51 protein-coding genes and 1 pseudogene (2 of these 52 only partly in view) are annotated in these 57,165 nt (G+C 65.4%); 24 read left to right on the top strand and 28 right to left on the bottom strand.

Going from position 1 to position 57,165, the window contains the following annotated elements:
- From F8S13_18405 to F8S13_18365, 9 genes are all read left to right on the top strand, one after another.
- Nucleotides 1-398, top strand: partial view of a hypothetical protein gene (locus F8S13_18405; GenBank protein KAB8141714.1) — the 3' portion only. 7 nt of this gene lie to the left of the window's left edge; 398 of the gene's 405 nt are visible here — the last part of the coding sequence; the start codon falls outside the window, past its left edge; its stop codon occupies nt 396-398.
- 118 nt (nt 399-516) lie between these two features.
- Entirely contained in the window at nt 517-1,260 is a 744-nt protein-coding gene (locus F8S13_18400) for a response regulator transcription factor (GenBank protein ID KAB8141713.1), read from the top strand.
- Nucleotides 1,230-3,386 (top strand): hypothetical protein, encoded by a 2,157-nt coding sequence (locus F8S13_18395; protein KAB8141712.1) that lies wholly within the window; start codon nt 1,230-1,232, stop codon nt 3,384-3,386. The genes F8S13_18400 and F8S13_18395 overlap by 31 nt, the downstream gene beginning before the upstream one ends.
- A gap of 938 nt (nt 3,387-4,324) precedes the next feature.
- Nucleotides 4,325-5,557 carry an RNA polymerase sigma factor gene (locus F8S13_18390; GenBank protein KAB8141711.1) on the top strand — a complete coding sequence of 411 codons (1,233 nt, stop codon included), beginning with the start codon at nt 4,325-4,327 and terminating at the stop codon, nt 5,555-5,557.
- Between the two features lie 113 nt (nt 5,558-5,670).
- A complete protein-coding gene (locus F8S13_18385) occupies nt 5,671-6,018 on the top strand; it encodes a YciI family protein (protein ID KAB8141710.1) in 348 nt (115 codons plus the stop codon).
- Between the two features lie 37 nt (nt 6,019-6,055).
- Nucleotides 6,056-6,577 (top strand): dihydrofolate reductase, encoded by a 522-nt coding sequence (locus F8S13_18380; protein ID KAB8141709.1) that lies wholly within the window; start codon nt 6,056-6,058, stop codon nt 6,575-6,577.
- Nucleotides 6,578-7,059: 482 nt separating this feature from the next.
- Entirely contained in the window at nt 7,060-8,220 is a 1,161-nt protein-coding gene (locus F8S13_18375) for a S8 family peptidase (GenBank protein KAB8141708.1), read from the top strand.
- 82 nt (nt 8,221-8,302) lie between these two features.
- Nucleotides 8,303-9,487: a S8 family peptidase gene (locus F8S13_18370; GenBank protein ID KAB8141707.1), complete on the top strand. Its 1,185-nt coding sequence runs from the start codon at nt 8,303-8,305 to the stop codon at nt 9,485-9,487.
- A 110-nt stretch (nt 9,488-9,597) separates the two neighbouring features.
- Nucleotides 9,598-10,716 (top strand): S8 family peptidase, encoded by a 1,119-nt coding sequence (locus F8S13_18365; GenBank protein ID KAB8141706.1) that lies wholly within the window; start codon nt 9,598-9,600, stop codon nt 10,714-10,716.
- 106 nt (nt 10,717-10,822) lie between these two features.
- Here the strand turns inward: F8S13_18365 and F8S13_18360 are convergent, their stop codons facing one another.
- Both F8S13_18360 and F8S13_18355 read right to left on the bottom strand, forming a co-directional pair.
- Nucleotides 10,823-11,038, bottom strand: coding sequence for a hypothetical protein (locus F8S13_18360; GenBank protein ID KAB8141705.1), 216 nt, complete (start codon nt 11,036-11,038; stop codon nt 10,823-10,825).
- Nucleotides 11,013-11,660, bottom strand: a complete 648-nt coding sequence (locus F8S13_18355; GenBank protein ID KAB8141704.1) for a hypothetical protein — start codon at nt 11,658-11,660, stop codon at nt 11,013-11,015. Before F8S13_18355 ends, F8S13_18360 begins: the two co-directional genes overlap by 26 nt.
- Nucleotides 11,661-11,924: 264 nt before the next feature.
- On the opposite strand from F8S13_18355, the gene F8S13_18350 reads away from it, so the two are divergent.
- Complete coding sequence (locus F8S13_18350; protein KAB8141703.1) at nt 11,925-12,326, top strand: lectin OAA; 402 nt, start codon at nt 11,925-11,927, stop codon at nt 12,324-12,326.
- Nucleotides 12,327-12,439: 113 nt separating this feature from the next.
- On the opposite strand, the gene F8S13_18345 is transcribed toward F8S13_18350, so the two are convergent.
- Nucleotides 12,440-12,904, bottom strand: coding sequence for a GNAT family N-acetyltransferase (locus F8S13_18345; protein KAB8141702.1), 465 nt, complete (start codon nt 12,902-12,904; stop codon nt 12,440-12,442).
- A gap of 325 nt (nt 12,905-13,229) precedes the next feature.
- Here F8S13_18345 and F8S13_18340 point away from each other — a divergent pair, with 325 nt between their 5' ends.
- On the top strand, nt 13,230-13,892 hold the full coding sequence (locus F8S13_18340; protein ID KAB8141701.1) for an HXXEE domain-containing protein: 663 nt from the start codon (nt 13,230-13,232) through the stop codon (nt 13,890-13,892).
- A gap of 149 nt (nt 13,893-14,041) precedes the next feature.
- Here F8S13_18340 and F8S13_18335 read toward each other — a convergent pair whose 3' ends face one another.
- The 9 genes from F8S13_18335 to F8S13_18295 all read right to left on the bottom strand — a co-directional run bounded on the left by F8S13_18335 (nt 14,042) and on the right by F8S13_18295 (nt 23,920).
- Complete coding sequence (locus F8S13_18335) at nt 14,042-14,665, bottom strand: hypothetical protein (GenBank protein KAB8141700.1); 624 nt, start codon at nt 14,663-14,665, stop codon at nt 14,042-14,044.
- Nucleotides 14,666-14,705: 40 nt separating this feature from the next.
- Nucleotides 14,706-15,128 (bottom strand): hypothetical protein, encoded by a 423-nt coding sequence (locus F8S13_18330; protein ID KAB8141699.1) that lies wholly within the window; start codon nt 15,126-15,128, stop codon nt 14,706-14,708.
- 125 nt (nt 15,129-15,253) lie between these two features.
- Nucleotides 15,254-15,853, bottom strand: coding sequence for a TetR/AcrR family transcriptional regulator (locus F8S13_18325; protein ID KAB8141698.1), 600 nt, complete (start codon nt 15,851-15,853; stop codon nt 15,254-15,256).
- A 16-nt stretch (nt 15,854-15,869) separates the two neighbouring features.
- Entirely contained in the window at nt 15,870-16,880 is a 1,011-nt protein-coding gene (locus F8S13_18320; protein ID KAB8141697.1) for an AraC family transcriptional regulator, read from the bottom strand.
- Nucleotides 16,881-16,912: 32 nt separating this feature from the next.
- Nucleotides 16,913-17,941: an aldehyde reductase gene (locus F8S13_18315; GenBank protein ID KAB8141696.1), complete on the bottom strand. Its 1,029-nt coding sequence runs from the start codon at nt 17,939-17,941 to the stop codon at nt 16,913-16,915.
- Nucleotides 17,942-18,082: 141 nt separating this feature from the next.
- A complete protein-coding gene (locus tag F8S13_18310) occupies nt 18,083-18,823 on the bottom strand; it encodes a hypothetical protein (protein ID KAB8141695.1) in 741 nt (246 codons plus the stop codon).
- Between the two features lie 3 nt (nt 18,824-18,826).
- Entirely contained in the window at nt 18,827-19,426 is a 600-nt protein-coding gene (locus F8S13_18305) for a nitroreductase family deazaflavin-dependent oxidoreductase (protein ID KAB8141694.1), read from the bottom strand.
- A gap of 706 nt (nt 19,427-20,132) precedes the next feature.
- The gene (locus tag F8S13_18300) at nt 20,133-22,373 is read right to left on the bottom strand and encodes a hypothetical protein (protein ID KAB8141693.1); all 2,241 of its coding nucleotides are present in this window, start codon (nt 22,371-22,373) and stop codon (nt 20,133-20,135) included.
- Between the two features lie 896 nt (nt 22,374-23,269).
- The gene (locus F8S13_18295; GenBank protein KAB8141692.1) at nt 23,270-23,920 is read right to left on the bottom strand and encodes a hypothetical protein; all 651 of its coding nucleotides are present in this window, start codon (nt 23,918-23,920) and stop codon (nt 23,270-23,272) included.
- A gap of 505 nt (nt 23,921-24,425) precedes the next feature.
- On the opposite strand from F8S13_18295, the pseudogene F8S13_18290 reads away from it, so the two are divergent.
- Both F8S13_18290 and F8S13_18285 read left to right on the top strand, forming a co-directional pair.
- Nucleotides 24,426-25,318 (top strand): annotated as a pseudogene (locus tag F8S13_18290) (AAA family ATPase).
- A gap of 832 nt (nt 25,319-26,150) precedes the next feature.
- Entirely contained in the window at nt 26,151-26,549 is a 399-nt protein-coding gene (locus F8S13_18285) for a hypothetical protein (protein KAB8141691.1), read from the top strand.
- 75 nt (nt 26,550-26,624) lie between these two features.
- On the opposite strand, the gene F8S13_18280 is transcribed toward F8S13_18285, so the two are convergent.
- The 3 genes from F8S13_18280 to F8S13_18270 all read right to left on the bottom strand — a co-directional run bounded on the left by F8S13_18280 (nt 26,625) and on the right by F8S13_18270 (nt 29,557).
- Nucleotides 26,625-28,082, bottom strand: coding sequence for a hypothetical protein (locus F8S13_18280; GenBank protein ID KAB8141690.1), 1,458 nt, complete (start codon nt 28,080-28,082; stop codon nt 26,625-26,627).
- A 157-nt stretch (nt 28,083-28,239) separates the two neighbouring features.
- Nucleotides 28,240-28,719, bottom strand: coding sequence for a large conductance mechanosensitive channel protein MscL (gene mscL / locus F8S13_18275; protein KAB8141689.1), 480 nt, complete (start codon nt 28,717-28,719; stop codon nt 28,240-28,242).
- Between the two features lie 16 nt (nt 28,720-28,735).
- Nucleotides 28,736-29,557, bottom strand: coding sequence for a MerR family transcriptional regulator (locus F8S13_18270; GenBank protein KAB8141688.1), 822 nt, complete (start codon nt 29,555-29,557; stop codon nt 28,736-28,738).
- Between the two features lie 171 nt (nt 29,558-29,728).
- Here F8S13_18270 and F8S13_18265 point away from each other — a divergent pair, with 171 nt between their 5' ends.
- Nucleotides 29,729-31,963, top strand: a complete 2,235-nt coding sequence (locus F8S13_18265; GenBank protein KAB8141687.1) for an excinuclease ABC subunit UvrA — start codon at nt 29,729-29,731, stop codon at nt 31,961-31,963.
- Here the strand turns inward: F8S13_18265 and F8S13_18260 are convergent.
- Nucleotides 31,944-32,891, bottom strand: a complete 948-nt coding sequence (locus F8S13_18260) for a hypothetical protein (GenBank protein ID KAB8141686.1) — start codon at nt 32,889-32,891, stop codon at nt 31,944-31,946. The genes F8S13_18265 and F8S13_18260 overlap by 20 nt on opposite strands.
- Before the next feature lie 773 nt (nt 32,892-33,664).
- Here F8S13_18260 and F8S13_18255 point away from each other — a divergent pair.
- The 6 genes from F8S13_18255 to F8S13_18230 all read left to right on the top strand — a co-directional run bounded on the left by F8S13_18255 (nt 33,665) and on the right by F8S13_18230 (nt 40,389).
- Entirely contained in the window at nt 33,665-34,585 is a 921-nt protein-coding gene (locus F8S13_18255; protein ID KAB8141685.1) for an ATP-binding cassette domain-containing protein, read from the top strand.
- A gap of 2 nt (nt 34,586-34,587) precedes the next feature.
- The gene (locus F8S13_18250; protein ID KAB8141684.1) at nt 34,588-35,358 is read left to right on the top strand and encodes a hypothetical protein; all 771 of its coding nucleotides are present in this window, start codon (nt 34,588-34,590) and stop codon (nt 35,356-35,358) included.
- Nucleotides 35,359-35,747: 389 nt separating this feature from the next.
- Nucleotides 35,748-37,088, top strand: a complete 1,341-nt coding sequence (locus tag F8S13_18245) for an extracellular solute-binding protein (GenBank protein ID KAB8141758.1) — start codon at nt 35,748-35,750, stop codon at nt 37,086-37,088.
- A 61-nt stretch (nt 37,089-37,149) separates the two neighbouring features.
- Nucleotides 37,150-38,082: a sugar ABC transporter permease gene (locus F8S13_18240; GenBank protein ID KAB8141683.1), complete on the top strand. Its 933-nt coding sequence runs from the start codon at nt 37,150-37,152 to the stop codon at nt 38,080-38,082.
- A 16-nt stretch (nt 38,083-38,098) separates the two neighbouring features.
- Nucleotides 38,099-38,947, top strand: a complete 849-nt coding sequence (locus tag F8S13_18235) for a carbohydrate ABC transporter permease (protein KAB8141682.1) — start codon at nt 38,099-38,101, stop codon at nt 38,945-38,947.
- A 560-nt stretch (nt 38,948-39,507) separates the two neighbouring features.
- Complete coding sequence (locus F8S13_18230) at nt 39,508-40,389, top strand: Rieske 2Fe-2S domain-containing protein (protein KAB8141681.1); 882 nt, start codon at nt 39,508-39,510, stop codon at nt 40,387-40,389.
- Here F8S13_18230 and F8S13_18225 read toward each other — a convergent pair.
- The 3 genes from F8S13_18225 to F8S13_18215 form a co-directional block, all read right to left on the bottom strand.
- Nucleotides 40,386-41,657, bottom strand: a complete 1,272-nt coding sequence (locus F8S13_18225; protein KAB8141680.1) for a hypothetical protein — start codon at nt 41,655-41,657, stop codon at nt 40,386-40,388. The two genes, F8S13_18230 and F8S13_18225, sit on opposite strands and share 4 nt — an antisense overlap.
- Nucleotides 41,658-41,816: 159 nt before the next feature.
- Complete coding sequence (locus tag F8S13_18220) at nt 41,817-42,029, bottom strand: hypothetical protein (protein KAB8141679.1); 213 nt, start codon at nt 42,027-42,029, stop codon at nt 41,817-41,819.
- 105 nt (nt 42,030-42,134) lie between these two features.
- Entirely contained in the window at nt 42,135-42,647 is a 513-nt protein-coding gene (locus F8S13_18215; protein ID KAB8141678.1) for an O-acetyl-ADP-ribose deacetylase, read from the bottom strand.
- A 247-nt stretch (nt 42,648-42,894) separates the two neighbouring features.
- Between F8S13_18215 and F8S13_18210 the strand changes: the two genes are divergently transcribed.
- A complete protein-coding gene (locus F8S13_18210) occupies nt 42,895-43,779 on the top strand; it encodes a TIGR03560 family F420-dependent LLM class oxidoreductase (protein KAB8141677.1) in 885 nt (294 codons plus the stop codon).
- A gap of 114 nt (nt 43,780-43,893) precedes the next feature.
- Here the strand turns inward: F8S13_18210 and F8S13_18205 are convergent, their stop codons facing one another.
- The 5 genes from F8S13_18205 to F8S13_18185 form a co-directional block, all read right to left on the bottom strand.
- Entirely contained in the window at nt 43,894-44,322 is a 429-nt protein-coding gene (locus F8S13_18205; protein ID KAB8141676.1) for a hypothetical protein, read from the bottom strand.
- 17 nt (nt 44,323-44,339) lie between these two features.
- On the bottom strand, nt 44,340-44,750 hold the full coding sequence (locus F8S13_18200) for a hypothetical protein (protein KAB8141675.1): 411 nt from the start codon (nt 44,748-44,750) through the stop codon (nt 44,340-44,342).
- Nucleotides 44,751-44,857: 107 nt separating this feature from the next.
- Complete coding sequence (locus F8S13_18195) at nt 44,858-45,184, bottom strand: hypothetical protein (protein ID KAB8141757.1); 327 nt, start codon at nt 45,182-45,184, stop codon at nt 44,858-44,860.
- A 376-nt stretch (nt 45,185-45,560) separates the two neighbouring features.
- Nucleotides 45,561-46,706 (bottom strand): hypothetical protein, encoded by a 1,146-nt coding sequence (locus F8S13_18190; protein ID KAB8141674.1) that lies wholly within the window; start codon nt 46,704-46,706, stop codon nt 45,561-45,563.
- Between the two features lie 170 nt (nt 46,707-46,876).
- Complete coding sequence (locus tag F8S13_18185; GenBank protein ID KAB8141673.1) at nt 46,877-47,344, bottom strand: GNAT family N-acetyltransferase; 468 nt, start codon at nt 47,342-47,344, stop codon at nt 46,877-46,879.
- Nucleotides 47,345-48,074: 730 nt separating this feature from the next.
- Between F8S13_18185 and F8S13_18180 the strand changes: the two genes are divergently transcribed.
- Nucleotides 48,075-49,358: a DUF4038 domain-containing protein gene (locus F8S13_18180; GenBank protein ID KAB8141756.1), complete on the top strand. Its 1,284-nt coding sequence runs from the start codon at nt 48,075-48,077 to the stop codon at nt 49,356-49,358.
- 101 nt (nt 49,359-49,459) lie between these two features.
- On the opposite strand, the gene F8S13_18175 is transcribed toward F8S13_18180, so the two are convergent.
- Together F8S13_18175 and F8S13_18170 are read right to left on the bottom strand one after the other, a co-directional pair.
- Nucleotides 49,460-49,966: a hypothetical protein gene (locus tag F8S13_18175; GenBank protein KAB8141672.1), complete on the bottom strand. Its 507-nt coding sequence runs from the start codon at nt 49,964-49,966 to the stop codon at nt 49,460-49,462.
- A 121-nt stretch (nt 49,967-50,087) separates the two neighbouring features.
- The gene (locus F8S13_18170) at nt 50,088-51,080 is read right to left on the bottom strand and encodes a helix-turn-helix transcriptional regulator (protein KAB8141671.1); all 993 of its coding nucleotides are present in this window, start codon (nt 51,078-51,080) and stop codon (nt 50,088-50,090) included.
- A gap of 224 nt (nt 51,081-51,304) precedes the next feature.
- On the opposite strand from F8S13_18170, the gene F8S13_18165 reads away from it, so the two are divergent.
- Together F8S13_18165 and F8S13_18160 are read left to right on the top strand one after the other, a co-directional pair.
- Entirely contained in the window at nt 51,305-51,682 is a 378-nt protein-coding gene (locus tag F8S13_18165; GenBank protein KAB8141670.1) for a hypothetical protein, read from the top strand.
- Between the two features lie 405 nt (nt 51,683-52,087).
- Complete coding sequence (locus F8S13_18160) at nt 52,088-53,776, top strand: arabinofuranosidase (protein KAB8141669.1); 1,689 nt, start codon at nt 52,088-52,090, stop codon at nt 53,774-53,776.
- Between the two features lie 550 nt (nt 53,777-54,326).
- Here F8S13_18160 and F8S13_18155 read toward each other — a convergent pair.
- Nucleotides 54,327-56,408, bottom strand: coding sequence for a hypothetical protein (locus F8S13_18155; GenBank protein KAB8141668.1), 2,082 nt, complete (start codon nt 56,406-56,408; stop codon nt 54,327-54,329).
- 187 nt (nt 56,409-56,595) lie between these two features.
- A protein-coding gene (locus F8S13_18150; GenBank protein KAB8141667.1) for a sugar ABC transporter permease crosses the window boundary here: on the bottom strand, nt 56,596-57,165 show its 3' portion. The gene runs 291 nt beyond the window's last position; 570 of the gene's 861 nt are visible here — the last part of the coding sequence; its start codon lies off the right edge, out of view — the gene reads right to left on this strand; it ends in the stop codon at nt 56,596-56,598.

Here is a 57,165-nt window from a genome sequence, read left to right as displayed (position 1 = left end):
GAACCCCGATGAGCACGCTGGCGCTGGTGGCGCTGGCGTTTGGCATATGCCTCTTTCCCATAGGCTGGCTGTCGCTCTACACGCCGCCGCTGCGCTTTGTGACCGACATAGTGTTCGCCACCGATACCGCCCACGCGGTGGGCCACACGGCCATGTTTGCCGCGCTGGGCGCGCTGGTGCTGGGGGTATGGACTGCGCTGCGCCGCCACCCGTGGCGCTACGCGGCGCTGCTGCTGTGCGCCGGGCTAGCGCAGGAGGTGCTGCAGCTGTTGTACAAGCAGCGCCCGGTGGGCTTCGACGAGTTTCGCGATCTGGGCTTCGACCTGCTGGGCATAGCCTTGGCTTGGCTGGTGGTGCGCGCCCTTGGGCGCGGCCATGCCAGTGCGGCGTGGCGCTAGCTCTTGTTCTTCGCGCCTTCGTGGTACAGCGTTCTGGCCTGGGCTATTGGCGCTTTTCTTCTTTGTTATTTCATGGTAAGTTAGGCTCTGCTCAGATGATACGCGATGAGGAGATACCATGATCGGCCTGCTTCTGGTAGAAGATAACGAGCGGCTGCGCCCGGTGCTGGCCGCCGGGCTTGAGGCGACCAAGGCCGTGGATGTGATCGACAGCTGCAGCGCTGGCGAGGATGCCCTGGCCCGCTGCCTGGCCGCGCCGCCCGACGCCATCCTGATGGATGTGCAGCTGGCCGGGCCGATGAATGGGATCGCGGCGGCGGTGGCCATCCGCCGCGAGTTCCCGCGCATGCCGGTGGTGTTCTACTCCATCCAGGATGATGACGACTACTACCGCGCCTTCCGCAGCTCGGGGATCCTCAGCCACTACGCCTACGTGCGCAAGTCGAACTACCTGCTGCCGCAGATGATCGTGCCGCTGCTGCGCGACGCGGTGGCGGGCCGCAGCTTCATCGACCCCGACATCGAGTCGCGGGTGCAGGAGGTGCGCGAGAAAGATGCCAACTCGCCCATGGCCCTGCTGGAGCCGAACGAGCAGGCGGTGGCGCGCATGCTGGCCCAGGGCATGAGCAACGAGCAGATCGCCGCGCGCATGGGCTTCCGCGACAAGCGCACGATCAGCCGCACCAACGGCCAGATCTACGCGGCCTGGGGCCTGGCCGACAGCGCGACCGATGAGAAGGTGGCCCGCACCAGGGCGGCGATCATCGTGCACCACGGGCGGCTGCTGGCCTGGGATGAGGACGGCACGCCGCAGACCCTGGATGAGCGTGGGTGCTGGTCGCCCTTCCCGCCGCTATGCTGAGCCGTGTGCTGATCTATCTGCTCGATACGGTGCTGATCGGCACGTCGTTCTTCAACATGATCACGATGTGCTGGCTGGGCCTCACCGTCATCCTGAATGCCGAGCGGCGCACCTGGGGCACGCTGGCGGCGGGCGCGGGGATGCTGTTTGGCGCGGCCTTCTTCGCGGTGCACACCTCGGTGGTGGGCCAGGCCATATGGGAGGTGAGCACCCAGATGGGGGTGTGGTGGCGGGTGGGCTGGGCACCCTTCATCATCCTGCCCTACCTGTGGTACCTGGTGATGGCATGGTACGCCGGGCGGCTGGGCAGCGAGCTGCACCGCGCTGGGGCGGCGGTGTGCGGCGCGCTAGGTGTGGTGGCGCTGGCCATGCTGTGGCTGGCCAACCCGCTGCCGCGCTACAGCGAGATCGAGCGCGGCTCGCCCACGCCGGTGCAGATGGTGCTGGGCGTACCTGCGGCCATGCTGATCTACCCGGCGTTCAGCGTGCTGTGCATCGTGCTGGCCATGGTGGCGCTGCGCCGCCCGGCCTCCTCGCAGCGGTTCATGGGCGACCTGGGGCGGCTGCGCGCGCGGCCCTGGCTGGTGGGCGCGTCGCTGGGGCTGCTGGGCGTGAGCCTGGTCTCCGCCGTGGGCATCGGCTGGCTGCTCACCCAGGCCAGCGCGGGCTACGCCCCCGCGATCTCCAGCCGCTCGCTGGCCGCGCTGATCGCCTTCGACCTCATGCTCTCGGCGCTGATCGCGCTGGTGGTGGTGCTGCTGGGCCAGGCCATCGCGGCCTACGAGATCTTCACGGGCAAGGCGCTGCCGCGCGGCGGGCTGGCCCGCCACTGGTGGGGCGCGCTGGCCTTCGCGCTGGGCTTCGGCCTGATCATCGGCGCAGGCACCGATCTGCCCTTCCCGCTGCTCTATGCGGTGGTGCTGGCCGCGCTGTTCACCACCGTGCTGTACGCCATCTTCACATGGCGCACCTTCGTGGCCCGCGAGCGCGGCACCGGCCAGATCCGCCCGTTCGTGGCCAGCCAGCGGCTCTACGACCAGTGGCTCGGCCTGCCAGCCCCTTCCGAGGGCGTGAGCGCCGCGCCCTTCCGCGCGCTCTGCGCCGACCTGCTGAACACACGCGCCGCCTACCTCGTGCCGCTGGGGCCGCTGGCCGCGCTGGCCGGGCCGCCGCTGGCCTTCGGCGGGGGCGCGGTGCCGCCGCTGGGCGATATGGCGCGGTGGCTGGCTGGAACGGCGAGCCTGTGCCTGCCCATCGACCCGCGCCGCTTCGGCGGGGCGGGCTGGGCCATCCCGCTCTGGAACGACCGAGGGCTGGCGGGCGCGCTGCTGCTGGGCGAGCGCCGCGACGGCGCGCTCTACACCCAGGAGGAGATCGAGCTGGCCCGCGCGGCCTGCGAGCGCCTGCTGGACACCCAGGCCAGCGCGGCGATGACCCGCCGCCTGGTGGCGCTCCAGCGCCAGCGCCTGGCCGAGAGCCAGATCCTCGATCGCCGCACCCGCCAGGTGCTGCACGACGACGTGCTGCCCAAGATCCACGCCGCCATGCTGCTGCTCCAGGCCCCCTCGGACACCGCCGCGCAGGAATCCACCGCGCTGCTGGTGGATGTGCACCACCAGATCGCCGACCTGCTGCGCGAGCTGCCCGCCACGGCGCGGGTGGATGTGGCGGGCCTGGGCCTGCTGGCCGCGCTGCGCTCGCTGGCCGAGGGCGACCTGCGCGGGATGTTCGACCGCGTGGATTGGCATGTGGCCCCCGAGGCCGAGGCCGCCGCCGCCGCCCTGCCCGCGCTCAGCGCCGAGGTGCTGTTCGCCGCCGCCCGCGAGGTGATGCGCAACGCGGCCCGCCACGGGCGCGGCGGCGATAGGTCCCGCCCGCTGGCGCTCTCCATCGCGCTGGAGCGCGCCAGCAGCGCCGATGGCACGCCCCTGCTGCGCCTGCTGATCGCCGACGACGGGGTGGGCCTAGCCGCCGCCGACGCGCCTGCCCAGGGCGGCAGCGGCCAGGGGCTGGCGCTGCACACCACGCTGCTGGCGGTGCTGGGCGGCACGCTCAGCGCCGAGCCGCGCGACGCGGGCATGGCCTTCGCACTCACGCTGCCCTGCGGGCCGGGCGATGTGCGCTAGTTTTATTGTGGGTGGTGGGGTGTTGCTGTGGGGGCGGATCTGGTATCTGCCCTATGTATCGAATCGTGGCATTTCTGCGCCCTGCCGATGCCAGTGATGCCTTTGCAGACCGCGTATACTAACCCATGCTGTTCGTAGAATGCCTAGCTCTGCTTAAATAGTGGGAAAATGTAGCCAGTGTCCTAGCGCACCCCTACCATTCGGGTATGGCTTATGGCCAGTGCTCCTTTCGTCACACCTTCGCCGGATGGGCGAGGCCGATGCGGTCGTGTGGCACGCTACCGTGGTCGTGTGGCACGCTACAGCGGTTGTTTGGCACGCTACCGTGGTCGTCTGGGGCGCTACTGTGGTCGTGTGGCACGCTACAGCGGTTGTCTGGCACGCTACCGTGGTCGTGTGGCACGCTACCGTGGTCGTGTGGCACGCTACCGTGGTCGTGTGGCACGCTACCGTGGTTGTCCGGCGTGCTACCGCGTCGGGTCGACCGTCGATGATGACGGCTCCTCTTGTTTGCTGCGTGCGTGCCCTGCGCGGGCGGCGACTAGGGGCCAGCCCCTAGTGACCCCGCGAGGGGGCATCGCCCCCTTCGAACCCCCAATTTGCGGCGTTCCTATGCTGCTCTCTGGCTGCTCTTGTTCGTGCATATGGCCATCCAGACTTTAGCGGCACCTTCGCCGCATGGGCCGGGTGGGTAGGGCTGGCACTGCTGCTATTTTTATGCATTTTGTCCCCTTGGAGCCTTGGCGTCTTGGTGGTAAACGGTTCTATTCGTCCCCCTCGCGCCTTCGCGCCTTCGTGGTATTCGTTCCCTTTCAGTCCTCTTGGAGCCTTGGTGTCTTGGTGGTAAACGGCTTTTTCGTCCCTTCGCGCCTTCGCGCCTTCGTGGTAAAGGTTGCCTTGTGTGTTAGCATGTGTGAGAATTGTAGGAGCCACCGCCCATGCCCCAGACCATGCCCGACATGCTCGGCGCGCTCTACGCCGCCGAGTCTAGTCGCATTCTCGCCACGCTCATCCGGCTGCTTGGCGATTTCGATCTGGCCGAGGAGGCCCTGCACGACGCCTTCCAGGCCGCGCTGCAGCAGTGGTCGCGCGACGGCGTGCCCGCCGCGCTGGTGCCCTGGCTGATCTCCGCCGGGCGCTTCCGCGCCATCGACGCGCTGCGCCGCCGCGCCCGCTTCGACGCCTCGCTGGCGCTGCTGGCCGAGCAGCTTGAGCGCGACGCCGCGCCCGAGGGCGGCGACGAGTTCCCCGACGATCGGCTGCGCCTGATCTTCACATGCTGCCACCCCGCCATCCCCGAGCAGGCCCGGATCGCGCTGACCCTGCGCGAGGTGTGCGGCCTGACCACCGAGCAGATCGCCCACGCCTTTCTGACCAGCCCGGCCACGCTGGCCAAGCGGATCGTGCGCGCCAAGGCCAAGATCCGCGACGAGCGCATCCCCTACCAGGTGCCCGCCCGCGACGAGCTGGCCGAGCGCCTAGGCAGCGTGCTGCAGGTTGTCTACCTCGTGTTCAACGAGGGCTACGCGGCCTCGTCGGGCGACGCGCTGATGCTGCCGCAGCTCTCGGGCGAGGCCATACGCCTGGGCCGCCTGCTGGCCGCGCTGCTGCCCGAGCCGGAGGCGCTGGGCCTGCTGGCCCTGATGCTGCTGCACGAGTCGCGGCGGCCCGCCCGCACCAGCGCCGATGGCCAGCCCATCCTGCTGGCCGACCAAGACCGTGCGCGCTGGGATGCCGCCATGGCCGCCGAGGGCGCGGCGCTGGTCGAGCGGGCCTTGGCCGCGCGCCCCGCAGGCCCCTACGCGCTGCAGGCCGCCATCGCCGCCGTGCATGCCGAGTCGCCGAGCGCCACGGCCACCGACTGGCCCCAGATCGTGGGCCTGTACGATCTGCTGCTGCGCGTCGCGCCCTCGCCCGTGGCCGAGCTGAACCGCGCGGTGGCCGTGGCCATGCGCGATGGCCCGCTGGCGGGTATCGACCTGGTGGATGCCCTGATCGCGCGTGGCGACCTGGGCGGCTACCACTTGGCCCACGCGGCCCGCGCCGAGCTGTGCCGCATGGCAGGCCTGCTGGGCCAGGCCCGCGCGTCGTATCAGCGCGCGCTGGCCCTGGCCCAGCAGCGCCACGAGCGGGATTTCCTGGCCCGCCAGATCGAGGGCCTGCCCGCCTAGCAAAAATGGCCGCCGATCTCGTCTGTTTTCCATGTCCAAAACGGCCACGCCCGAGCGACTAGATAGTGAACAGTCGACGATGGGTCGATTCCATGCAGAGAAAGAGGAAGACGATGCGGTATCTCCTTCTGGCCTATGGCGATGAGCAGATCTTGAGCCAGCTGACCCCCGAGCAGGGCGCGCTGGTGGAGCAGGAGTGCGTGGCGGGCGACGAGCTGCTGCGCCAGCGCGGCCACCTGATCTCGGTCGAGGCCCCCGATGTGGAGAGCACCGCCACCGTGCGCCAGCGCGCGGGCGTGGCCACCGTGACCGATGGGCCGTTTATCGAGACCAAGGAGCTGCTGATGGGCATCTTCCATATCGAGGCCAAAGACCTCAACGAGGCCATCCAGATCGCCTCGGCCATGCCGCAGGCCCGCTTTGGCCCGATCGAGGTGCGCCCGATCATCGGCCAGGGCTAGCTATTTTGTTGTGAAAGAAGAGAGGAGAATCTACACCATGGGACAGATCATCGTGACCGAGTTCGTGTCGCTGGATGGGGTGATGGAGAACCCCGCGTGGACCATGCCCTACTGGAATGACGAGGTGGCCAGCTTCAAGCGCGATGAGACCGAGCGCACCGACAGCCTGCTGCTGGGCCGCGTCACCTACGAGGCCTTCGCCCAGGCCTGGCCCACCTCGCAGGATGAGGGCGCCCCGCACATGAACAGCATCCCCAAGTTCGTGGCCTCCACCACCCTGCGCGAGACCACCTGGAACGCCAGCGTGATCGAGGGCGACCTGCTGGCGGGCATCGCCAGCCTGCGCGAGCGCCACAACATGCTGGTGTATGGCAGCGCTACCCTGGTAGCCACGCTGCTGCGCCACCAGCTGGTGGATGAGCTTCGCCTGCTGGTCTACCCGGTGGTGCTGGGCGAGGGCAAGCGCATGTTCCCCGAGGGCGTCGCGGCCAGCTACCGGCTCGATAGCGTGGTGCACACCAGCACCGGCGTGGTGGGCCTGACCTACCGGCCTGCCTAGGGCGGTCATGAGGGCCGGGCGGAAGGGCGGGGCAGCAACTGCCCCGCCCTTCTTGCTCTGTCTGGGCGTGCTCTAGCATCGACCCGTCGAATGAAGCAGGCAGGCTTGCGCTCCTGTTCCGATTTGCTCATTAGATCTTTTTGATCTTGGCATGAATTTATCATGGATGTTTTTTATTACATGTGCTATCACATAATTAAATAGGCTATTGACAATTTTTACATGTTACTTTTATAATGCGACGCATACAAGAGATTGCATGTGAATAGACAAAAAGATAACTTTAGGGATATTCCTACCACTTAATAGCGATATCTCAGAGGTAATGAGGCATAGCAGCGCAGATACGGGCTTGGGGTAGGTATTTCCCTAACAGCTCTATGAATCTGTATTGCCTGCGGGCGGTAGGGTTTCCCCCCGCGCCCTATGCCGCCTGATGCTGTGGGTCCGCCAATCTGGTTTCTATAGAGGAGGCTCGGTCTATGCATCGTCCAATCCGCCTGTTCGCTCTGGCTGTCCTCGCCGTGACCCTTGGCGCTGGTGCCATCCCCGCGCAGGCCGCCACCACCCTGGTGCCGGTGAGCGCGGCAGACTCGGCCACCGCCGTGCCGGGCAGCTACATCGTCACCCTCAAGTCGGGGAAGCGGCCCACCGCCACCCTGGCGGCGCGCGGCCTGAAGGCGCAGTACGTCTTCGACAAGGCCATCAATGGCTTCGCCGCCAACCTGACCCCGGCGCAGGTGAGCCTGCTGCAGCGCCTGCCCGAGGTGGCTGCGATCGAACAGGATCAGGAGGTGTCGGTCGATACCACGCAGACGATCGGCAGCGGCGACTCGTGGGGCCTTGACCGCATTGATCAGAAGCAGCTGCCGCTCTCGGGCAGCTACACCTACAACGCCACGGGCGCGGGTGTGAACGCCTACGTGATCGACACCGGCATCTACATCGCGCACCCCGAGTTTGGCGGGCGCGCCTCGGTGGCCTACGATGCGATGGGTAAGGATGGCATCGACTGCAACGGCCACGGCACCCACGTGGCGGGCACCATCGGCAGCGCCACCTACGGCGTGGCCAAGAAGGTCAGCCTGTACGCTGTGCGCGTGCTGAACTGCAAGGGCCGCGGCACCAACGCCAATGTGATCGCGGGCATCAACTGGGTGGCCGCCAACCACAAGCCCAACGCGGTGGCCAACATGTCGCTGGGCGGCGCGTACTCGGCGGCGGTGAACAACGCGATCGCCAGCCTGACCAGCTCGGGCGTGTTCGTGGCGGTGGCCGCGGGCAACGAGACCACCAACGCCTGCAACAAGTCGCCGGCCAGCGCGCCCAGCGCCTTCACCGTGGCCGCCTTGGACAAGACCGACAAGATCGCGTCGTTCAGCAACTACGGCACCTGCGTGGATGCCTACGCCCCCGGCGTCAACATCACCTCGACCGTGATCGACAACGGCGTGGATACCTACAGCGGCACATCCATGGCCTCGCCGCATGTGGCTGGCCTGGGTGCGCTCTACAAGTCGGTCTATGGCGACGCCGCGCCCGCCACGGTCTCGACCTGGATCGTCAACAACGCCACATCCGGCGTGATCTCCGGCAACCCCAGCGGCACGCCGAACAAGCTGATCTATACCGCTGGCCTCTAGGCACAAATCTCACCTCATTCTGGCACCCCGTGGCAGCGCCGCCATGGGGTGTCGTGCGCCGCTATCGCAAGAAGGAGAGGGAATGATGAGACGCCCAGCCTGCCTGTTCGCGCTTGCGCTGCTCGCCGCAGCGCAGCTGTTCGCCACGCCCGCCCAGGCCGCCCGCCCGCTGGTGCCGGTGCGCGCCGCCCCCGCCGAGGTGGCCGCCCCAGGCCGCTACATCGTGACGCTGAAGAGCGGGGTGCGCCCCGCCGCCCTGCTGGCCCAGCGCGGCCTGCTCGCCCACATCACTTTCCACACCGCGCTGAATGGCTTTGTGGCCGACATGACGCCCGCCCAGCTGCGGCTGCTGCAGGCCACGCCTGGCGTGGCCGCCATCGAGCAGGATCAGCGCGTGGCCCCCGCACCTCTGGCCGCGCCCAGCGCCACCACCCAGCCGCTCGGCCCCGCCGACTCGTGGGGCCTCGACCGCATCGACCAGCGCGACCTGCCGCTCTCGGGCTCCTACACCTACACCTCCACCGGCGCGAGCGCCAACGTCTACATCTTCGACGCCGACCTGAACACCGCGCTGCCTGAGTTCGGCGGGCGGGCCTCGCTGGCCTACGACGCGGTGGGCACGGGCGTCACCGGCTGTAGCCGCGGCACCCAGGTGGCCGCCACCATCGGCAGCAGCACCTACGGCGTGGCCAAGCAGGCGAAGCTCTACCTGGTGCGCGTGCAGGGCTGCGGCTACAACGAGAGCTATGTGAGCCAGGTGATCGACGGGGTGGACTGGCTGACGCTCAACCACAAAGCCAAGGCCGTGGCCGATATCTCCTTCAACACCCTGGTCTCGCCCGCGCTGAACCTCTCGCTGGCCGCGCTCAGCCTCTCGGGCGTGTTTGTGGTGGCCCCAGCAGGCGACTCCTACAGCAACGCCTGCCTTGGCTCGCCGCCCAGCGAGCCGAGCGTCTTCACCGTCAGCGCCTCCACCAGCGCCGACAAGCGCTACACCTCCGCCAACGGTGGCCTGTGCGTGGATATCTTCGCCCCTGGCGCGGGCATACGCACCCTGAGCTACAGCGGTGCCCCTGTGCTGGTGAGCGACACCTATATCGCGGCCCCGCATGTGGCGGGCATCGCCGCGATGTATAAAGATACCTACGGCGACCTGCCCAGCACCGTGGTCTTCGCCTGGATCCTCGCCAACGCCACCCCCGACGCCATCCCGACCAACCAGGTGCTCACCACCACCCAGCTACTGGCGAATACCGGCGGCCTGTAGTCAGTAATACGCTGTTTATGGCTATATAGTGGGGTAAAGGCGGATCAAGCGCGCCGCTCCTATGGTATGCTAGGGCTGTCTCCCTAACACCTAATTGAAGGAGGGTACGAATGATCCGCCCGCTTCGGTCTTTCGCGCTCGTGGTGCTGGCCGTGGCCCTGCTGGGCACAGGCACGGCCCCCGCCCAGGCCGCACCCGCCGCCGGTCGCTACATCGTCACGCTGAAGGGTGGGGTGCGCCCCGCCGCCGTGGTGGCCGCGCGCGGCCTGCGCTCCGCCGCCGTGTTCGACCGCGCCCTGAACGGCTTCGCCGCCGACCTCACATCCGCCCAGCTGGCCGCGCTCCAGCGCTCGCCCCAGGTTGCCGCCATTGAGGCCGACCTGCCGATCACCGCCCAGGCCACCCAGCCTGTCTCCGGCGGCCAGTGGGGCCTCGACCGCATCGACCAGCACAACCTGCCGCTCTCGGGCAGCTACACCTACCAGCACACCGGGGCCAACGTCCACGCCTACATCATCGACACCGGCATCCAGATTAGCCACCCCGATTTCGGCGGCAACGCCTCGGTGGCCTTCGACGCCACCGGCGGCGATGGGCTGGACTGCAACGGCCACGGCACCTTCATCGCCGGGCTGGTGGGCGGCAGCACCTACGGCGTGCTGAAGCAGGCTAAGCTCTACTCGGTGCGGGTGATGAACTGCGCTGGCTCGGCCACGGTGTCGCAGGTCATCGCGGGGGTGAACTGGGTAGCGGCCAATCACCAGCCTAGGGCGGTGGCCACCCTGGCCATCGGCGGGGCCTCCTCCGCCGCGCTCACCAGCGCCGTCACCGCGCTGGTGAACTCCGGGGTGTTTGTGGCCGTCCCCGCTGGCGGCGAGAGCGGGAATGCCTGCAACTCATCTCCGGCGAATGTGGCGGTGGCCTACACCGTGGCCTCGTCGGACAAGACCGACCACGTGGCCTCATTCTCCAACTACGGCACCTGCGTGGATGCCTACGCCCCCGGCGTCAGCGTCACATCCGACTGGATCGGCGGCGGCTCGGCGACGCTCAGCGGCTCGGTGTCGGTGGCCTTTGCCGCCGGGATCGCGGGCCTCTACAAGGCCACCTACGGCGACGCCCCCTCCGCCACCGTCACCAGCTGGATCAACGCCAACGCCACCTATAACGTGCTGATCAACGTGCCGCCCGGCACTGCCAACCGCCTGCTCTACACCGGCGGCCTGTAGCCACGCCAAGGGCGGCGGGCACTACGCCCGCCGCCCACGTTTGGCCCGCGCGCTGCCATCTGCTGCGGTTCATTGCGATCTTGCTTCTTCGTGTCTTTGCCCTTGGTTAGAACTTTTGGGTGTGCAGCAGCCTGCGTAGTTGTGCCTCGGCCCAGGGGAATGCCTCGGCCAGTGCCATGCCCAGCTCGGGGTGGTGGGCGATCAGGTGCGCTGCCAGCCGCAACTCGCGGTCGGGGTGGCGCGCGTTTGTGCTGGCGGCCCATGTCTCGGCCGCCAGCGCGATCAGCCGGGGCCACTCATCTGCCTCGGCCTGCCCTAGCAAGGCTGACGGCGATCTGGCTCATCGCCCAATTGTGCTCGTCACCGTTGCCCGATGTGCGCAGGAGGGCCAGCGCCTCAGCATGCCGCCCCGCCTCGGCCAGATCGCACGCGATGTCGTCGAGATAGCGCCCGGCGGCGCGAGCGAGCGCGGCAGCCTCATCCCAGCGCTGGGCCTTGGAGAGGGCGCGGGCGATCTCCACCTGCACGTCCGCGCGCTGCCGCTCGTTGCAGATGCTGTCGGCCAGATCCACCGCCTGCTCAACATCGCCGTTCTCTGCCATTGCCGCCGCGATGCCGCGCATGGCCCATGTGTGGTGTCCGTCGGGAATGCGCTGTGCTAGGGCAAGCGCTTGGTTGTAGTGGTGGCCTTTGGCCAGTATCTTGGTGATTTCGTAGGCTATTGCTATCCCACGCCAAGCCTGCTGCGCCGCGTTCATCGTTTGCCCGTCGGCTGTCGTGAGCGCCCCCCGTAGCAGGGCGTAGCGCCAGAGCAGGGGCAGTGCCGCCAGCAGGGCATCGGGGTCGCCCGCCGCGCCCTGGATGATCTGCCGCCGCGCGTGGTCGAGCGCCTGGGCCAGCGCGGCGGGGCTGGTGTGCGCGCCGAGGTCGATGTCTGTGGTCAATGATGCTCCTAGGTGTGTGGTCGCTTCGTGTCTGTGCAAGGGCTATACGGTAGCACAGCTTGGCGCGGGCGGCGCAGACTCCACGCTTCATCTCAAAAATGCTGGCCTACCCCAAGGTGCTTGGTGGTGAACGCTCCTCCTCCGCCCCTTCATAGAGATTTAACCAGATTGATCCTAACATCTGTATGAATCCTGTATTGAAAATATGGATTTCTGCGATAGTATTGAGAAGCCAGATAGGCACATACGAAAGGGGTAGACGTTATGGCGACGTATGCCGTCGAGAATCAGTGGGGTGGCCCGGATGCGCCGTGGCATGCCGGCGGTACCTGGGTTCTTGGTGCTCGCTCCGAGCAGTCTGTGGTGGCTATCGACATCAGCTCATCGGATGGCGGCGACTCGTTCTTTGGCACCATGACCTATGCGAACGAAGGCCCGATCGGCCTGCGCGCGACCCTGCTGAATGGCAACAGCTACAATGTCGAGAATCAGTGGGGTGGCTCGAACGCACCCTGGCACCCCGGCGGCACCTGGGTGATCGGCGGGCGCGACAACCAGCACGTGATCGAGCTGCATGTGAGCGGCGACGGCGACGTGCTCGATGGCACGAACACCTACGTGGGCGAAGGCCCGATCGGCTTCCACGGCGTCCTCGAGTCCGCGTAGCGCGCTGGCACCGTCGGTCTCTGTGCGGCCAGGGGTAAGCTCCTGGCCGCTTTTTGTGCGCCGCCCCTGCGGCGATCCAGGGCTGCGCCACACAGCCCCCAAAGAATCTGGCGCTATGCCTGATCGCTCTGCGACGGGCGCACCATATCTATGTGCGGTATCCCATCCTCGACATATACCTCGGAGACGGACTGGAAGCCAAACGACTCGTAGAACTCCCGCAGGTAGACCTGCGCGCCGATCTTGATGCCCATGTCTGGGAACTGCTGCTCGGTGAAGCGGAGCCCCTCGCCCAGCAGTGCGCGCCCGATCTTCAGCCGCCGGAACGCGGGCAGCGTCAGCACGCGCCCGATCGAGGGCTGCTCGTACTTGATGCCGGGGTCGACCACACGGATGTAGGCGGCCAGCGCGCCATCCAGCGCCACGCGCAGGTGCCACGCGTGCAGGTCCATGTCGTCGGTCTCCTGGTACGGGCACTGCTGCTCGACGACAAACACCGCCTCGCGGGCCTTGATGATCTCGTGCAGCTCTAGCGCGGTGAGGTCGGGCAGTCGCGACCATGTGTATGTGAGGTTCATTGGGGTTCCCTGGTAGGTGATTCTAGAGCGTTTCAAACGGCATCCAGCGGTAGTCGACATCTCCGCACTCGATCCGCCAGCGCGCCTGCGAGGCAAAGACGATATCGTGCAGCAGATGGCCCTGGTCGCTCAGGCGCAGCTCATCCGCGAGCCAGTCGCTATTGACGGGATGAGTGTAACTAGCCAAGATAGATTTGTCGCTGTTCCATGTTCACCCTCTTGACCTCAAGCGCTTGAGGTCTTTATACTCGTGCTATGTTCAATAACGTATGCTCATATTATTAGGTATCATACACCATTCAAGCGTCCGCGCGGATGTTGGTCGTTGAACTGCTCGCTGGAGAAATATCTGATGCATTTTATGAGGCAGCATTGGTTTGATATCGGCTTGGTGCTCGCTGTAGGCGTTAGTCTTTTTTTACTCTTTACCACGCTGAGTCCCATCGCTTTCCTTCTTTGGGTCAGCTTGGCTGCCTTGTTTCTTCATCAATTTGAGGAATACCGCTTTCCTGGCTATTTCCCCGGCATGGTCAATCTGACCCTATTTGCAAGCAAGCAGCCTGACCGCTATCCGCTGAACACCAATACCGCGTTTGTGGTCAATGTCCTTCTCGGGTGGTTGTCTTACTTTTTGGCTGCCATGCTGAATGAGCGCGCTATTTGGTTGGGTATTGCAACCATGCTTGTTTCAGTCGGCAATATCATCGCTCATACCTTTCTCTTTAACCTGAAGGGGAAAACGCTCTACAACCCAGGCATTGCGACCGCAGACATGTTGTTTTTACCGATTGCGGTGCTCTTCTTTCAGCGCATTTCTCAAACGCATTCGGTGATGTTGTTTGATTGGATTGTGGGTGTGGTGCTGGGAATTGCGCTCAACTATATTGGTATCTTGAAGCTGATTGACTGGCTCAAAGATGATCAGACCACCTATATCTTTCCCCAGCGATGCCTGCCGCCAGCAATCAGAGAAGCGCAGCGGCCATAGTGGAAAGCGCCCCAGCTGGCCTATCAGCCGTCGGCTGGGGCGCTTCCCGTGCTATCGAAGCCGCAGCCGGTCGGACCGACCCCAAAATGATGCAGAGACAGCCCCAAAAGTGATACCATGTGAGGGCCGCAGCCCATAGATACCGCGCGCTAGTCGCATGCTTGCCCGATGATCGCCTGCAGCCTCGGCCCGATGATCGCGTAGCCTGCGGCGTTCAGGTGCAGCCCGTCGGGCATGATCGCCGCGTCGACCGCGCCCTGCAGGTTGACCAGGCTGTCCCCGAGGTCGTGGAATGCCACCGCCGTGCTGGCGTAGCGCTGACCAAGCTGCCGATTGATACGCGCTATCTTCGGCATATAGTCCACCCCGCCCTCGCTGCGGTTTCGCGGCAGCAGGCCGAGCAGCACCACCTTGGCCGCTGGCAGTTTTTCCTGCACGATCGCCACGATCTCGCCTATCCCGTCCACAATTTCCTGCTCGTCGTCGCTGTCGAGGTTGTTGGTGCCCGCCAGGATGACGACCGTCTTGGGCGTGAAGCCATCCAGCTCGCCGTTCAGCACCCGCCACTTGATATGCTCCAGGCGGTCGCTGCCGACGCCTAGGTTGGCCGGGCGGTAGCGGGAGAAGTAGCGCTCCCATAGTTCGGGGTTATCCTCCCAGCGCCTGGTGAGCGAGTCGCCCAGGAAGATGGCCTGCACATCGCCGCGCGCGATCGCGAGGATGGCGCGGTGCTTCTCGATGTGATGCTCGTCGGTGCGCATGATGGCTTGCATATGCGGTTTTCCTTTATCTGCCGTGCGATGCGCGGTCCGCTCAAGTATACGCGATGATGGCTCTGGTGCAATCAAATGCAGGCACGCCGTGATCCCACATGGCGTGCACCCGCATGTGCTCCTCGGGCCTCAGTGGGTAGAAGTGGATTGCTGGGTGATCGGTGTGACACCACTCGATGAGCTGCCGCACAAACTGTGGCGCTATGATGTTCGGCTCATGCCACGTTGGCGCGTGCACGCGATACCAGCCGGTGCGGCCATGCGGAAGCCCAGGGAAGCGCGACCCGAGCACATCGACAAAGGGCGATGTGTCTTGAAAGTGTACCTCGGCGCTATAGCGTATGTTGAGCTGCTTATCGTTGGAGACAATATGTAGGCAGTTGTCGACATCTTCGCCGAACCACCAGACAAAAAGCTGCTGATTGATCGTGATCTGCCTTCTCCCGTGCTTTGCAACGGCCATGCTATGCTTGTCCTTTTCTCGATCATGCTGGCGCTATTTTCGCTACCTGTCCAATTTTGTCATCTTTTGCATTGTTTCGGCATCGTGGGGGACTCGTCTTTTGGTGGCGAACATAGTGGCGTGCGCTAGGCTAGGGCGGAGCGCACGCCGGGCATCACCAGGCGCTGGAACACCTCGTCCATCTGGGCGGGGGTGAAGGGCTGCTGCTGGTCGACCCACCAGCGCAGCAGCAGCAGCAGCCCGCCGGCCATGCTCTCGGCCAGCAGGACCAGCGGCAGATCGCAGGCCGCTGCCGTAGGCACCAGCAGCAGCCGCCCGTGCAGCTTGGATGCCAGGGCGGCCTGGGCGCTCCGGCTCAGCAGGTCGAGGCCCGGTACGAACACCAGCGAGCGGTAGAGCGTGAAGCTAGCCTGGGCGTGGGCGAAGATCGCCGCAGTCTCCACCTGCAGACCGTCGGCGGCGCAGGCATCCACGTGGTCGGCCAGGCTGGCGATGGCGCGCTCGAAGCCGCAGCGCAGCAGGTCATCCTTGCCCTGGAAGTGGGCGTAGAAGGTGGAGCGGCTGAGCCCGGCCATGTCGGTGATGTCTTGGATGGTGATCTCGCGGTAGGGTCGGGCGGCCAGCAGCGCCAGCAGCGCGTCGATCATGGCGCTGCGGGTGGCGCTGGAGCGGGGGTCGCGGGTCTCTGGTCGCATAGTGCCTCGCTTCGCTAGGGGGCGATGCATCCGTGTGCTAGGGGCACTATACCAGATCTGGGCGCGCGGCGTGCTGCTGGGTCGCGCGCCACTGCCCGGGCGAGCTGCCCTCCCACTGGCTGAAGGCGCGGTGGAACGAGTTGGCCTCCTGGTACCCCAGCAGGAAGGCGATCTCGCTCAGGTCGAGGCTCGACTCGCGCAGGTACTGCTGGGCCAGCTCGTGGCGCACCTGCTCGATCACGTGCTGGAAGGTCTGGCCCTCGTCGGCCAGCCTGCGCTGCAGCGTGCGGGCGCTCATGTGCAGCTCGCGGGCGATGGATGACACCGAGGGCTGCTGGCCGGCCAGCCGCGCGCGCACCAGCGAGGCGATCTGGCGGTGCAGCGAGTGCTGGTCGGCCTGGTGCAGCTCGGCCTCGAACTGCGGCTCCAGGATGGCCAGCAGGTCGGGGCTGTAGGTGTGGAAGGTCTGGCGGATCGTCGCATCGGCATAGAGGATCTGGTCGCGCTCGGCGTCGAACTCGACCGGGCACAGGAAAAACTGCTCGTACATGGCGCGGTTGCGCTCGGGTCGGCGGAAGCGCACGCGCTCGGGGCGCAGCGGCCTGCCCGCGCCGCGCCTGCTCAGGTTCATCAGGCAGGAGAAGGTCATGTCCACCAGCAGCGCGGGCGGCGGCGCGCTGCCCACCAGCCACGATACTTCGATCTGCCAGATCTCGCCGAGCTGCCGCATGTCGATGCGCTCGGCGCTGAACAGCCGCTTGTAGCGGGACAGCTTGGCGATGGCGGCGTGCAGGGTGGGGGCCGAGAGCGCCGTGATCCACAGCGCGTCGTACGGCTCGCTGCCCTCGAACTGGGTGAAGCTCAGCCCGAGCGCGGGGTCGATCTCCATGCTGTCGAGCGCATCCCAGAGCGCCAGCCACTGCTCCACCGAGAGCACCGCCCGCTCTTGGCGCAGCAGCTGCTGCGGCAGCCGCGCCCGCCGCAGCAGCTCCACGAGCGAAATGCCCATTGACTCTAGCTTCACGCCGATCACGCTCGATACCCTGATGTGAGGCATAGTCTTCCCTGTCGTATCTGCGCCGCCCTGGGCTACACCAGCCCGAGCCGCACCAGACTCTCGGCGGTGGCCAGAATGGTATCGTCATTTGGCCGCGGTGTCCAGCCCAGCAGCGTGCGGGCCTTGGCGTTGCTGGCCAGCTTCTCGCTGCGCAGCTCGGCGGCGATCGGGGCTAGATCGGGCACCACGCGGGCCAGCAGCGTCACTGCCCAGTTGGGCAGCATTAGCCGGGGCACGCGGGCGGCGGCCTGGCCCATGCGCTCGCGCAGCAGCTTGGCCGCCCACTCCATGCTGATGTTGCTGTCGCTGATGGCCAGGAAGCGCTGGCCCTTCGCCGCTGGGTTGGTCATGGCCCGCAGGTGCAGGTCGGCCAGGTCGCGCACATCTACCGAACCAAACGACATGCGTGGCAGCGCGGGCATGCTGCCCTGCAGCAGCACCTGCACGATTCGCACCGACTCGGAGAGGTCGGGGCCGAGCGCGGGGCCGAAGATACCCACCGGGTTGACCGCCGCCAGCTCTAGATCGCCGCCCTCGCGCTGGATGAACTCCCAGGCGGCTCGCTCGGCCAGCGTCTTCGACTTGCCGTAGGCGTTCACGTGCTCGCTGCCGACGTTGGTCCAGTCCTCCTCGGTGTAGGGGCGGGTGGTGGGCGCGTGCCCGTAGGCGATGGCCACAAACGAGGATGTGACGACGACGCGGCGCACCCCGGCGTCGCGCGCGGCCCGCAGCACCCGCAGCGTGCCCTCGCGGGCGGGGACGATCAGCTCGTTCTCGTCCTTGGGCTGGCGCAGCGGGAAGGGCGAGGCCACGTGCAGCACGTAGGCGCAGCCCGCCACCGCCTCGCCCCAGCCCGCATCGGATGTCAGGTCGGCGGCCACAAACGATAGCCGGTCGCCCGCATCCACCCCGGCCCGCTTCAGCATGGCCCGCACATCGGCCTCGCGCGCCAGCGAGCGCACGGTGGTGCGCACCTGATAGCCCGCGTTCAGCAGGGCCGCCACGCAGTGCGACCCCACAAACCCCGACCCGCCTGTGACAAGTACTTGCTCGCCGCTCATGGTCTGTTTCCCCTCTGCTATTGGTCTGCATTGCTCAGTGGGGCTATGATAGCGCAATGGCGGGCTGACGCGATTCGCAGGACGCGCCAACTTGTTCGCAAAATGCGCCATGCGGCTCGCAGGATGCGCCACGGTGGGCCGCTACACCTCCTCCGGCTCGCCATCCCAGGCGAAGAAGCCCCGCGCGCCCAGCACGTGGTCAGCCAGGGCTAGCGCGGCAGCATAGCGCGCGGCCAGATCGGGCGCGGCCAGCGCGGCGTCGAGCAGCACGGCGGACTGCGGCATATGCTCCGCCAGCGCGGCGCGCAGATCTTTGGGGCGCGGCAGGTAGCGCCCGGCGCTCAGGAAGGCGTAGCGCACGATCTCGGGCAGGGCCTGGGCCAGCAGGTACTGCGCGCTGATCGGGTCGGCCTCGGCCACGTCGGCGGCATCCTCGATCAGGCTGGCGGCCATGTAGCGCGCCAGCAGCAGATCCTGCGCGGTGGCGCTGGGCGGCTGGCCCAGCCACGCGGCGGCCCGCTCGGGCAGGGCGCGCACCTCGTCATCCGCCGCGTAGAGCAGCCAGCCCGTGGCGATCATGTGGGCAGTCACGGGGCGGCCCCGCCGCCGCTCGTCGGCCACGTAGCGCTCGATCATGGGCAGCGGGTTGACAAAGATCTCGGCGGGCACCCCGCAGAAGCTGCGCTGGATGCGCTGGCGCACGCTGGCGCGGTTGACCACCACGATGTCGAGGTCGCTGCTGCGGCTGGCAGTTCCTCGGATGATCGTGCCGGAGACGATGATGCCGCGTGGCGTGACTCGGCCAAGGATGTGCTCGACCGCCGCACGCAGTGCCTCGCCGTAGGGGGCGGGTAGGTCGGGCCAGCGTAGCTGCTGCTCCATGGCCTAGCCCGCCCGCCCGCGCCGCAGCAGCGCGGCCAGGGCCAGCGCGGCCAGGGCCAGCGCGCCCAGCAGGATGAGCCAGCCGCGACCGCCGGGGTCGTGCGGGCCGGGGGCCAGGGGGCCATCGTCGGGGCGGATGCGCACCACCGGGCGCCCGCGCAGCAGCGCGCGCAGCTCGTCGTCGCCCATCAGCAGGCAGCGCGGGTCCTCGAACACTAGCGCGAAGCCGCTGTTGCGCGCCACCCGCAGCGCTAGCCCCGCCGCCTCATCCTGGTCGGCCACCAGCTCGGCGCTGCCCTCCAGCGCACGGGCGGGCAGGCGCACCGCTACGTGCGGCTGGCTGCGGATGTTGGCCAGCCAGTGGCTGGCGCTGCCGAACCCTGCCAGGCAGACCACGCAGCCATCCACAATCGCGTAGTTCAGCGGCGTCTCGCGCGGCTGCCCGCTTTTGCGGCCTGTGGTGCGCAGCAGCATGAAGTAGCCGCTGGCCGGGCTGCCGATCAGCCAGCCCAGCCCGCGCCGCAGCAGCGGGGCCATGAACCATGTGTTCATCACCTTGAAGATCTGGCGCTCGATATCGCGAAATGCGTCTTCCTGAGACATCGGGGATGCTCCTTGCTGGCCGCAGCCCCAGCGCCACGGCTGCCCCTATTGTGCGCCACGCCGCCGCCCGCCGCATCATCCGCCAGGCGGGTTGTGGTGCTTGTACACCACAAAACACGAAACCCATTTACCACCAAGACTCCAAGACACCAAGGGGACAAATTTTTACATGGCGTCACTTTGTCGAGCGAGGCATTGGGGTGCGGCACATGGTACCAACCCGCGTGCCGGGACATAACCGCTGGTTGTCACGGGGAGCAGGTCGACATGCGCACGACGGAATCATTGCCGTAGGGGCGGACCTGGTGTCCGCCCACGCCGTACTCATCGTGCTCATCGGAGGGCCGTTCGATGAGCACGATGAAGCGTCGCGTTCCGATGCGCTCCGCGCCGCTTCATCGGGTCGTGTTGCGATGAACGCGGCGCATCAGTGCATCGCCAAGCGATCGGGGATGGGTGCCAAAAAACCTTGAAACGTCGTACAAAGTAACACCTGTTGAGGGAACACATTGGTATGGAATCAGGGAGCGGCAGCCCTACCCACCCGGCCCATGCGGCGAAGGTGCCGCTAGCGCTCTGATGGCCATATGCACGAACGCCAGCAGCCAGCGAATGCCATAGGAATGCCTGAAATGGCCCTTCATGAGATCGGCCCATCTCGTCAAGACTACGCTGATTGCGGTGGGCACCTCTCTGAACATAACGTCTACGGCTCGACATCCTCCTCGTCGCCCGCCGTGTCGCCCTCGACCTTGGTCTTCATGCCGCGCACCAGCAGGATGCGCCGCCCGCCCACCTCCCAGCGCTGCGCCAGGTAGCCCGGCTTGGCATCGCGGATGATGCTGGCCCGCTCCACCGGCAGGTCGCTGGGGATGCTGGGGTCAAGCGAGAAGTTCACAAAGCGGTACGTGCCAAAGCGCGTGATCGCGTTGACGTGCGGCGGGTCGCGCTCGATCTGCATCTGGGCCTGCACCTCGGTTGGCTCCATGGGCTGCGCGGCCAGCAGGAAGATGTAGGGCCTGCCCATCGAGCCGATGTCGAGCCACACCTCGTCGTAGCCGGGGGCGCGGGCCACCACGTCGCGCATGGCGTCGAACTCGCCGTCGGCGTAGAACCAGGTGTCGCTGGCGTCGAGCGCGTAGCTGGTGTTCAGTGTGTGCAGCCACTGGCCGCCCTGGGCCAGCAGCGCCAGCGCCACCAGCGCCGCCAGCGCCCCGCGCAGCCCCGCCGCCAGCGGGCGCTGGCCGAGCCGCCCCAGCACCTGCCACCACAGCGAGGCCCCCACCCCCACCAGCAGCGCGTACACCGGCCCCAGCATGGCCGAGCGGAAGGTGTGCGGGCTGCCCTTGGTGAGGCTGGCGGGCAGCGGGGCCAGCAGCGCCAGCCCCAGCAGCAGCAGGATGATCGTGAAGCTGGGCAGCGCGTAGGGCCGCCCGCGCTCCACCGCGCGGCGCTGGCCGCCGCGCAGCACCGGCAGCAGCGCCAGCCCCAGCAGCAGCGGGGCCTCGGCCAGCAGCGCCAGCCCGTGGCCCGGCACCGCCTGGATGATCTTGCGGATGCCGCCGCCGTCGCCGTAGTACATGCGCGGGTCGAAGTACGAGCGGTAGCCCGCCCACCACGCCGCCAGCCAGGCCAGCGGCCCCTCGGCCCGCAGCGCCACCGACTGGAGCCGCGTGCCGCTGGCCGGGTTCAGCAGCGTGTCGGCCAGGAAGGGCAGCCACAGCGCCAGCAGCAGCGCCGCCGCCCGCCAGCGCAGCACCGCCCTCCAGCCGTGGGCGCGCAGCGCCAGCGCCACCGCCAGCAGCCCCACCAGCGGCACCGCCATCTTCATGGTCGGGTAGGCGTACACGCCCAGGCCGCCCGCCAGCGCCAGCAGCAGCGCGTCGCGCTCGCCGCCCCGCCGCACGAAGCGCACCGCCGCCCACAGCAGCAGCGTGAACATGGTGGGGATGAGCGCGGGCGGGATGGCCACCCGGCTGAGGAACACCTGCCAGGGCGAGAGCGCGGCCACCAGCGCCGCCACCGGCGCGGCGGCGGGCAGCCGCAGCTCGCGGGCCAGCCCGTAGGCGGCGGGCACCGCCAGCGTGCCGAACAGCGCCACCGCCACCCGCACCACCGCCGGGTTCGGCCCGAAGATCGCCACCCACGGCAGCTGCACGTAGGTGAGCAGCGGCGAGACCCAGTCGCCGTAGGCCTCGAAGCTGGCCAGCGGCAGCAGGTGCCCCAGGTGATCGTGGCCGGTGCGCGATAGGTACCATGCGTCCACCATGCTCACCACCTCGTCGCGGTGCATCATGGCGGGCGAGTAGGTGACGCCGTAGAGCCGCGTGGCCAGGCCCGCCAGCGTGGCCAGGGCCAGCCAGCCGTAGCCGCGCCGCGCGCACCAAGCCACGGCCCAGGTGGCCAGCAGCCCGGCCAGCCCCAGTGCCACGGCCAGCGCCGCGCGCTCCAGCGGCAGCCCGTAGCCCCGCACCTCGATCTGGCGCACCTGCACACCCAGCCAGCGCCAGTCGCCGCCGGGCGGGCGCGTCACGTCGCTGCCGATCACCAGCTGGCGGCTGTGCGCGGGGATGAGCAGGTGGATGATGCGCGGCGCATCGCCCACCGCCACCTGGGCCAGCGCGCCCGCGTCGGTGCCCAGCGTCACCGGCGTGCGCTGCTGGCCGGGCCAGGCCGTGCGGCTCAGCGTTAGCGTTGCGCTGCTGGCCTGGCTCATGGGTGCGATGGCAAACGTAGCCTGCGAGCTGGTCCAGCGGTAGGCCGAGGTCGCATCCTGCTCGCCCAGGTACAGCCCGCCGCCCGCATCCAGCGTGGCCGCCGGGGCCTGCTGTCCCAGCGCCCACAGGCTGGCGCAGCACAGCAGCAGCAGGTAGGCCCCCCACAGCAGGGGGCGGGCGCGGCGGGGGATGTGTAGCTGCGGCGTGGCAGCGGCGACGGCTCGGTACATGGTCCAGATCCTCTAGTGCTATGCTCTCCCAGCCGCCCATTATCGCACACCCGCCGCCGCTGCCGTGCAGCCATCACTAGCAAGGGAAAACGAAGAAGCCAGCCTTACTCAACCCAGCCCATGCGGCGAAGGTGCTACTCGTGCAAACTGGTCATATGCACGAATACCAGCTGCCAGCGAGCGGTATAGGAACGCTCAACATTGGGAGGTTCCAAGGGGGCGATGCCCCTCACATGGTGTCACTTTATCGGGTGTTCCGAGGCCGTTTGAGCGAAACGGTGCGTTGGTATTCGTTCGGCTTGGGTGCGCCTTCGTCGATAGTGGTCATTTTTGGCTGGTGGTGCATGCCCTATGCGGGCGGCACCAAGGGCTCCGCGCCCTTGGATCTCCGCGAGGGGCGTTGCCCCTTCGAACCCCAATGTTGACCGTTCCCGTGCTGTTACCTAGCGGCTGGTATTCGTGCATATGGCCATCAAGACCTTAGCGGCACCTTCGCCGCATGGGCGGGGTGGGATGGCGCGGCGCGATCATGGGTTGAGGCGGGTTGCTTGCTGGGAGCGCAACTGGTGGTGTGCATAGTCTGGCACGCATGATTGCGGGTCTTGCCGCATCCTGACGCCCTGGCTAAGAAAGTGACACCATGTGAGGGCGATGCCCCCTGGTGGGGTTCCGAGGGGCTGGCCCCCGGACGTCGCCCGCGCAGGGCACCCACCCAGCAACCACAAGGAACCGCTATTGACAAAAGCGCAGCTTGGTTGACCCAACGGCAGCGCGCATTTGCACCTGAAAAAGCCTCGGACCTCCCGAACATTGGTGCCGCCTGTGCAGCCCCGCCAAGGGCAGCAAAAGAGCGGGGCCTTATCGGCCCCGCCCTCGCCCACGTGCTAGCCCCGGCCCTAGCGCAGGCCCAGCGCCGCCAGCGCCTGCGGGTTGCCCTTCAGCGCCAGCTTGGCCAGCTTGGCGAAGCGGCTGCGGCGGCTGCGCAGCTCGGCCAGGGCCTGCTTCTGCTCGGCGGTGGCCGTCTGGGCGCGGAACTTGGCCGCCTCCTGATCGGCGTCGGCCTGCTGGAGCACATCGAGCGCAGCCCGCTCGCCCGCCAGCCGCTCGCCGCCGTAGCCCGCCTCCGCCAGCGGCGGCAGCAGGTCGGGCTGGTGCAGCACGCCGTCGTACAGGGCGCGGGCCTTGCGTAGGAAACCGCTCTGCGTGCGCTGCTGGCTGGGCGTGCCGCGCAGGCCCAGCTTCTCGTGCAGGGCCTTGTCGGCGGGGAACACGGCGCGCACCGTGGTGGCCAGCGCGCTGTACTTGGCCTCGGCCTCGGCGCGCAGCTGTGTGACCTTTTCGGAGGCTTTGATCTGATCCATGCGGGCGGCATCCTGCTGCTCGATAGCCTGTGCGGCGGCGTCGCAGCTGGCCTTGTCGCTTTCTAGCCTGCCGTCGGTGTAGCCCACGCTCTCCAGCAGATCTTTGATCGCTGGCTCCCGCTGGATGACAAGGAAGGATTGTTGGGCAGTGGCGATCTGGTCGGCTTGCGAGATGGAAGATCCCATTCACGTTCTCCTATTCCATAGGCGATTACTAGATGGGGTGAGTTCTGTGCTTGTATGACATCATAAAGATGTTAGGTGTATTGTATGCCGAGTTTATAAGAATAATCAAGGGTTTTGCTTGGGGTTGCACCATGGCTGCTCGGGGTTGCACCATGGCTGCTTGGGGTTGCACCATGGCTGCTTGGGGTTGCACCATGGCTGCTTGGGGTTGCACCATGGCTGCTTGGGGTTGCACCATGGCTGCTCGGGGTTGCACCATGGCTGCTTGGGGTTGCACCATGGTCGCTTGGGGTTGCACCATGGCTGCTTGGGGTTGCACCATGGCTGCTTGGGGTTGCACCATGGTCGCTTGGGCTTGCACGACCGTCACGAAGAAGAGAAGCCAATCAAAGGGCGCGCTTCATTGACCGGGATTGTTGCGCATGGTATTCTAGCGCATACTAAAGCCAATCAAGACAACTTGAACCCTTGGGAAGAGGAAACCCACCAGCATGATGAGGCTCCTATGCTGACACGACTCGAGGTAGATGGATTTAAAAATCTGGTCGAGCTTGCCGTAGATTTCGGCCCGTTCACCTGCATTGCTGGTGCCAATGGCGTGGGTAAGTCAAACCTGTTTGATGCGATCCGCTTTCTTTCCCTCCTGGCCGATCACACGCTGGTGGAGGCGGCCCTGCGCGTGCGGGATAGCGACAAAGAAAATAATGATCTGGCCGATCTCTTTCAGCGCCGCTCGGGTGGGGTGGCCATTTACCCGCTACGCTGTTCCGCCTAGCCAACCGCGAGCGCGAGCGCGGTAAAGATCCCGAAGATCTCTACGCCCGGATTGCCAATCGGCTGGCCAAGCTGATCGCGGTAAAATCGCTGCGGGTTGATGTCGATCAGGTGCGGCAGCTTCTTACGCTTCAGGCGCAGGAAAATGATGGCCAGTTCTATTCGGCCTCGTCATTGTCCGATGGCACCCTGCGATTTCTGACCCTTGCTATCTTGGTGGAAGACCCCGAGAGCCAGGGTATGATCTGCATGGAAGAGCCAGAAAATGGTATCCACCCCGCGAAGATCGAGGCGATCTCGGCGCTGCTGCACGATCTGGCGGTCGATACCAGCCAGAGGCCATCGGATGAGAACCCGCTGCGCCAGGTGATTGTGGCGACCCATTCGCCATCGTTTGTGCAGATCCAAGACCCCAATGATCTGCTGTTTGCCCAGCAGGCGAAGCTGCGCGATGAGCAGGGCGGGATCGCTCATAGCCTGCGCTGTCTTCCGCTAGATGGCACGTGGCGAGTGCGCGAGGGTGAGATGTCGGTGGGAAAGGCCACAATCATCGACTACTTGGTATACCCGCCCAATGCGCAGATCGCACTGCCGGGGATTCTGCCACAGGAGCACGGGCGATGAACACGCGGGCGCTTCGTATCTCGTTTGTGTTTATCGGCGAGGGCAATACCGACCAGGGGCTGCGCGAGCACCTGACCTCGCTGTGCTAGGTAGACCTACAGCCCTCAACCGTGAACTGCGCGTATGTCACCCCTCTTTGAAGCTGGTTCATCCCCTCTTGCAGGTTCGTACCTTTGCTCCTCGCACGTTTCTTCCCTTAGCGTTTTGGTGGTGAAAATTTTCGTGCCTTCGTGGTTCATCAGGCTCTTTTCCCATGGTGTTTTGTCCCTCACATGGTGTCACTTTTGGGGCGGTTTCCGCGTCATTTTTGGGGCGGGCCGACCGTAGTCAATGCTTGGAGCGTTGCGCGGTCGGGCCGACCGGTTGCGGTTTCGATGATGATGGTGGTTTTTAGTTGGTGGGTGTGTGCCCTACGCGGGCGGCGGCTAGGGGCCAGCCCCTAGCAACCCTGCGAGGGGGCTATGCCCCCTTCGAACCCCCAATTTGAGGAGTTCCCGTGCCGTTCCCTGGCGGCTGGTGTTCGTGCATATGGCCATCAAGACCCTAGCGGCACCTTCGCCGCATGGGCCGGGTGAGTAGGGTAACTGATTCCGATCCCCTATTCCCTTTCGTTCCCTTCGTGCCTTGGGGCCTTGGCGGTAAAAATCTTCGTGCCTTCGTGTCTTCGTGGTTAACCGGTTTCTTTGTTTTGACGGTAGAGAATCCACGCGGCGCACGCGCCATTTAGATTCCCGTTCGCTGGGCTTTAGGCTGGCTTTAGCTGGGGCTGCTATGCTACAGGCAGTTGAGATGACCGCCCCTTTTTATCCAACCAACACACAAGGAGCACCCCATGCGATCCCAGTCGAAGCCGATCATCCTGCTGGCTATCGCCCTGATTCTGGTGACGGGCCTCATCCACTTTGTCGACGCGCCGGACTCGTTCGAGGAGGCCACCTACAAGGGTATGCTGTTCTTGGCCAATGGCATCGGCGCGCTGGTGGCCGTGGTGGGCCTGTGGCGCGGCGAGCGCTGGGGCTGGTGGCTGGGCACGGTGGTGGCAGGCGGTGCGTTTGTGGGCTATGTTGCCAGCCGCACGGTGGGGCTGCCCGGCATCCCCGCCGAGCCGAATGCGTGGCTGGAGCCGCTGGGCGTGCTCTCGCTGGTGGCCGAGGCGGGGTTTGTAGCGCTGGCGGCCTGGGCGATGCAGGGCGTGAAGAGCGCGCCTGCTGCTGGGTTGAGGCCAAGCTAGGGCCGCAGGCGCGCAATTTCAAATGGGCGGCGGGGTCATGTCAACATGACCCCGCCGCCTTTGCGTGCACTGGGGCTAGAACGAGGACTGCACCCAGTCGCTCACCGCGTTGAGGTTGAACTTCTGGGCGCTGCCACCGCTGCACGCCTTGGTCACAAACTGCGCGCCGCTGCTGCCGCCCGCCTCCAGGCAGTAGCTCTGGCTGTCGTAGCTCTGGAAGCTGCCGGAGCTAGTGATCAGCCACTTCTCGCTGTTGCCGCCGTCGCAGTCCCACAGGTGCACATTTTTCCCATTGCCCGCCGAGCCGCCCTTGATGTCGGCGCAGAGGGTTCCGGCATGCTGGGGGCGCAGCTGGCCCTCGGCGGTGTAGACGAAGCGCTGGTTGCTGCTGCCCGCGCAGGCCTTCAGCACGATGGCTGTGCCGTTGCTGCCGCCCGAGCCGCTCACATCCATGCACATGCTGGGGCTGCTCTGCGGGCGCAGCTCGAAGTAGCCCGGCAGCGAGCGGCGCACGCCCACCGGCGGGATGGCCCCGCCGAAGGTGTCGCTGGGGCTGCTGTCGCGGCCAACCGCGCTGACGCCGTGGGCCACCGCCACATAGTTGTACACGAACGAGTCGGTGCTGTAGACGTGGTCGCCCCAGATGTGCAGGATCTGGTGGTGCTGGGCGGCGCGGTTCATCGTTACCTGGCCGTTGTCGATCGCGGCCATGTTGCTGCACACCAGGTACTGCGAGATGGCGCTGGAGATGCCGTCGGTGGTGCCGCCGGGGTTCAGCTCGTCGGGGTTGCCCTCTACGTCGGGGCAGAAGAAGCCGTAGGGCAGGCGCTTGGGCGACTGGGCGGCGATCACGGTGATGCCGTTGCCCTGGGTCTGGTTGGCCAGCCCGATCTTGCCGCCGGTGTAGGCCACCACCACCTTGCCCTTCATGTCGGCCAGCAGCGGCCAGCCGCGCTCGCTCACGGCCTGGCGCAGGCTCTTGCCGCTGCCGGTGTAGGCCGCGCCTGTGGCGTACTGGTAGAGGTCGCCGCCGGTGTACATGCGGCTGCCCAGGATGCTGCGCACCTTGTCATCCAGCATGGCCACCTCGTCGTCGTTCCAGGCGCTGGCCGGGTCCCACGAGGCCTTCATGTCGATGAACACCAGCAGCGGCCCCTCGCCGGGGTGCGCGGCCAGCCAGCTGGCCACGTCGCCCAGGCAGTGGCCCAGCCGATCGGGGCTGCCCGAGCAGTTCTTGTTGCCCGCGCCGCTGTCGTGGCTTACATAGGGGCCGTTGGCGTCGTTCTCCCAGTCCTCCTTGTCGATCACATCCAGCTCCAGCGAGCGGAAGCCCTGGTCGAGCCAGCTGGTGAGCGTGCTGCCGTAGTCGTAGGTGTTGTGCTGGAGCATGTAGTAGGCGTCGTGGAAGTGGTGGGCGCTGGGGTTGAGCGCTGCGGCCTGGAAGGGTGGCGCGGCGGCGTGTGCGCCAAGCGGGAGCGCGGCCAGCAGCCCTGCGATCAGGGCGGCCCCGCGCCACATGCGGAACGTGTTCAAGAAGCTACCTCCTGCCCTCGCGGCAGACACCATCGGGAGGCCCAGCGGGCGCGGGGCCACCTAGCCCCGCAACGCACCTGCGCTGAAGCTGGGGCTAGGCTACCCAGATGGTGTTATGGCCGCTTGAACAGGAGGTCAACAAACGATAGGCATTCGGTTAAGCCGGTGTTGTGGGCGGCTGGATGAGCTGCGCCCCGCAGTCGCGGCAGCGCCGCGCCGCCTCGGGGATGGAGCTGAGGCACTCGGGGCACTCTTTGACCGGGGCGGGCTTGGGCGCGGGCTGGTAGCGGTCCATCAGCTTGTTCACGGGCAGCACGATCAGGAAGTAGATCACGGCGGCCATCAGTATGAAGGCGATCAGGGCGTTGAGCACCTCGCCCACCAGGAACTGCTGGCTGCCCACGCCCACCACCCAGCTGGAGAGGTTCGGCCCGCCGCCGAACAGGCCGATCAGCGGGGTGAGCAGGCCCTTCACAATCGCGTTGATCACATCGCTGAAGGCCGCGCCGATCACCACACCCACCGCCAGATCCACCACATTGCCGCGCAACAGGAACTTCCGGAATCCGCCCAGCTCTTTACCTGCGTTCTTCACCAGGTTGACCGGGCCGCCAAGCCCTGCGGGGAACTCTGCCATGGTCTGCGCTCCTTTCCTACAATGGCTGCGAGGGTTCTATGATAGCACCAACAGGGCCACCGTCGTGCGGGGGCGGGTCGCCCAGGTGGGCGCGCATGTAGGCGTGCAGTGCGGCCAGGGCGGCCATGGCCCGCCAGCTGGCGGCGGCCAGGGTGGCGCTGCGCTGCTGGATGGCGGCCACCGCGCGCTGCGGGGTGCCGTGCTCCAGCTCGTCGAGGGTGGTGCGGATGGTGTCGAAGTCGTAGCCGGCCTGGCGCAGCAGGGCCACCGCGCGCAGGCGGCGGATCTGGCGCTCGTCGTAGGTGCGGTAGTTGCTGCCGCGCTCGCGGGCGGGCCGCACCAGGCCCTGCTGCTCCCAGAAGCGCAGCGCCGAGATGCGGATGCCCACCAGCTGGGCGGCGGCCCCCACGCGCAGCGGCGCGGCGGCGTGGGGCGCGGGCGGGTGGGCGGCCAGCACGCCCAGGGCGGCCTGGGTCTGGGCCAGGTGGGCGCGCGCCCTGGCCTGCTGGGCGTGGCGCTCATCTACCATGGCCAGGGCCTGGGGCCACGCGCCGCTGTGCACGGCCCGCATGATCTGGCGGGCGGTGGGGCTGCCGTAGGCCTCGGCCATCTGGCGGGCGGCGCGCAGGGCATCGAGGTGCTGCTGGGTGTAGCGGCGGTAGCCGCTGGGCGTGCGCTGGGCCGTGGGGATCATGCCGCTGGCCTCGTAGTTGCGCACCAGCTGCACGCTGATGCCCTCGGCCTGGGCCAGATCGATGGTGCGGAGGTTGGCGCGAACGGTCATGTCAAACCCGGTGTTGGTAGTGGAGACTTGCCACGCATTGCAAGGCCAGAGCATACCATAGAACAGGGAAAAGTCTCAAATGTTGCATGCATGTTCTAGAATGGTCGAGGTAGTCAAGCAGTGCAGGCAGCGTCCCCCACGTAGAACTCATCTTCATTTTCCACCCAACCGCCGGAGGCCAGGCCGCCGCGCGGGGGTGCGCCGCTGTCTCGCGAAGGAGGAGCAATGACCGAGCGCCAGTTCATCGAGATCCACGGAGCGCGCGAGAACAACCTGAAGGATGTCTCGCTGCGCATCCCCAAGCAGAAGATCACCGTCTTCACCGGCGTCTCCGGGTCGGGCAAGTCGTCGCTGGTCTTCGACACCATCGCCGCCGAGGCCCAGCGCCAGCTGAACGAGACCTTCACGGCGTTTGTGCAGGGCTTCCTGCCGCACTACGGCCAGCCGGATGTCGACCACATCCAGCACCTGAACGCGCCGATCATCATCGACCAGAAGCGGGTGGGCGGCGGCTCGCGCTCGACGGTGGGCACCTACACCGACATCGCCGTGCTGCTGCGGCTGCTGTTCTCGCGGGTGGGGCAGCCCTCGGCGGGGCCAGCCTACACCTACTCGTTCAACACGCCGCAGGGCATGTGCCCCGAGTGCGAGGGCATCGGCAGGACGGTGCAGGTCGACCTGGAGAAGCTGCTCGACCGCAGCAAGTCGCTCAACGGCGGGGCCATCCTGCACCCCGAGTTCAAGGTGGGCAAGTGGATGTGGAAGATGTACCCGCTCTCGGGCCTGTTCGACAACGACAAGCCCATCCAGGACTACAGCGAGCAGGAGCTGGACGCCCTGCTGTACGGCGCGGATGTGAAGGTCTCGTTCGGCGAGTTCGGCTCGAAGTACGAGGGCCTGGTCGAGCGCTTCACGCGCATGTACATCAAGAAGGACTCGGCCACCATGTCCGAGCGCAACCGCGCCGTGTTCGAGCAGTTCACCACCGCGCAGACATGCCCGCTGTGCCACGGCGCGCGGCTGAGCCAGGCTGCGCTGGCCAGCCAGATCGAGGGCCGCAATATCGCCGAGCTGTCCGACATGGAGGTGACTGACCTGATCGGCCTGCTGCGCGGCCTGCGCGACCCGATCTCGCTGCGGGTGGCCGGGCACCTGATCGAGCGGCTGGAGCACCTGGTGGAGATCGGGCTGGGCTACCTGAGCCTCAGCCGCGAGACCATGACGCTCTCGGGCGGCGAGTCGCAGCGCATCAAGATGATCCGCCACCTGGGCAACAGCCTGACGGAGATGCTCTACATCCTGGATGAGCCGAGCGTGGGCCTGCACGCCCGCGATGTGGCCCGCCTGAACGGGCTGCTGCGCAAGCTGCGCGACAAGGGCAACACCGTGCTGGTGGTCGAGCACGACCCCGACGTGATCGCGATCGCCGACCACGTGGTGGACATCGGCCCCGGCGCGGGCACCCACGGCGGCCAGGTGGTGTTCGCGGGCAGCTACGCCGACCTGGGCGCGTCGGGCACGCTCACGGGCCGCCACCTGAGCCAGCACCAGCCGCTCAAGCAGCGGGTGCGCCAGCCCACCGGCCAGCTGCCCATCCGCGACGCACGCCTGCACAACCTGCGCGGCGTGAGTGTGGACATCCCCACCGGCGTGCTCACGGTGGTCACGGGTGTGGCTGGCTCGGGCAAGAGCACCCTGATCAACGACGTGTTCCTGGCCCAGCACCCCGACGCGCTGGTGATCGACCAGTCGCGGGTGGGGGCCAATAGCCGCTCGGCCCCAGCCACCTACACCGGCATCATGGACGACATCCGGCAGGCCTTCGCCAAAGCCAGTGGGACCAGCGCCTCGCTGTTCAGCTTCAACTCGGCGGGCAGCTGCCCCAACTGCAACGGCCTGGGCGTGGTCTACACCGATCTGGCATTTATGGAGGGCTTCGCCTCGCCCTGCGAGATCTGCGAGGGCAAGCGCTTCAAGGCCGAGGTGCTGGCCTACACCCTGCGCGGCAAAAATATCAGCGATGTGCTGGACATGACCGCCGAGGAGGCGCTCGATTTCTTTAGCGAGCGCAAGGTGGCGGCGGTGCTGCGGGCCATGAACGATGTGGGCCTGGGCTACCTGAAGCTGGGCCAGCCGCTCAGCACCATCTCGGGCGGCGAGGGCCAGCGCCTGAAGCTGGCCACCGAGCTGCACAAGCGCGGCAGCATCTATGTGATGGACGAGCCGACTACCGGCCTGCATCTCTCGGACATCGGCCTGCTGATGAAGATTATCGACCGTTTGGTGGATGCGAAAAACACCGTGATCCTGATCGAGCACCACCTCGATGTGATCCGCCAGGCCGACTGGATCATCGACCTGGGGCCGGAGGGCGGCAGCGCGGGCGGGCAGGTGCTGTTCGCCGGGCCGCCCGCCGAGCTGCGCGGCTGCGAGCGCAGCATCACAGCGCGCTACGTGTAGGGTTTGGCACCCTCGGGGGGAGCGCGGGCGCTTCCTCCGAGGCGAGGGCGAGGTAGAGCTGGGCGCGCGCGATGGTGAGGATGGGCATGGCGAAGATCCACGCGAGCTGCGACCAGACAAGCTCGATGATAAAGCGCTCTAGCATGTGCCAAACGAGGAATTGAATGCTGTAGAGGCCGATGACGGCCATCAGGATGGATACACTGCGGATGAGGATGTAGGTGAGCAGAGCGCCGATGGTGGTGACGCCAGCCACCTGCCAGAAGTGGCGCGTCACCAGGCGCATGCTCCTGTTCCATGCCTGCGCGGCGCTCAGCCCATCGATCACCGCCGCAGGCACGGCCAGGCTGAAGAGCAGCGCCCCAGCGCCCAGCGCGGCGGCGAGCGGCAGGTAGATGGGGTGGAGGGTCGTGTTAGCCAAGCCCCAGGCGGAAAATCCCGCCATCATGGTCAGCTGGGCAGGGATACCCGTGCGCGCCGCGATCAGCGCCAGCTGCCAGAGCGCCACGGGCAGCATGGCCGCCATGCAGATCGGCCCGATCTGCCCCCGTATGCGGCGGTAGGTATCCCAGATCCCCAGCTTGGGCTGCCCGTCGCCCGTGGATGTGGCGGCGACCAGCGCGCCGCAGATGATTGGGAAGACCGCAAGCTCCTGCACGATCATCAGCACGACGAGTATGGGCGCATTGAGCAGATCCGATAGTTTGGGCAGATTGAGCACGTCGAAGTGGGTGCTGGCGATATGCCACCCATAGCCAGCGACCAGCGCGAGCGGGGCCAGCTGGCTAACCGCCAGCATGAGGCAGAACCACGGAAGGTAGAGCGCGGCCACGATCCCGCTGGCCTGCCACCAGTGCGCGCGGTAGCGCCACAGCGCGCGGTCAAGGATACGCAGCGTGCCGATGTGCTCGTTTGGCATATGATTCATAGCGGCCTTCTCACTGTTTGTTGGCGAAGGAGAATGTTAGGCCTATGATAGCATAGCTAGGGGCTTCCCTCACGCGGTGGTTTTTAGCTGGCGGGTGGATGACTCACATGGTGTCACTTTTGCGGGCGTTTCCGCGTCGGGTCGACCGTAGGCAATGCTTTTAGCGTTGCTCGGTCGGGCCGACCGGTTGTGCTTCGATGATGATAGGTCCTCTATGTTGGTGGGTGGGTACCCTGCGCGGGCGGCGACTAGGGGTCAGCCCGAGTGACCCCGCGAGGGGGCGATGCCCCCTTGGAACCCCCAACTTTGGGCGTTCCTATGCTGCTCGCTGGCTGCTATTGTTCGTGCATATGGCCATCAAGACTCTCGCAGCGCCTTCGCCGCATGGGTCGGGTAGGATTTTTTGTTACGTCGGAAGGCGATTGCGTCGCACCGGAAGGCGATTGCGTCGCACCGGAAGGCAAAATGCATGCGGCCTGGCCCATCCGGCGAAGGTGCGCCTAAATGCCTGCTGGCCATGATCCACACCGTAGCGGGAAGGCCTTGCCCAGCGTAGACAGATCACTTTTTCCTTCCTTCGTGCCTTGGCGGTGAATCGGTTTTCCCTTCGCGCCTTCGTGTCTTCATGGTATTCGCCCTTCTTTTCTTCCTTGGTGTCTTGGAGCCTTGGTGGTAAACGCTTCCCGCGCTGCTGTCACAAATCGCGCTGCGGCGGTGTCTATGCTGTGTGCCCGCCCGACGGACGGCGGCGCAGCGCGAGGTGACACCGCAGCATGACCTATGCCATTGAGACTGCACATCTGACCCGGCGGTTTGGCCGCTCCACCGCCGTGGCTGATCTTGACCTGTGTGTGCCCTACCAGAGCGTCTACGGCTTCCTGGGGCCGAACGGCGCGGGGAAATCGACCACCATCCGCATGCTGCTGGGCCTCATCCGCCCCCACGCGGGCAGCGTGCAGATCTTCGGCCAGCCGCTGGGCGGCGACCGCACAGCCACGCTGGGCCAGATCGGCGCGCTGGTCGAGCTGCCATCGCTCTACCCGCACCTGACGGGTCGCGAGAACATGGATATCACGCGGCTGCTGCGCGGCCTGCCCCGCGCCGAGGTCGACCGCGCGCTGGAGATTGTGGAGATGCGCCCCCACGCCGATCGGCGGGTGCGCGGCTACTCGCTGGGCATGCGCCAGCGCTTGGCCCTGGCCCTGGCCCTGCTGGGCGGGCCGCGCCTGCTCATCCTCGACGAGCCGACCAACGGCCTTGACCCGGCGGGCATCCACGAGATCCGCACGCTCATCCAGCGCCTGCCCGAGCAGCACGGCATCACCGTGTTCATCTCCAGCCATCTGCTGGGCGAGATCGAGCAGGTGGCCAGCCACGTGGGCATCATCCAGCAGGGCCGCATGCTGTTCCAGGGCGCGCTAGAAGACCTGCGCCAGCGCCACACGCGCACCGCCCTGATCGGCGCAGCCCAGCCCGAGCGGGCCGCGCAGCTGCTGCGCCAGGCGGGCTACGCCCCCGCCGCCCGCGCCGACGGCATGCTGGCGGTCTCCAGCGATACCCCGATCGACATGGCCGCGATCACGCGCATGCTGGTGCGCGCCGACCTCGATGTGACCCACGTGAGCGAGCAGGGCTTCTCGCTTGAGGCCCAGTTTATGCAGCTGACCAGCGCCACCGCTGGAGAAAGGATCTAGCCATGTTTGTTCGCGCGCTGGCCGCCGAGCTGATCAAGCTTCGTCGGACGCTGGCCCTGTGGATGGTGTTCATCGCCCCGCTGGTGGTGGTGCAGCTCCAGGTGTTTATCATCCTGAACAAGAGCGGCAATCCGCAGGCCGAGGCAGTGGATGGCACCCAGCTGGTGCTGCAGAACACCTTCGCCTTCTGGCTGATGCTGATGCTGCCGCTGTTTATCACGCTGGAGACCGCGCTGCTGGGCGGGATGGAGCACGACCAGCATGCCTGGAAGCACCTCTACGCCCAGCCCACGCCGCGCTGGGCCATCTATCTGGCCAAGCAGCTGGTCGCCCTGGGCATGATCGCGCTGAGCTTCCTGGCCCTGATGGGCTTCGCTTGGCTGGCCATGGCGGGCATGAGCGCCCTGCCGCTCCCCTCGATCAGCTGGCCGCAGCCGCCGTGGGCGCAGGTGGCGCAGATGCTGGCCTACACCTTCGGCATGTCGTGGCTGATGCTGGCGCTGCATCTGTATGTGAGCATCCGCTGGCCAAGCTACACCCTTTCGCTGGGGGTAGGCATGGTGGCCAGCGTGGCTGGCTTTCTGATCGACATGGGCGGCAGCGACAGCCTGGCGGTGCGCGTGTTCCCGTGGAGCCTGCCGCTGAATGGGATGATGCACTTTATTGGCGAGGCGCAGGTGCAGATGGCCCAGCCGCTGCTGCTGGGCATGCTGGGCGGGGTGGCGGTGGCGGCCCTCGGGGCCTGGCACCTGTCGCTGCGCGATGCGGGTTAGGCGCGTGCAGAAAAGCTGCATTGCTTGCTGGAAGGCGGCTCCTGGCGCAGGCTGGGGCCGCCTTTGGCGTGTGGCCCCAGGGTGGCATGGGCGGGCTATGGCCTGCTGCGGAAAGATGTGCCCGATTAAACAAAAAAAACAGTCTTGACAAAGCGTGGCGGTAATGCTATCGTTTTGGTACTGAAAACGTTTACAGAAACAGAACGTAACTGACTTGCTCGTAGAAGGAGGTTGCTACGCCCACACCCTAACGGGGTGCTTCTCGTACAGGAAACCTGTCTGCTGTCTCGGCATAAACGATGTAGTTTGTCATGACGAAGGAGTTTCGCATGTTGGCACACCCCCTGGCCTCGTTGCGCCGTCTTCCCTCGCTGGCCCTGACATGTGGCATGGTGCTCTCCATGCTCAGCGCCTGCGGCGGCCCCGCGCCCACATCCACCACCCAGCCCACCAGCGCACCCGCCGATCAGCCCGGCAGCGCCGCCACCAGCGCACCCGCCGCCGCCACCGCCGCGCCCAGCACCGACAATGGCCAGAAGGTCAAGGTCGTCTGGTGGCACATCTCGACCGCAGATGTCGACAAGAAGAACTGGGACGACATGGCCGCGCTCTACATGAAGGATCACCCAAACGTCCAGATCGAGATCACCGTCCTTGAGAACGAGGCTTTCAAGACCAAGCTTGCCACGGCGATGCAGTCGGGCAACCCACCAGATATCTTCCAGACCTGGGGCGGCGGCACGCTGCAGCAGTACGCCGAGGCCGGCCTTGTGCAGGATCTGACCGAGGCGCTCAAGCAGGACGGCTGGGGCGACAGCTTCCAGGCCGCGCCGCTGTCGATCTTCGGTTCAGATGGCAAATTCTACGGCGTGCCCTGGCGCGTGGGCATGATCGGCTTCTGGTACAACAAGGATCTCTTCCAGAAGGCCAATATCGCCGCAACCCCCACCACCTGGGCCGAGTTCCTTGAGGTGGTGAAGCAGCTCAAGGCCGCTGGCATCACCCCGATCGCGCTGGGCGGCAAGGACAAGTGGCCGGGCGCGTTCTACTGGGAGTACCTGGCCGTGCGCCTGGGCGGCAAGGATGCCTTCGACAAGGCCTATAGCCGCCAGGGCAGCTTCAGCGACCCCGTGTTTGTGGATGCGGGCAAGCGCCTCAAGGAGCTGGTTGACCTCCAGCCCTTTCAGGAGGGCTTCCTGGGCGACGGCTTCACCGAGTCGGCCACGCTGAGCGGCAATGGCAAGGCCGCCATGGAGCTGATGGGCCAGTGGGAGCCGGGCAGCGCCGCCGACAGCGCCGAGGACAAGGACGCCTACTACAAGAGCCTGGGCTGGTTCCCCTTCCCGTCCGTCGAGGGCGGCAAGGGCGACGCCTCGGATGTGCTGGGCGGCGGCGACGGCTTTGCCATCGGCAAGAACGCCGCGCCGGAGGCGATCGAGTTCGTTCGCTGGCTGACCAGCGTCGAGAACCAGACCAAGATGGCCGCTGCCAACATCGCCGTGCCGCCGGTGGTCAAGGGCGCGGAGACCGCTATGACCGACCCGCTGCTCAAGCAGGTGCAGCAGGCCACCGCCAACGCCAAGTACTTCCAGCTCTACTACGATCAGTACATGCCTCCTGCGGTGGGGCAGACGATCAACGATGCCACGCAGACGATCTTTGCCGGTAGCGCCACCCCCGAGGACGCTGCCGCCCAGATCGAGGCCACTGCGGCGCAGGAACTGAAGTAGGCGCAACGTTCACGCGCATCGGCCCCCACAGCGGGGCCGATGCGCGCAAAAGAGGCAATCTATGCGGTCATCGAATACAAGCCAGCCAGTGGCTATCCCAGCGCAGGCGCGGCGTGGGCGTCGGGTAAATGTCGAGAAGATCGGGACAGTGACGCTGTTCCTGCTCCCCGCCGCGATTATTTATACGATCTTTGTGCTGATGCCAGTGGTGCAGGCGGCCTACTATAGCTTTTTTAAATGGAATGGCCTTGGCTCGCCGACAAATTTCGTTGGGCTTGATAATTTTATCCGTATCTTTAGCGATAAAGTTTTCCAGGGCGCGCTACTCCACAACATCGTGATCGTGGTGCTCTCGATCGCCATCCAGCTGCCGCTGGCCCTGGGGCTGGCGCTGCTGGTGAACAAGGGCCTGCGCGGCAAGACCGTGTTCCGCACGCTGTTCTTTCTGCCCTACGTGCTTTCCGATGTGGTCACCGGCGTGATCTGGAATTTCATCTACAAGGCCGACGGCGGCCTGCTCAACAGCATCCTGTCGCACCTCATCCCCGGCTTCACGGCGCAGGGCTGGCTGGGCAACCCCAAGACGGTGCTGGTGGCGCTGTTTGTGGTGATGACGTGGAAGTACTTTGGGCTGCACCTGCTGCTGTTCCTAGCGGCGCTGCAAGATGTGCCGGTAGAGCTGGAGGAGGCCGCCGCGATCGACGGCGCGACATCCGCCCAGATCACCACGCGCATCATCATCCCGCTGATGGGCAGCACGGCGCGGCTGGCGGTCTATCTGTCGGCGCTTGGCTCCATCCAGATCTTCGACCTGGTGTGGGTGATGACGACCGGCGGCCCGGTGAATGCCAGCGAGACCATGGCGACCTATATGTATAAGTATGGCTTCCAGCGCTTCTCTATCGGCTATGGAAGCTCGGTTGCTATTGCGATCTTCATCTTCTGCTTGGGATTTTCCATGATCTACCAGTTTGCATCCAAACAGCGCGACTAGGCATCAGGAGATCGCTATGATAAGCCAACCCGTTGTTTCCTATCAGAATAGACTGATTCTTGCGCTCAAATATGTGCTGGCGGTGCTGCTATCGCTCATCATCATCGTGCCGCTGATCACGGCGGTGCTGGGCGGCTTCAAGACCAACGCCGACCTGCAGAATAACCCCTTTGCGCTGCCCAAGACCGTGATCTTGACCAACTACTCCGAGGTGCTGTTCAGCTCGTCGTTCTGGCAGCAGCTCTCCAATAGCACCATGGTGACAGTCGCATCGGCGCTGGGCGTGGTGGTGCTGGCGGCGATGCCCGCCTTCGTGTTTGCCCGTATCGAGTTCCGGGGCCGTGAGCTGCTGTTCAACTTCTTCACGCTGGGCCTGCTGTTCCCGATCACGGTGGCCATGCTGCCGCTCTACATCACGCTGCGCAGCGCGCACTTGGTAGACAGCCTGTGGGGCGTGATCATCCCGCAGGTGGCCTTTGGCCTGCCGGGCAACATCCTCATCTTGCGCAATTTCTTCGCGAGCGTGCCCAAGGAGCTGGAGGATGCGAGCGCGATCGATGGCGCGACCACGTTTGGCTTCTTCTGGCGGATCATGCTGCCGCTGGTGCGCCCAGCGCTGGCTGCGGTGGTGGTGCTGACCATGGTCAGCAGCTGGAATGCCTTCTTCCTACCGCTGCTGGTGCTGAACGACACCTCAATCTGGACACTGCCGTTGGGGATCATGCAGTTCCAGGGCCAGTTTGGGTCCGACTGGGTGAAGATCCTGGCCTTCATCTCGCTCTCGCTTATCCCAACGATCGTGTTCTACCTGTTTGCCGAGAAGCAGATCGTGACGGGTCTGACGGCTGGCGCGGTGAAGGGCTAGACCCTTACAGGGTGTCACTTTTGGGGGCATGTACGCGTTATTTTGGGGTCGGGTCGACCGTAGGGAATGCTTGCAGCGTTGCCCGGTTGGGATGACCCGGCTACGGCCTCAATGATAACAGTCCCTCTTGGTTGGTGGGTGCATGCCCTGCGCGGGCAGCGCCTAGGGGCCAGCCCCTAGGAACCCCGCGAGGGGGTGTCACCCCCTTCGAAACCCCCAATTTTGAGCCTTCCAATGCTGTTCCCTGGCGGCTGGGGTTCGTGCATATGGCCAGCAAAATCCTAGCGGCACCTTCGCCGCATGGGCTGGGTGAGTAGGGTGGATCGGTAATCATAGCTTGCGAGCTACGTAGACGCGGTGCTTCTTTTTAACATAGGTTACAAACAACGATGCACGGCGCAAGGTTTGGCTGGTTACCTTTCTTGCTTTGTCGCTTCCAAATGAGTCGCCTAGAAAAGTGATGCTATGTGAAGGGCTAGCCCTTCGGCGATTGAGCAGGAATCTGTGGCACGATCTGTGCGCTTCATCGAGCAGCAAATGCGAGATGAAAGGCGGAGATCATGCTACCAACACAGATCGAAGCGCGGATAGCGAAGTCGCAGGCGCTGGCCGAGCGCGGCGCGGCGGTGGCCGAGGCCATCCATCGCCTGGTGATGCGCGGCGGCCCGCCCGCCCGCCGCGTGGCCGACGCGCTGCACGGCACCGCGCTGGGCCACCCCCTGCACCCCATTCTCACCGACATCCCAATCGGCGCGTGGAGCCTAGCCGCGCTGTGCGACCTTGCTGCGGCTATCACCGGCTCGCCCGATGCCGAGCGCGCCGCCGACACCCTGATTATGGCGGGCGCGGCTGCGGCGGTGCCTACTGCCCTGGCGGGCGCGGCGGACTACTCGACCATTCCCCAGCAGGCGACTGCCACCGGTGCGCTGCACGGCATCCTGAACGGCTCGGCGCTGGGCCTCTACCTGCTGTCGCTGGTGGCGCGGCGTGGCGGCCAGCGCGGCGTGGGCGTGGGCCTCGCGCTGGCGGCGTTTGGGCTGGTGGGGGCCGCCGGGGCGCTGGGCGGCGATCTGGTGTATCGACATAAGGTTGGCGTGAACCACAGCGACCCGCCCGAAGCGGAGGGCGAGTGGGAGGATGCGCTGGCCGAGATCGACCTGGCCGAGGGCGCGCCGCAGCGGGTGGATGTGGCCGACGCGCCGGTGCTGCTCTACCGCGAGGGCGAGCGGGTCTGGGCCATCGGGGCGGTGTGCAGCCACGCCGGGGCGCCGCTGGATGAGGGCACGCCCGACGGCCACTGCATCCAATGCCCCTGGCACGACTCGGTGTTCGACATGCGCAGCGGCGCGGTGGTGCACGGCCCGGCCACCTTCCCCCAGCCCGCCTACGATGTCCGCATCAGCGGGGGGCGCGTGCAGGTGCGCGCCCGCAGCGCGGGCTAGGCCCGCTTGGCGCGGGCCTTGGCCCCCGGCGTGATCAGCCGCTGCGCCGCCGTGATCGTCCCCTCGGGGTCGATTTCCAGCAGCAGGTGCAGCGGCTGGGCCTTCTGCTCGCTGCTCGCTGCGATCTGCGCCGTCGCCGCATCGAGGCTGCGCTCGATGTCGCGCTGGTAGGCGGCGAACTGCCGCCGCACCTGGTCGGCGGCCTTGACCATGTCCTCCTGGTAGTCGTGGTCGTTTTTCCACCAGCCGCCCATCGAGCCGATATCGCCTGCGCGCTGCTTGAGCATTGCGGCGAACCCCTGCCCCGCCGATGCCCAGCGCGGGATCTCGCTCCGCAGCTCCTGGAGGCGGCGCAGGGCGACACCGCTGTCGGTGGGCAGCGCGCAGCGCACCTCGGCGGCGGCGGCGCGGCTGGATGCGGCCATGGCCCACAGCTGGGCGAACTGGGCGTGCTCATCCACACGACGCTGGGCCTCGCGCATCTTCTCGGCGGGGTCGAAGCTGCCCTTTAGGCTCATGCCCTCCAGACGCTTGGCGATCCGCTCCACCTCAATGGCGGCGTTCTCCATGATCCTGCCGCACTCGCGGTCGATGGTGTCCACCTCATTCACGAACGACTGCATATCAAACTCGGTAAGCGCCGACCCGGCCAGCGCGGCGCGAGTGGACTGCAGGCGCTTGAAGTTGTTGCGCAGGCTGGCCATATCCTGGTTGCGCATGCGCTGCTGCAGCTCATCCAGCTGCTGCTCGATGGTTGCGAGGCGCTTGCTGATACCCACCAGGTAGTACTGCGCGGTCGCCATGGCCAGCACCTGCCACACCGCTGTAGCCGCAGCCGCAGCGGGCACGACCGCCGCAATAGGCGCGCCCTGGCCGAGGATCTGGCCATCTGGCCCGATCGCGATGGCGCGCGCGCCACCTTCCAGCGCGGGCATCAGCGGGGCGGTGCCGCTTGAGAGCCGCGCGGCCACCCCTGCGGTGAAGCGCACCACCAGGGTGCGCGCGCTGGCCGATGTGGCCAGCTGCGGCACGTGGCGCACCAGCGCCTCAAGCGCGGCCAGCTGCCCTGGGGCTATGGGGATGCGGGCACGCTGCTCGCTGGGCTGCGGGCGGTAGGCGTGGATGATCATGGCTGGGTGGGCGGGGCTGCCCACCAGCAGGGCGTTGGGCCTGCGCTGGCGCGGGCGCAGCATGGCCACGCCGATCAGCGCGATGGCGATGGCGAGGACGACAGCGATCAGAAGCAGCAGGATGGTCGTGGGCTGCATAGCGCTCCCTCAGTGCATGGGCGGGGCTGACCTACGCGCCAATTATAGCATAGGCCAAGGCTGCGATCGCGCTGCGATGCGGTATTTTCGATATGTGCTCGTAGGTGGGGCGCTCAGAAACGCCCGCCAGGGGCGGGCGCTATGGCATCTCTATGTGCTCTAGGTCTCTGGCTGGCGGCTGCGTCTAGGCCGCTTCTTGCGCGGCGTGGCGCGCTCGGCGGCCTCGGCGTGGTCGCGGGCGTCTGCCGCCGCCTGATCGTAGGATTCGGCGTATGCCTCAAGGTCGGCCTGGAGCGTGGTGACGTAGACATCCCACATGCGCAGGTATGCCTCGTCGATCTCTTCCTGGGTCGGCTGGCGTCTGAGTGGCATGGCGGCCTCCGTCGGTGCTGGCTGCTGGCGGGCCAGCGGCGCTGCTGGCATCGCACACTATACCGCTTTTTGCGGCGTTTGGCGAGATCTTTTTGCTTCGGCCTGCTACCCGGCCTGCGCCAGCCGCAGGTAGGCCTCGTACACCTGCGGCTCGAAGCAGACCACGAGCACCTCGGCCAGCGCCGGGTTTTCCACCAGCGCCGCGCCGATCTCGCGCAGCGCGATCGGCGCGGCCAGCTCCAGCGGGAAGCGGTAGCGCCCCGTGCTGATCGAGGGGAACGCCAGCGTGGCCACCTGATGCTGCGCGGCCAGGGCCAGGCTGCGCCGGTAGCACTGCGCCAGCAGCTCCTGCTCGCCGCGCTGGCCGCCCTGCCACACCGGCCCGACGGTATGGATAACCCAGCGTGCCCGCAGCCCGAACCCAGGGGTGATCTTGGCGTCGCCGGTGGCGCAGCGGCCCAGCCTGCGCCCCGCCTCGGCAAGCTGCGGCCCGGCGGCGCGGTGGATCGCGCCATCCACGCCGCCGCCGCCCTGCAGCGCGGAGTTGGCGGCGTTGACGATGGCATCGACCTCGGCCTTGGTGATGTCGCCCTGGGTGATGCTGATGCGCGGGTGCATAGGTTGCTTTCCTCCTGATAGCTGTTGAGCAGCGGTGGCTCATGTCTGCCCCAACGATGGTAGATAGTAGCATAACCCTGCATCGCCCCGACAAATCAAGAGAATCCTGCTAGAAATCTGGAGGATTATCATAGTGGTTCTCAGGGAAGATTGGTATTCTATGTGCAGACTCCGGTTGCCGCTAGAGATCTGTCCGCCGTCGCCGCTGCCGAGCTTTCATGTCAATTAAGCCTGAAGGAGATCGACCATGCAGATAGGATTGCAGATCCCATCGTTCAAATACCCCGGCGGCCCCGCCGCTATTCGGCCAACGATCAAGGAGATCGTCACCACCGCCGAGGCTGCGGGCTTCTCAAGCCTGTGGGTCATGGACCATTTCTACCAGATCGAGGGCCTATTTGGCGAGGCGCACACCGACCCCATGATGGAGGCCTACACCACGCTTGGCTATATTGCAGGCCTCACCGAGAAGGCATATCTCGGCGTGTTGGTCACAGGCGTTATCTACCGCTACCCCTCAGTGCTGCTGAAGACCGTCAACACGCTCGATATTCTCGCCGGGGGCCGCACCTATTTCGGCATCGGTGCGGCCTGGTATGAGAATGAGGCCCTGGGCTACGGCGTGCCCTACCCGGCCACCTCCGAGCGCTTCGAGCAGCTTGAGGATTGCCTGAAGCTGGCTACGGCGCTCTGGCAGGGCGATGAGGCGGCGTTTGTCGGCAAGCACTTCTCAGCCCCGGCGATCACGAACAACCCGCGCCCAATCTCGACCCCACACCCGCGCGTGATGGTCGGCGGCACGGGGCCAAATAAGACGCTGCGCATGGTGGCGCAGTATGCGGATGCCTGCAATATTGGCGAGTGGGTGGGGCAGGCGAAGATGCAGAGCGCCCTCGATACGCTCAAGCAGCACTGCGATGCGCTCGGGCGCGACTACGACACGGTTGAGAAGACATCGCTCAGCACGGTTCATCTCTCCGGCAGCGATACCGTCGGCGGGGTTATCCAGCGGCTGAAGGATCTCGCGCAGATGGGCTTCACCCACGCCATCTTCAACATGCCTGATGTCTACACCATCGCCCCGCTGGAGACCTTTGCGAAGGAGATCATCCCCGCCGCTGCCGCGCTCTAAAGCGCGCAAAGCCGCCGCGCCCTGGGGGTGCGGCGGCTTCAGATTGCCCGCCTGCGCGCGGGTGCTGCACACGATCGCCGCCTAGCGCTCGTTCCTTCGCGCCCCCGCCGCGCCCTAGTCGCGCTCGCGGCGCTCGTCGATCATCAGGGTGAGCTTCATGCTGGCCACCGTGCCGATGATCAGCAGCACCGTGAGGATGAGGATAGCGTACGAGATGCGCCCACCCAGCAGGATGGTCGCGAGCTGGCCGAGCACATTGATCGCCACTGCGTTGAGCATGAGCTGGCGGAAGGCGTTTATTCCCGCACCCAGATCCGTGCCCTCATTTTTCTTTCCCCAGTGCAGCCCCCACAGGCTGATCTGAACGGCCATCGCGATCAGCAGCATGGCGGTGGAGCGAATGGTCCCTGGGTCCTCCTCATCATCCGCCGACTGGATGAGCATGGCCACCGGCGGGATGAGGAAGGGGAAGAAGAAGATCGCTAGGAAGATGATGCCGACATACTCGATTGCTGTGGCTAGAAACTGAGCGCTGTTTGCCATAGCCACCTCCGCGGTTGCTAGCTGCTGAACGAGATCTCCGTATCGCACCCGATCTCCTGCGGGTCGCTGGGCGCGAGCCGCAGCGTGCCGCTGGCAAACTGGATGCTGATCGCCGACTGCGCGTCTTCGGCCATGGGCTGGCAGAAGATCTCGCCTATCTCTGCGCCGTGCAGCCCGAACTGCGCGGCGTAGTCCACAAAGGTCTCATCCTCATCCGCCAGCTGCTCGGCGGCCTCCTCATCCGTCCACTCCTCCCAGAAGCCCGCGCCGATGTCGAGGAACAGCATCTGCCACGGCTGCTCGCTCGGTTTCAGCAGCACGATATATGGGTGCATGTCCGCCGGGTCCACCATGCCCACCAGCGCATCCACCGTGCAGCCGCGCAGATGTGTGACCTCGAATGTGTGGTTTTGAAAGAGTCGCTCCATTGGTGCTCCCACTATCTTTGAGTATATGCTGTTTTTTTGATGTGCGCCATGCTCTGCTCGATTGCCAGTAGCTGGGCCGCGAAGCTCACCTGGCATGGCACGCGGCATCAACAATCGTTTTTGCGATCTCCTGTATTCCCCGCGCCCCTGTCGGCCCCGCACGCTGCGCACATCCGCGCCTGCGGCGTGCGCAGCGGCTTGCCGCAGGCCGCGCACGGCGGCCCGTAGAGCGCGATTCGGTGGTGCCGGATCTCATTCTGGTCCGGCTCATCCACACCGGTGATCTGCCGGTAGGCCTCGCGCAGCGCCTGGAAGTGCTCGTCGACCGCCACATCCGCCAGCCCCACCCCGTGCTGCTCGCGGTAGGCCTTGATCGACTCGATACCCTGGGTGTGCAGCGGCGCGATGCGGGCGAACTCCTGCTCATCCAGCATGGGCACGTCGCGCTGGCAGCGCCAGCAGTAGAGAATCTTCATCGTGTCCCCGGTATACGCGGTAAATACTCGGCTATGATAGCAGATTATCGCGCCAGCGCCCGATCAGGGCTGCGGCGGGGGTGCGACCACCGCCGTGCTCTCAGCCACGGTTGTGCCGCCGGGGTAGATGCTGTGGATGCGGTAATTGAGGATCGTGCTAAATGGCATGGGGGTAGCGCTGGGGCCGCACGCGCCGAACAGCCGCGCTGCGATCAGCGCGGCCATCAGGTTGTGTATAGCCCTATGCCTCAAGCGCGATATGCGGCCTTCCAAAAAGAAGGCCGCGTGTGAGATGGTGCGCATGCTAGTCAATCGATCAGGATGATATTCTTCCTTAGGGCTTTGCTACTATCGGTATATAGGCGTGGTGGAACTCAGCCTCTTCGGCTGCGATCGTGATGCGCTGCCACGTGGTGCCAGTATCGGCGCTGGTGAAGATGCCAAATTCCTGGCTCACCGCATAGATAGCCGATGTGGTGGGGTGGATTGCGAGGGCCGCTATGTCGGATGGCAGGCTTCCTTGGGTCTTTTTCCAGGTCTTCCCGGTGTCGACCGTGCGGTAGATGGCCACCCCATCGCTAGACATAAAGATTCGCGGATCTTTCGGGTCGATTTCCAGCGCGGTGATCTGGTTCTCGGCCAGGTGCCCTGGCAGCCTGTGGGTGAGCTTTTCCCAGTTCTCGCCCTCATTGGTGGTGCGAAGGATCTCGTGCTCGGTTCGCGCATAGGCCGTCGCGTCGGTCTTGGGGTGGACGATAATCTGATAGACCGTGGTGAAGTCGGGCAATCCGGTGTTGAGTTGCTTCCAGGTGCTGCCTCCATTGCTGCTGCGAATGATCCCGCCACCGCCGCGCGATCCACCAGGCCCTGCGTAGTATGTCTGCCCGGCATAGATGATCTGCGGATCGCTTGGGGCGATGCTGAGCTCGATGATGAGCATTTTTTCGGCTATCTTTTCCCACGAGTCCCCGCCATCGGTGCTGCGGTAGATGCCTGTGATGCGGATGGGAAACATGTGGTCATCATTCATCGATGATGCGTAGATCGTGTTAGGCTGGGATGGGTGAAAGCTGATTGCACAAAAGAGGGGGTAAAACTTCTCTTCGGGTAGCCCGTTCATCACCTTCTCCCAAGTCTGACCGCCGTCGGTGCTGCGGTGGAGCGTTAGGCTTTCTGAGGCGAAGATACGGTCGGGCACATGCGGGTCGAAGTAGTATGAGGCGTAGGGTGTGATAGGATCTGTTCTCGGCTCCCAGGTTGTGCCGCCATCCTGCGAGCGATAGAGTGAACCTGCCTGCGTGTACATGATCTGTGGGTTCGTTGGGCTAATGAAAAGGTCGCTGAATGGCCATCCAGATACGGTTCTATCTGGATGATTGATTGCTGCTGCCGATGCAGAGGGAATTTGCTGCCTAGAGGCTGTTCCGATAAACGGCAGTGCTATGATGCTGGCTATGAACCTTCTTCTGTGGATACGCATAGACTCTGCTCTTTCTGGATCAAAAATTGAGTCTATCGTAGTTCATGATCTTTTTTGAGAGAAGATGAAGAACCTACTTTTCTCCTGATGTTTTTCGTAGGTATGCGCGGTGCCGTAGCGGGCCGGTGCACCGCAGTTGCCTGCTGCGCCATCCGCTCTGGTCGTGGAGGCTATCCCCCCGCCCTCGGCGGCTTGGCCACCAGCCCGAACTTCTCGTCGCTGCGGAACCCCGCCCGCTCGTAGAAGCCCACCGCCTGCGCTCGCCCGGTCATCAGCATCACCTTGTAGCACTGGCGCTGCCACGCGAACTCCAGCGCGCCCCGCATCAGCAGCGTGCCGATGCCGCCGCCCCGGGCCTGCTGATCTACCACCACATTCTCGATCAGGCCGTAGGGCCGCGTCCCTCGGGTGAGATTGGGGATGATCGCCAGCACGCAGGTGGCGACCACGCGCCCGGCCTGCTCGGCCACAAAGGTGTGCATGATCGGGTTTGCCAAGATCGCACCCCACACCTGCTCCACCTGCTCGGCTGGCGGCAGCGGCAGATCGCTGGGGTTGAGCTGCGCGTTGAGGGCGAGGATCGTGGGCAGATCGGCGCGCTCGGCGTGGCGAATGCGGGTGTTGGAATGCGTGCTCATGTGGCCCCCCATGGTGCTGCGAAATACCCTGGCTATTATGTGCCAGAAGCCAGGGCGGGGCAAGCGCCGCGCGGCGGCTTGCCCGAGGTGCGCGAACATGCGGCGCTTCGCCTTGCAAAATTGTGTGCCAGCTCATACACAGCGCGTGGTTGATGTACCCCATGCTGCAAACGAGTACGGCACCTCCGTCGTCTGTAACCCCTGATCATTGCACCACCCTACCATCCCGGCCCATGCGGCGAAGGTGTCGCTCATGTTTTGATGGCCATATGCGCGAACATCAGCAGCTAGGAAACGGCATAGGAATGCTCAAAATGGGGGTTCCAAGGGGGCGTAGCCCCATGGCGGGGTCACTAGGGGCTGGCCCCTAGTCGCCGCCCGCGTAGGGCACACACCAACCAACCAAGCAGAACCACCATCGCTGATAGGCAACAAGCCCAGCACTGATATGAAAAGCGGCACCATGTGAGGTCGATTCCCCCTTTACCCTCGTGCTTTCCCCTGGCATCTTCGCGCTTTTGTGGCATTCGCCCCCCTTTTGCCCCCTCTCGTCGTGGCGTTTTGGTGGTAAGAATCCTTCGGTGTATCGAGAGCGCCTAGGCCCTGCGGCAGCCTTGCCACCCTGTGCTACTATGCCGCTGGGCCGCGCCGCAGCCTGCGTGCGGCCCAGGGGATCACGCCGCGCGGCGATGATGCCGCGCCGAGCAGAGAGACTGTCGTCATGCTGCGTATCAGCGAAAACCGCCGCTTCCTTGTCCACGATGATGGGACGCCCTTCTTCTACCTGGCCGATACCGCCTGGGAGCTGTTCCACCGCCTCACCCTGCCCGAGATCGAGCTGTACCTGCGCGACCGCGCCGCCAAGGGCTTCACCGTCATCCAGGCCGTGGCGCTGGCCGAGCTGGATGGGCTGGATGTGCCTACTATGCAGGGACACTTGCCGCTGATCGACCGCGACCCGTCCCAGCCCAGCGAGCCGTACTTTGCCTTTATCGATACGGTGCTGGATCTGGCCGAGTCGCTGGGCCTCTGGATCGCGCTGCTGCCCACCTGGGGCGACAAGTGGAATAAGAAGTGGGGCGCTGGCCCCGAGATCTTCACGCCCGAGAACGCCTATAGCTACGGCCTGTTCCTTGGCAGGCGCTACGCCCAGCGCTCGATCATCTGGATGCTGGGCGGCGACCGCCCGATTGAGACCGAGGGGCACCGCGAGATCATCCGCGCCATGGCGCGGGGCGTGCGCGAGGGCGACGGTGGCAGCCACCTGATCACCTTCCACACCTGGGGCGCGCACTCCACATCGCAGTACATCCACGACGAGCCGTGGCTCGATTTTCACACCTGCCAGAGCGGCCATAAGCGCAACCGCGAGAACTGGCGCTACATCGAGGCCGACTACGCGCTGACGCCCACCCGCCCCTGCATGGATGCCGAGCCAGGCTATGAGGACTCGCAGGACGACATCGGGAATCTTGAGGGCGGCTACCTAGATGACTACGATGTGCGCAAGGCCATGTACTGGTCGCTGTTCGCCGGTGCGCACGGCCACACCTACGGCTGCTTTCCGGTCTGGTCCATGTGGCGGCCCGGCCTGCCCTACGCCTTCGCCCGCCGCCCCTGGTACGAGGCCATCCACCTGCCCGGCTCACATCAGGTGGGCCACGCCCGTGCGCTGCTGCTTTCGCGCCCCTTCCTCACCCGCATCCCCGATCAGTCGTTGATTGTGTCGGATGTGGGGGCCAGCACCCATCACGTGCAGGCCACGCGCGACGCATCGGGCAGCTACGCGCTGGTCTACATCCCCTCGGGGCAGCCGGTGGAGCTGGATCTGACCGCGCTGTCGGGTGAGCGCACCCTGGCCCGCTGGTTCGACCCGCGCACTGGTGTCGCCAGCGCCATGGGCAGTTTCCCCAGGCGGTCGCGCCAGGTCTTCACCCCGCCGCTCGGCGGCCCCGACTGGGTGCTGGTGCTCGACGATGCGGCGGCCGGCTTCCCCGCCCCGGGCCGTCGCTGACCCGCCGCGCCTCGGCGCACCCCCAGCGTGCCGCGCCGCCCACGATCTTGGGATCGTGGGCGGCGTTCTGCTTATCGTGTCGTGTTGGAGCTGCTTTCGCCCTACTGTGCCGCGCTCGGCAGCGCTAGCGCGGGCAGCCCATCGGTTGGAACCTCATTCCCAGCGCTGTGCTTGCTCGCCTCGATGCCCTCGCCGGTCACCGCGTCGATGATCACCGCCACCTGCGAGAAACGCTCATCTTTGGCGGTGTCCATGCTGCCCGCCGCAGGCGCGAGCTGCGCCACCGCGTCGCCCTCGAAGATGACGAGCCATACCCTGCGGTTACGCTGGCTTTCCGGGATGCTATGCTCCTCGGTTCCAGATGCGATCGTCGCGGCTTCGCCGTAGCTGGCGAGCTTGCCGTGGGCCGTCGAGGGCATGCCCACCAGCTTTCCCGCAGGTGAATCCGCCTGCGCGTGGGCCAGGGCCATGGCCACGGCACGCTCGGCGGGCAGCGGCGCGGCCTGCGCGGCTCCCCCGCCGCAGCCCGCCAGCGCGAGCAGACATGCGGCGAGGGGGAAAAGGTAGGATATGGTGATGGTGAAATAGAGAGGGATAGTTCTACGCATTACCGTCTCCAATCTAATGAGGTGCGACCGCAGCTTGCATATTGCTGCACAATGAGCAGGGTTGTATCGTGCGGTCTGGCGGCTATGTGAGCATATCATCAAAAACATACGCTATATGATCCTAGCTTACTTTGTTGGATGGGAGACCTGGTATAGGCGGGATCATCACCGTGAATTTTTGGAACTGGCATACGACCTGCCGGTGATTATGGGCCACCACTCCTACATCTAACCGGCTATGTGGCAATCGCTCAATGCGGCGGTGCCCCACACAAATATCATTGATATAGAACCAGTGATCGTCATTCTGTGCAAGGATGGCAATACGGTTGTACTTGCCAGGGCGCACCATCGGTGCAGCAGTGCGATCCATGTGGATGATAAAGTTATCCCCCCCATCGAGAGTCTGTACCACAGAGACGAGCTGCTTTGGCTCGCGAATCCGCATCATGGCGTGGCAGCCATCGTGGATCTCCTCGAATACGAAGGTGTAGCCTTCTTCATCTGTATCGCCTGCAACCCGTAGCGCATCGACCTGCGCATAGTAGGTTGGCGGTGCAATGCAGTGGGAATCGCCCCCCATAAATACCCCGCCGTGAAAGTGGCTTTGGAGCGACAGCTGGTAGGTGCCATCGCTGATTGAGCGATCGATTGTGCATGTGCCATCTTGCTTTTTGCCCACACCCCACCGATTAGCGTTATGGGTAAACGACTCGGTTAGGATAGGCTGCCACTCTTGTCGAATCTGTATGAGCGATGGTGCTAGCTGCTGCGCGAGCGGCTGTGCAGCGATACGCTGCTCGTTGTAGCGGACTACCTCGGCAGCCTGCAGTCGCTCAATTGGCGTTCCGTAGAGCACCCAAGCTGGATTGACACTGTAGAGCAACATATCGGCCTGCAGCGGCGTCAGTGCGAGCGCATATGCGAGTTTTCTGACATCTTCCGGGTAGCGCGGGATAGCTGCATCATTAAACCAGTTGCTGAGCGTGCGTAACGCGATCCCGGTTTCGTGGGCAAGATCTCTCTGGGTCTTACGTTGATCGGCAGGGATTGACGGGTCTTGTTGCAATACAAAGAAGATGTTTAGCAATTCGCCAAAGCTGTAGTTGGGCATTAGACAATCTCCTCTGTTCGATTGCGCAAAAACGTAGATCCGATGAGTGCCTATCAGTATACTGCATGCAGGTGGATGGGCGCACTACCTTCCATCTGATGAGAAAGGCATATTGTCCAGAAAGGAGATGGCTATGTTCGTATGATAGCTAGGCCGCGTGGCGCGAGAAAATCCTGGTGGTTTTTCCGTAATCGCCATGAAATCTACAAGGAGCAAGTGATAGGATGACGAAAGCCTTCCGTCGCTTGGTGCGCCCTCTGCTGCTTATCGTGTGTTTTGTGATGGCTGTCTCCTTTGCCATCCCCACACGTGTGGTGCAGGCTGCTGGATACCCGTCACTGACCTATATTCGCTTCAACCGCTCCGGCGGCAGTATCTCGGCAACATACTGTATCGCCGCCGATAGCTACCAGCTCTACTGGGGTGAGAGTTCGCCAAGCTACTGGTATAGCTATGCGTTTGTTGTGAATGTCGTTTTATGCTGCGGGAGTATCGCTGCACGCTGCGGCGGGTTGTGTGCGCACATTTTTCACACGGAAACGTGTTGCGGCAGGTTGTGTGCGGTATGCGCGGGCGCTCGTTTTGTTGCGATGAGGCTATAGCGAGGATCATGTGGTGCTGCTGGGTCGTATTTGAAGGGTTGGCAGGCTGCGTGGCTGTGCTGGCAGTGATTATTAGCCCTGCATGGGGCGGCGTCTCCCCGATTATTAATTTTTAGTAAAAAATCTGACACATCTCAAAAGATTAAGCATTGCTGCCTGGCGCTAAAACTTTATACTGATCGTATCGTGTTGGCTGCCAACAAAGAGCGATGTGTGCGACGGGATCTTGGCCAGGGCCGGGGCTTTCACCCCGCTGCGCTGTAGGGTCGTTGCGCCAATCGACGGGGTGATGCTTGTCGGCAGCGGCGAGCGGCAGCAATCGGCCGTCATTGCCCAGGCAGTTCCCCGACCGCTCTATGGCCTCGGGCGTATCCACTATCGCGTATTCAAAGGAGAATGCACCCCATGAGTAAGCAGTTTTATCGTGGTGGCATCGGCATTGTGTCCCTGCTGCTGGGCGCGCTGGCGCTGGGCACTGGGCCCGCACAGGCCCGCGTCGCGCAGCAGAGCAGCACCTGTCGGGTTGACTACGTGCCCAATAGCTGGGGCACTGGTTTTACCGCCGATGTGAAAGTGACGAACCTGGGCGCGGCGATCTCGGGCGGCTGGACGCTGACATGGTCCTTCTCCGGCAACCAGCAGGTCTCTAACGCCTGGAACGCGGTGATCACGCAGAGCGGGGCGAATGTGACGGCCCGCAACAGCGCCGACTGGAATGCCAGCATTCCCTCCGGCGGCACGCAGAGCTTCGGCTTTCAGGGCACCTACAGCGGCACCAACGCCGTCCCTGGCAGCTTCTCGCTGAACGGCGTGCCCTGCGGCGACGCGGCGACCACGCCGACCCCCACTAGCCCTGCGGGCAGCACGCCGACCGCGGTTCTGCCCACCGCCACACCCATCACCACCAACCCGACGGCCACGCCAGTGCCTGCCAGCTACGCGCTGACGGTGACGAAGAGCGGCACCGGCAGCGGCACCGTGACGGGCAGCGGGATCAACTGCGGATCGACCTGTAGCGCAACCTACGCCAGCGGCACCAGCGTCACGCTGACAGCTGCGGCGTCTGCTGGCTCGACCTTCGCTGGCTGGGGCGGGGCCTGCTCGGGCACGGCATCCACCTGCACGGTCGCGATGACCGCCGCCAAGAGCGTGACGGCCAGCTTCTCGGCCACGGCGGCCTGCTCGCTGCCCTCGCAGTTCCGCTGGTCCTCTACCGGCCCGCTGGCCAACCCCAAGTCGGGCTGGGTCTCGCTTAAGGACTTCACCACCGTAACCTACAACGGCCAGCACCTGGTGTACATGACCACGCACGACAGCGGATCGACCTGGGGCTCGGCCTTCTTCAGCTTCAACGACTGGTCGCAGGCGGGCAGCGCCACCCAGGTGGGCATGCGGCGCGGCACGGTAGCCCCTACGCTGTTCTACTTCAGCCCCAAGCGGATCTGGGTGCTGGCCTTCCAGTGGGGTGCGACGCCGTTCCGCTATATGACCTCGACCGACCCGACCAACCCATCCAGCTGGGGCAATGAAGGCTCGCTGTTCTCGGGCAGCATCTCGAACTCCGGCACGGGGCCGATCGACCAGACGGTGATCTGCGATGGCCAGAACTGCTATCTGTTCTTCGCCGGTGACAACGGGCGGATCTACCGATCCAGCATGCCGATCGGCAATTTCCCCGGCACCTTCGGCGCGGCCACCACGATTATGACCGACAGCACCAACAATCTGTTCGAGGCCGTGCAGGTCTACAAGGTGCAGGGCCAGAACCAGTACCTGATGATCGTCGAGGCGATCGGCGCGCGCGGGCGCTACTTCCGGTCGTTCACCGCCACCAGCCTGGGCGGGTCGTGGACGCCGCTGGCCGCATCGGAGAACAACCCGTTTGCGGGCATCAACAACGTGAGCTTTGCCAATGGCAATGCGTGGACCAACGACATCAGCCACGGCGATCTGGTGCGCAACAACCCCGATGAGACGATGACGATCGACCCCTGCAACCTGCAGATGCTGTACCAGGGCTTCGACAAGACCAAGACGGGTCTGGACTATGGCCTGATCCCGTACCGCCCGGCCCTGCTGACGCTGCAGCGGTAGCGCTGTGATAGCCTAGCATGTACAGAGGCCGTCGGCACATCGCCTGTGGGTGTGCCGACGGCCTCTGTGCTTGTTTGTGGGATGTGCAGTGGCTGCTGATCGGTGCGGTGCGTGTGCAGCGCGGGCGGATCTTTTTAGGGTGTTCTTTGTTTAGGAGTGTTTCTGCGTCGGGACAAACGAGGGCACTGTTTGGATCGTTGCGCGGTCGGGTCGACCGAGGGCGCTGGGCTTTTTTTCCATCAGCGGTGGATGCCGTGTGCGGGCGGCCCCAAGGGCTCCGCGCCCTTGGAACCCCGCCAGGGGCGTTGCCCCTTTGAACCCCAATTTGTAGTATTCCTATGCTGAAGGTGGCTGGCGTTCGTGCATATGGCCATCAAAACACAAGCAGCACCTTCGCCGCATGGGAAAAGTAGCAGGAAATAGTTTTTAGTCCCTTTGCGCCTTTAGATCTTCGTGATGAACAGGTTTTGGGGTTCCCTTGGTGTCTTGGTGGTAAATAGATTTATTCCCTTCGGGTCTTTGTGGTGAAGCGGTTCTTTGCCCCGCGCGGCTAGGCGACAGTGCGCGAGACGATGATCTCGTACCAGGGAGTTGCGGGGCTGCCGATTGTGAAGCGCCAGCCCTGGGCGGTGCGCTGGGCCTGGCTGGCAGGGCCGAGCGGCAGCCCCGCGCCATCTAGTGGGGTGATCTGCACCTCCTGCGCCAGATCGATCTGGCCCAGCGTGATGCTGCCGCGCACCGGCTCGATCTGCGCGGGGGCGTGGCCGTAGTCGGTGGCCTTGGTGCGGTCCTCGTTCCACTGCTGGCCGGTGTTCTCGACCTTGGCCGCCACTGTGAGCAGCAGCCGCGCGGATCGGGCGATCGGCAGATCATCCAGCGCGGCCAGCGTGATGGCGCAGAAGGTGTTTTCCAGATAGGCGCTCAGGTGGCGCAGGGCTGGCCTGCCCGCCGCTAGGAAGCCGATCAGGGCCTGCGAGCGCGCGGTGTCCACCGTGATGATCCCGCCGTGCTCGGGTGAGACCTGCCAGCACAGCTCGCCAGTGTCGGCGGCCAGCGCGCCAGCCTCGGCGGCGGGGTAGTCGTTCTGGCCAGCGCCATCCAGCGACCCGATGCGCACCCGATGCTGGAGCGCCAGCGCGGGCGAGAAGCCGGGGGTGTAGTAGGGCGCGTGGGCCTCATCCATGCGCAGGGTCTCGCGCAGCTGCTCGGGCGTGTAGCTGCGCTGCACCAGCTGGCTGGCGGCGCGCACATCGCCGCGCAGGAACAGCAAGGCCCCGGCAGCCAGCTGCGGCATCTTCACGGGGTCGAGCAGCATGTCGAAGGCGTCGCCCAGCGACGCGGGCCACGCGGGGTCGCTCTTCAGCTCCACGGTATACCAGATCACGCCGTCCCAATCTTGCAGGCTGGCGTAGGCGGCCAGCGTGGGGATGCCCTCGGCCATCCAGTCGTGGGGGAAGGGGTTGTTGACCTCGCTGACGATAAAGGGTTTGCCCGCCACCGCCGTGCGGGCCAGCCGCGCCACGGTGGAGATCAGCGGGTCGTTGACCATGGGGGTGTTCTTCTTGCCGGGGAAGGCCTCGTGCTGCCAGTAGTCGTGGCCATCCAGGATGTCGAGCGCGGCGTTGGCCCAGATCGTGGGGTAGCCGCTCCACTCGTGGTTGTGATCGCTAGAGCCGAGCAGCAGCGACTGGACGCCCAGCTCGCCGCGCAGGAAGTCGCGCATTTCGCAGAAAAAGCTGCGCTCGGCATCCATATAGAATCCGGCCTCGGTCTGGAACTGGCGGGCGGGCGCGGTGGCAAATGCGCTGCGGTGCAGGCGCTGCACCGGCTGCCCGGCGGGCGTGCCGGTGAGCGCGCGGTACTCGGCCAGCTCCGTGGGCGAGAGGCGCTGGGCCAGATAGGCGTTGTACTGCTCGGTGAGCATGTCGGCGTAGTACGCGGGCAGCGGACGCCAGTTTGGGTCTGCCGAGAGCGGCTGCGTGGGGTGCGTGCGCCCATGCCACCAGGCCTCCACCAGCGAGTTCTCGTTGACCAGCTCCACGATCACGATCGCTGGCTCGTGGCGATACTCGCTGCCGGTGTAGGGGTTGACGTGGGTGAGCAGCTGGCGGGCGTACTGCTTCTGCAGCGCGATCAGGCGCGGGCTGGTGAAGCTTATGGCCTTGGCCCAGCCGATCTGGTCGTGGTCGGCCACATCATCGCCCGCCTTATACGATCTTCCGACCATCAGGTTGAGGTCGCAGTAGATGCCGCGCTGTTTTAGCTGAGCCACCCAGAAGTCCAGGCGGTCGAGCTGATCGGCGTCGAAGTGCACGGTGTCATCGTGGGCGGGGTCGATGATGCCCCTGGGGGCGAACAGATCGAGGAAGTGCAGGCGCACACAGTTGATGCCATGGCGCGCGAGGGCCGCCGCGTAGATCGGGGCATCGTGCTTGGTGGGCAGCATGACCGAGCCGGGCGTCCAGTCGGTCACATTCACGCCCCACAGGCGCAGGCGCTGGCCCGAGGGCTTGACCAGGTGGCCATCCTGAACCGTGACAAAGCCATCTTTTCCCGCTGGGGCATCCAGCAGGGACGAGAGATCGATATGCGACTGCTGGCCGCTGCGGTGATCAATTGAAAAGGGCTGCATAGCTATTCCTTCTATGGTGGCGGGCAAGAAAAAAGCACGAAGCGCGGAAGCGGCGGCTTCTGGCGTCTTCGTGCTGCGGCGTGCGGAAGAGACAGCGGGCTGCGAGCAGCCCTGGGGGCGCGCGCCAGGCACCTGCGCCGTGGGTGCGGCGGGGCGGTCGTGGCCCCGCGCGGTGCCTAGCGGCGGTCTACCCCTTGACCCCGCCTGCGGCGAGGCCCGAGACGAGGTGTCGCTGGAGGTAGAGGAACACGGCGGTGATCGGCAGCGCCACGATCAGGGCGCAGGCCGCGAACCAGCCCCACGGGTTGCGGTAGCCGTTCTGCAGGCCGAACACGCCGACCGGCGCGGTGTAGAGCTTCTCGTCGAACAGCACCGTGTTGGCCAGGATGAAGTCGCCGAAGCCCGCCAGGAAGCCAAACAGCGCTGTGACGGCGAGCACCGGGCGCACCAGCGGCAGCATCACCATCAGGAAGGCCTGGGTGGGGGTCGCGCCGTCGAGCAGCGCGGCCTCGGTGATCTCCTGGGGCACCGTGTCGAAGTAGCCCTTGATGTTCCAGACATTGAAGGCGGTCGCGCCGGCGGCGTAGATCAAGATCAGGCCAGCGTGGGTGTTCAGCAGGCCGGTGCGCATGAGGATGAGGTAGAACGCGGGCAGCGCCAGCGCCGCCGGGAAGGCCTGCAAGGCCAGCAGCCCGGTGAGGATGGCCGCGCGGCCACGGAAGTGAAAGTGCGAGAGCGCGTAGGCGGCGGGCACCGT

This window comes from Chloroflexia bacterium SDU3-3, assembly GCA_009268125.1.
Lineage (GTDB): Bacteria > Chloroflexota > Chloroflexia > Chloroflexales > Roseiflexaceae > SDU3-3.
This window is presented reverse-complemented; position numbering and strand designations above follow the sequence as displayed.

Bases quoted from the DNA above. Each gene is read 5' to 3' on its own strand.
- F8S13_18400 (KAB8141713.1), top strand. From the start codon at position 517: ATGATCGGCCTGCTTCTGGTAGAAGATAACGAGCGGCTGCGCCCGGTG.
- F8S13_18390 (KAB8141711.1), top strand. From the start codon at position 4,325: ATGCCCCAGACCATGCCCGACATGCTCGGCGCGCTCTACGCCGCCGAG.
- F8S13_18385 (KAB8141710.1), top strand. From the start codon at position 5,671: ATGCGGTATCTCCTTCTGGCCTATGGCGATGAGCAGATCTTGAGCCAG.
- F8S13_18380 (KAB8141709.1), top strand. From the start codon at position 6,056: ATGGGACAGATCATCGTGACCGAGTTCGTGTCGCTGGATGGGGTGATG.
- F8S13_18375 (KAB8141708.1), top strand. From the start codon at position 7,060: ATGCATCGTCCAATCCGCCTGTTCGCTCTGGCTGTCCTCGCCGTGACC.
- F8S13_18370 (KAB8141707.1), top strand. From the start codon at position 8,303: ATGATGAGACGCCCAGCCTGCCTGTTCGCGCTTGCGCTGCTCGCCGCA.
- F8S13_18365 (KAB8141706.1), top strand. From the start codon at position 9,598: ATGATCCGCCCGCTTCGGTCTTTCGCGCTCGTGGTGCTGGCCGTGGCC.
- F8S13_18350 (KAB8141703.1), top strand. From the start codon at position 11,925: ATGGCGACGTATGCCGTCGAGAATCAGTGGGGTGGCCCGGATGCGCCG.
- F8S13_18345 (KAB8141702.1), bottom strand. From the start codon at position 12,904: ATGAACCTCACATACACATGGTCGCGACTGCCCGACCTCACCGCGCTA.
- F8S13_18335 (KAB8141700.1), bottom strand. From the start codon at position 14,665: ATGCAAGCCATCATGCGCACCGACGAGCATCACATCGAGAAGCACCGC.
- F8S13_18330 (KAB8141699.1), bottom strand. From the start codon at position 15,128: ATGGCCGTTGCAAAGCACGGGAGAAGGCAGATCACGATCAATCAGCAG.
- F8S13_18325 (KAB8141698.1), bottom strand. From the start codon at position 15,853: ATGCATCGCCCCCTAGCGAAGCGAGGCACTATGCGACCAGAGACCCGC.
- F8S13_18320 (KAB8141697.1), bottom strand. From the start codon at position 16,880: ATGCCTCACATCAGGGTATCGAGCGTGATCGGCGTGAAGCTAGAGTCA.
- F8S13_18315 (KAB8141696.1), bottom strand. From the start codon at position 17,941: ATGAGCGGCGAGCAAGTACTTGTCACAGGCGGGTCGGGGTTTGTGGGG.
- F8S13_18310 (KAB8141695.1), bottom strand. From the start codon at position 18,823: ATGGAGCAGCAGCTACGCTGGCCCGACCTACCCGCCCCCTACGGCGAG.
- F8S13_18305 (KAB8141694.1), bottom strand. From the start codon at position 19,426: ATGTCTCAGGAAGACGCATTTCGCGATATCGAGCGCCAGATCTTCAAG.
- F8S13_18300 (KAB8141693.1), bottom strand. From the start codon at position 22,373: ATGTACCGAGCCGTCGCCGCTGCCACGCCGCAGCTACACATCCCCCGC.
- F8S13_18295 (KAB8141692.1), bottom strand. From the start codon at position 23,920: ATGGGATCTTCCATCTCGCAAGCCGACCAGATCGCCACTGCCCAACAA.
- F8S13_18285 (KAB8141691.1), top strand. From the start codon at position 26,151: ATGCGATCCCAGTCGAAGCCGATCATCCTGCTGGCTATCGCCCTGATT.
- mscL (KAB8141689.1), bottom strand. From the start codon at position 28,719: ATGGCAGAGTTCCCCGCAGGGCTTGGCGGCCCGGTCAACCTGGTGAAG.
- F8S13_18270 (KAB8141688.1), bottom strand. From the start codon at position 29,557: ATGCTCTGGCCTTGCAATGCGTGGCAAGTCTCCACTACCAACACCGGG.
- F8S13_18265 (KAB8141687.1), top strand. From the start codon at position 29,729: ATGACCGAGCGCCAGTTCATCGAGATCCACGGAGCGCGCGAGAACAAC.
- F8S13_18260 (KAB8141686.1), bottom strand. From the start codon at position 32,891: ATGAATCATATGCCAAACGAGCACATCGGCACGCTGCGTATCCTTGAC.
- F8S13_18255 (KAB8141685.1), top strand. From the start codon at position 33,665: ATGACCTATGCCATTGAGACTGCACATCTGACCCGGCGGTTTGGCCGC.
- F8S13_18250 (KAB8141684.1), top strand. From the start codon at position 34,588: ATGTTTGTTCGCGCGCTGGCCGCCGAGCTGATCAAGCTTCGTCGGACG.
- F8S13_18245 (KAB8141758.1), top strand. From the start codon at position 35,748: ATGGTGCTCTCCATGCTCAGCGCCTGCGGCGGCCCCGCGCCCACATCC.
- F8S13_18240 (KAB8141683.1), top strand. From the start codon at position 37,150: ATGCGGTCATCGAATACAAGCCAGCCAGTGGCTATCCCAGCGCAGGCG.
- F8S13_18235 (KAB8141682.1), top strand. From the start codon at position 38,099: ATGATAAGCCAACCCGTTGTTTCCTATCAGAATAGACTGATTCTTGCG.
- F8S13_18230 (KAB8141681.1), top strand. From the start codon at position 39,508: ATGCTACCAACACAGATCGAAGCGCGGATAGCGAAGTCGCAGGCGCTG.
- F8S13_18225 (KAB8141680.1), bottom strand. From the start codon at position 41,657: ATGCAGCCCACGACCATCCTGCTGCTTCTGATCGCTGTCGTCCTCGCC.
- F8S13_18220 (KAB8141679.1), bottom strand. From the start codon at position 42,029: ATGCCACTCAGACGCCAGCCGACCCAGGAAGAGATCGACGAGGCATAC.
- F8S13_18215 (KAB8141678.1), bottom strand. From the start codon at position 42,647: ATGCACCCGCGCATCAGCATCACCCAGGGCGACATCACCAAGGCCGAG.
- F8S13_18210 (KAB8141677.1), top strand. From the start codon at position 42,895: ATGCAGATAGGATTGCAGATCCCATCGTTCAAATACCCCGGCGGCCCC.
- F8S13_18205 (KAB8141676.1), bottom strand. From the start codon at position 44,322: ATGGCAAACAGCGCTCAGTTTCTAGCCACAGCAATCGAGTATGTCGGC.
- F8S13_18200 (KAB8141675.1), bottom strand. From the start codon at position 44,750: ATGGAGCGACTCTTTCAAAACCACACATTCGAGGTCACACATCTGCGC.
- F8S13_18195 (KAB8141757.1), bottom strand. From the start codon at position 45,184: ATGCTGGATGAGCAGGAGTTCGCCCGCATCGCGCCGCTGCACACCCAG.
- F8S13_18190 (KAB8141674.1), bottom strand. From the start codon at position 46,706: ATGCGTATCCACAGAAGAAGGTTCATAGCCAGCATCATAGCACTGCCG.
- F8S13_18185 (KAB8141673.1), bottom strand. From the start codon at position 47,344: ATGAGCACGCATTCCAACACCCGCATTCGCCACGCCGAGCGCGCCGAT.
- F8S13_18175 (KAB8141672.1), bottom strand. From the start codon at position 49,966: ATGCGTAGAACTATCCCTCTCTATTTCACCATCACCATATCCTACCTT.
- F8S13_18170 (KAB8141671.1), bottom strand. From the start codon at position 51,080: ATGCCCAACTACAGCTTTGGCGAATTGCTAAACATCTTCTTTGTATTG.
- F8S13_18165 (KAB8141670.1), top strand. From the start codon at position 51,305: ATGACGAAAGCCTTCCGTCGCTTGGTGCGCCCTCTGCTGCTTATCGTG.
- F8S13_18160 (KAB8141669.1), top strand. From the start codon at position 52,088: ATGAGTAAGCAGTTTTATCGTGGTGGCATCGGCATTGTGTCCCTGCTG.
- F8S13_18155 (KAB8141668.1), bottom strand. From the start codon at position 56,408: ATGCAGCCCTTTTCAATTGATCACCGCAGCGGCCAGCAGTCGCATATC.